This is a genomic window from Bifidobacterium scardovii JCM 12489 = DSM 13734 (genome assembly GCF_001042635.1).
Classification (GTDB): Bacteria; Actinomycetota; Actinomycetes; order Actinomycetales; family Bifidobacteriaceae; genus Bifidobacterium; species Bifidobacterium scardovii.
In genome coordinates this window covers 3,108,428-3,158,347 of the sequence record NZ_AP012331.1, presented here as the reverse complement: position 1 = coordinate 3,158,347, position 49,920 = coordinate 3,108,428, and the positions used below count along the sequence as shown (strand labels likewise).

General features: G+C 62.9%; 37 protein-coding genes and 1 tRNA gene (1 of these 38 running past the window's edge). 23 read left to right on the top strand and 15 right to left on the bottom strand.

All coding sequences use genetic code 11. The features are described from left to right. The first annotated feature begins 311 nt into the window (after positions 1-311). The 8 genes from rpmH to BBSC_RS12620 all read left to right on the top strand — a co-directional run bounded on the left by rpmH (position 312) and on the right by BBSC_RS12620 (position 6,146). Positions 312-446: a 50S ribosomal protein L34 gene (rpmH, locus tag BBSC_RS12645; RefSeq protein ID WP_033518382.1), complete on the top strand. Its 135-nt coding sequence runs from the start codon at positions 312-314 to the stop codon at positions 444-446. 23 nt (positions 447-469) lie between these two features. Further along, positions 470-841 (top strand): ribonuclease P protein component, encoded by a 372-nt coding sequence (gene rnpA / locus BBSC_RS13530; protein ID WP_081893083.1) that lies wholly within the window; start codon positions 470-472, stop codon positions 839-841. A 14-nt stretch (positions 842-855) separates the two neighbouring features. Next, the gene (gene yidD / locus BBSC_RS13525; RefSeq protein WP_049184848.1) at positions 856-1,158 is read left to right on the top strand and encodes a membrane protein insertion efficiency factor YidD; all 303 of its coding nucleotides are present in this window, start codon (positions 856-858) and stop codon (positions 1,156-1,158) included. Positions 1,159-1,161: 3 nt separating this feature from the next. After that, the gene (gene yidC, locus BBSC_RS12640) at positions 1,162-2,169 is read left to right on the top strand and encodes a membrane protein insertase YidC (protein WP_033518380.1); all 1,008 of its coding nucleotides are present in this window, start codon (positions 1,162-1,164) and stop codon (positions 2,167-2,169) included. Positions 2,170-2,266: 97 nt separating this feature from the next. After that, on the top strand, positions 2,267-2,800 hold the full coding sequence (locus BBSC_RS12635; protein WP_033518379.1) for a Jag family protein: 534 nt from the start codon (positions 2,267-2,269) through the stop codon (positions 2,798-2,800). 62 nt (positions 2,801-2,862) lie between these two features. Then, the gene (gene rsmG / locus BBSC_RS12630; protein WP_033518377.1) at positions 2,863-3,564 is read left to right on the top strand and encodes a 16S rRNA (guanine(527)-N(7))-methyltransferase RsmG; all 702 of its coding nucleotides are present in this window, start codon (positions 2,863-2,865) and stop codon (positions 3,562-3,564) included. 262 nt (positions 3,565-3,826) lie between these two features. Further along, entirely contained in the window at positions 3,827-4,780 is a 954-nt protein-coding gene (locus tag BBSC_RS12625; RefSeq protein ID WP_033518420.1) for a ParA family protein, read from the top strand. 1 nt (position 4,781) lies between these two features. After that, complete coding sequence (locus tag BBSC_RS12620; protein WP_033518376.1) at positions 4,782-6,146, top strand: ParB/RepB/Spo0J family partition protein; 1,365 nt, start codon at positions 4,782-4,784, stop codon at positions 6,144-6,146. 525 nt (positions 6,147-6,671) lie between these two features. On the opposite strand, the gene trxB is transcribed toward BBSC_RS12620, so the two are convergent. From trxB to BBSC_RS12600, 4 genes are all read right to left on the bottom strand, one after another. Then, positions 6,672-7,604 (bottom strand): thioredoxin-disulfide reductase, encoded by a 933-nt coding sequence (gene trxB, locus BBSC_RS12615; RefSeq protein WP_033518374.1) that lies wholly within the window; start codon positions 7,602-7,604, stop codon positions 6,672-6,674. Between the two features lie 449 nt (positions 7,605-8,053). Next, positions 8,054-12,025: a murein biosynthesis integral membrane protein MurJ gene (locus tag BBSC_RS14315; RefSeq protein ID WP_033518372.1), complete on the bottom strand. Its 3,972-nt coding sequence runs from the start codon at positions 12,023-12,025 to the stop codon at positions 8,054-8,056. Further along, positions 12,022-14,241, bottom strand: a complete 2,220-nt coding sequence (locus BBSC_RS12605; protein ID WP_306558649.1) for a DUF6049 family protein — start codon at positions 14,239-14,241, stop codon at positions 12,022-12,024. The genes BBSC_RS14315 and BBSC_RS12605 overlap by 4 nt, the downstream gene beginning before the upstream one ends. A gap of 116 nt (positions 14,242-14,357) precedes the next feature. Beyond that, entirely contained in the window at positions 14,358-15,059 is a 702-nt protein-coding gene (locus BBSC_RS12600; RefSeq protein ID WP_033518370.1) for an NUDIX hydrolase, read from the bottom strand. Between the two features lie 86 nt (positions 15,060-15,145). On the opposite strand from BBSC_RS12600, the gene BBSC_RS12595 reads away from it, so the two are divergent. Beyond that, on the top strand, positions 15,146-16,561 hold the full coding sequence (locus BBSC_RS12595) for a CCA tRNA nucleotidyltransferase (protein ID WP_033518369.1): 1,416 nt from the start codon (positions 15,146-15,148) through the stop codon (positions 16,559-16,561). A gap of 59 nt (positions 16,562-16,620) precedes the next feature. Here BBSC_RS12595 and BBSC_RS12590 read toward each other — a convergent pair whose 3' ends face one another. The 7 genes from BBSC_RS12590 to BBSC_RS12560 all read right to left on the bottom strand — a co-directional run bounded on the left by BBSC_RS12590 (position 16,621) and on the right by BBSC_RS12560 (position 25,029). Continuing rightward, on the bottom strand, positions 16,621-17,271 hold the full coding sequence (locus BBSC_RS12590; protein ID WP_033518368.1) for a LytR C-terminal domain-containing protein: 651 nt from the start codon (positions 17,269-17,271) through the stop codon (positions 16,621-16,623). A gap of 31 nt (positions 17,272-17,302) precedes the next feature. Beyond that, entirely contained in the window at positions 17,303-18,184 is an 882-nt protein-coding gene (locus BBSC_RS12585) for a 4-(cytidine 5'-diphospho)-2-C-methyl-D-erythritol kinase (protein WP_033518416.1), read from the bottom strand. A 92-nt stretch (positions 18,185-18,276) separates the two neighbouring features. Then, positions 18,277-19,242, bottom strand: coding sequence for a 16S rRNA (adenine(1518)-N(6)/adenine(1519)-N(6))-dimethyltransferase RsmA (rsmA, locus tag BBSC_RS12580; protein ID WP_081893084.1), 966 nt, complete (start codon positions 19,240-19,242; stop codon positions 18,277-18,279). Between the two features lie 59 nt (positions 19,243-19,301). Further along, positions 19,302-20,852, bottom strand: coding sequence for an aggregation-promoting factor C-terminal-like domain-containing protein (locus tag BBSC_RS12575; protein ID WP_033518366.1), 1,551 nt, complete (start codon positions 20,850-20,852; stop codon positions 19,302-19,304). A 385-nt stretch (positions 20,853-21,237) separates the two neighbouring features. Continuing rightward, a tRNA-Thr gene (locus tag BBSC_RS12570) sits at positions 21,238-21,311 on the bottom strand. 275 nt (positions 21,312-21,586) lie between these two features. Beyond that, a complete protein-coding gene (locus BBSC_RS12565; protein WP_033518364.1) occupies positions 21,587-22,564 on the bottom strand; it encodes a DsbA family protein in 978 nt (325 codons plus the stop codon). Positions 22,565-22,824: 260 nt separating this feature from the next. After that, the gene (locus tag BBSC_RS12560; protein ID WP_081893085.1) at positions 22,825-25,029 is read right to left on the bottom strand and encodes a serine/threonine-protein kinase; all 2,205 of its coding nucleotides are present in this window, start codon (positions 25,027-25,029) and stop codon (positions 22,825-22,827) included. Between the two features lie 393 nt (positions 25,030-25,422). Between BBSC_RS12560 and BBSC_RS12555 the strand changes: the two genes are divergently transcribed. The 4 genes from BBSC_RS12555 to BBSC_RS12540 all read left to right on the top strand — a co-directional run bounded on the left by BBSC_RS12555 (position 25,423) and on the right by BBSC_RS12540 (position 33,861). Next, a complete protein-coding gene (locus BBSC_RS12555; protein ID WP_033518362.1) occupies positions 25,423-28,287 on the top strand; it encodes a beta-glucosidase in 2,865 nt (954 codons plus the stop codon). Positions 28,288-28,535: 248 nt separating this feature from the next. Next, complete coding sequence (locus BBSC_RS12550; RefSeq protein WP_033518360.1) at positions 28,536-29,237, top strand: LytR/AlgR family response regulator transcription factor; 702 nt, start codon at positions 28,536-28,538, stop codon at positions 29,235-29,237. A 10-nt stretch (positions 29,238-29,247) separates the two neighbouring features. Beyond that, positions 29,248-30,552: an ATP-binding protein gene (locus BBSC_RS12965; protein ID WP_049183765.1), complete on the top strand. Its 1,305-nt coding sequence runs from the start codon at positions 29,248-29,250 to the stop codon at positions 30,550-30,552. Between the two features lie 183 nt (positions 30,553-30,735). Continuing rightward, a complete protein-coding gene (locus BBSC_RS12540; RefSeq protein WP_033518358.1) occupies positions 30,736-33,861 on the top strand; it encodes a glycoside hydrolase family 3 C-terminal domain-containing protein in 3,126 nt (1,041 codons plus the stop codon). 351 nt (positions 33,862-34,212) lie between these two features. Here BBSC_RS12540 and BBSC_RS12535 read toward each other — a convergent pair whose 3' ends face one another. Then, positions 34,213-35,058, bottom strand: a complete 846-nt coding sequence (locus BBSC_RS12535) for a potassium channel family protein (protein ID WP_269429202.1) — start codon at positions 35,056-35,058, stop codon at positions 34,213-34,215. A gap of 161 nt (positions 35,059-35,219) precedes the next feature. Here BBSC_RS12535 and BBSC_RS12530 point away from each other — a divergent pair, with 161 nt between their 5' ends. The 4 genes from BBSC_RS12530 to BBSC_RS12515 all read left to right on the top strand — a co-directional run bounded on the left by BBSC_RS12530 (position 35,220) and on the right by BBSC_RS12515 (position 39,927). After that, on the top strand, positions 35,220-35,903 hold the full coding sequence (locus BBSC_RS12530; protein WP_033518354.1) for a DUF3990 domain-containing protein: 684 nt from the start codon (positions 35,220-35,222) through the stop codon (positions 35,901-35,903). Next, a complete protein-coding gene (locus BBSC_RS12525) occupies positions 35,884-36,534 on the top strand; it encodes a helix-turn-helix transcriptional regulator (protein ID WP_033518353.1) in 651 nt (216 codons plus the stop codon). The genes BBSC_RS12530 and BBSC_RS12525 overlap by 20 nt, the downstream gene beginning before the upstream one ends. Before the next feature lie 374 nt (positions 36,535-36,908). Then, entirely contained in the window at positions 36,909-39,362 is a 2,454-nt protein-coding gene (gene gluB, locus BBSC_RS12520; protein WP_033518352.1) for a beta-glucosidase GluB, read from the top strand. Next, positions 39,355-39,927, top strand: a complete 573-nt coding sequence (locus BBSC_RS12515) for a GtrA family protein (RefSeq protein WP_033518410.1) — start codon at positions 39,355-39,357, stop codon at positions 39,925-39,927. The genes gluB and BBSC_RS12515 overlap by 8 nt, the downstream gene beginning before the upstream one ends. 336 nt (positions 39,928-40,263) lie before the next feature. Here BBSC_RS12515 and BBSC_RS12510 read toward each other — a convergent pair whose 3' ends face one another. Continuing rightward, positions 40,264-41,604 carry a sensor histidine kinase gene (locus tag BBSC_RS12510; protein ID WP_046726196.1) on the bottom strand — a complete coding sequence of 447 codons (1,341 nt, stop codon included), beginning with the start codon at positions 41,602-41,604 and terminating at the stop codon, positions 40,264-40,266. Further along, positions 41,601-42,386, bottom strand: a complete 786-nt coding sequence (locus tag BBSC_RS12505) for a LytR/AlgR family response regulator transcription factor (protein ID WP_033518350.1) — start codon at positions 42,384-42,386, stop codon at positions 41,601-41,603. The genes BBSC_RS12510 and BBSC_RS12505 overlap by 4 nt, the downstream gene beginning before the upstream one ends. Positions 42,387-42,682: 296 nt before the next feature. On the opposite strand from BBSC_RS12505, the gene BBSC_RS12500 reads away from it, so the two are divergent. The 6 genes from BBSC_RS12500 (at position 42,683) to BBSC_RS12475 (ending at position 48,973) form a co-directional block, all read left to right on the top strand. Next, complete coding sequence (locus tag BBSC_RS12500; RefSeq protein WP_231649234.1) at positions 42,683-43,123, top strand: PTS sugar transporter subunit IIA; 441 nt, start codon at positions 42,683-42,685, stop codon at positions 43,121-43,123. A 133-nt stretch (positions 43,124-43,256) separates the two neighbouring features. Further along, positions 43,257-43,553, top strand: a complete 297-nt coding sequence (locus BBSC_RS12495; protein WP_033518348.1) for a PTS sugar transporter subunit IIB — start codon at positions 43,257-43,259, stop codon at positions 43,551-43,553. A 40-nt stretch (positions 43,554-43,593) separates the two neighbouring features. Next, entirely contained in the window at positions 43,594-44,976 is a 1,383-nt protein-coding gene (locus BBSC_RS12490; RefSeq protein ID WP_033518345.1) for a PTS ascorbate transporter subunit IIC, read from the top strand. Between the two features lie 205 nt (positions 44,977-45,181). Then, positions 45,182-45,943 carry a GntR family transcriptional regulator gene (locus BBSC_RS12485; RefSeq protein WP_033518343.1) on the top strand — a complete coding sequence of 254 codons (762 nt, stop codon included), beginning with the start codon at positions 45,182-45,184 and terminating at the stop codon, positions 45,941-45,943. Between the two features lie 299 nt (positions 45,944-46,242). Continuing rightward, positions 46,243-47,370, top strand: a complete 1,128-nt coding sequence (locus BBSC_RS12480; RefSeq protein WP_033518340.1) for an ABC transporter ATP-binding protein — start codon at positions 46,243-46,245, stop codon at positions 47,368-47,370. Between the two features lie 193 nt (positions 47,371-47,563). Continuing rightward, positions 47,564-48,973, top strand: coding sequence for a DUF4032 domain-containing protein (locus tag BBSC_RS12475; protein ID WP_033518337.1), 1,410 nt, complete (start codon positions 47,564-47,566; stop codon positions 48,971-48,973). 220 nt (positions 48,974-49,193) lie between these two features. Here the strand turns inward: BBSC_RS12475 and rlmB are convergent, their stop codons facing one another. Next, on the bottom strand, positions 49,194-49,920 hold the 3' portion of the coding sequence (rlmB, locus tag BBSC_RS12470) for a 23S rRNA (guanosine(2251)-2'-O)-methyltransferase RlmB (RefSeq protein ID WP_033518335.1). The gene runs 269 nt beyond the window's last position; the window shows 727 of its 996 coding nt (coding positions 270-996); its start codon lies off the right edge, out of view; it ends in the stop codon at positions 49,194-49,196.

Genomic DNA, 49,920 nt, shown 5'->3' with positions numbered 1-49,920 from the left:
GCGGCCCTCCTTGACTCAGACGATTAAAATAACAACAGTCAATTTTTACTCCGAAACCTAGAAGTTATCCACAGGCTTGCGTGTTGAAATTACTGGATTGTGAATAACATCCATGTAATTTGTGGATAACTTTTGACCGCTCTTGCCTGATTTTCCAACGTTTCACGCGACACGCCGAAAGCTCCCGACACGACCGAGATGTGAAAACCCGCTCGGCGTTTTGACTTGTGGGCAGGGGTGAGAGTACTTTGGTATAGCTTGACTCATGAGGAGCCGTGCGTTCGCATGGCTAAAAACCGGGAGCATTAATTATGAAGAGGACATTCCAGCCGAATAACCGCCGCCGTCACATGAAGCACGGCTTCCGCCTGCGCCTGCGCACTCGTTCCGGCCGCGCCGTCATCAACCGTCGTCGCGCCAAGGGCCGCAAGTCCCTGTCCGCCTGAACCATATCAGCGGCGTAACCGACGTGGAACGGCTGAAGAGCCATCGTGACTTTGTCACCGTGCTCAAATGCCGTCGCAAAGTCAGCGATAAGGATATCGTCGTGCACTATCTGGTGCGCGACGATTCCTCGATTTTGGGCGATGCGGCGATAGATGGGCGACGGCTTGGTCTGGCTGTTTCCAAAGCGGTGGGTAATGCGGTGACGCGCAATACCATGAAACGCAGGTTTCGCGTATTGGCGCGCCAATATGAATCTCGGCTTCCCGAGCGGTGCGATATCGTGTTGCGGGCCAAGCCCAGTGCCGCTCGTGCGGACTTCCGATCATTGGATGGGCAGATGGCTTCACTGTTCGATGCCGTCAGCCGTAAAGCCGCTAAGCGTGATCGACGATGAGTGTCGCCGGTGGGATGATTCGTGCCATCCGTTGGTATCAGCGGGTGATTTCCGCCAACCGACCAGCGTGTTGCCGGTACTATCCCACTTGCTCGCATTATGCAATTGAAGCGTTGCAACGATATGGCGCGTTCCGTGGCGGTGTGCTTGCCGCACTGCGCCTGTTGCGCTGCCGACCTTGGAGCCGTGGCGGCATTGACGATGTTCCGCAGCGCTATTCCGTGTTTTACCGATTTTCCTGGTCGAAGGCGCATGAAGAGCCTCGACTGACACCACTGGCCGATGCCGAATATGGCGAACATAAGGAGATGGCCTAAGCGATGAACACCGATCAATTCCTACTGGACAGCGGCTTCTGGGGATGGCTGTATAAGATCCTCACGCCGGTCGAATGGCTGATGACCCAGATCATGGCGCTGTTCCACAAGTTCCTGACCATGCTCGGCATGTCGCCCATCGGCTTCTCGTGGGTTCTGTCGATCATCTTCCTGGTGCTTGTGGTGCATGCATGTATTCTGCCGATCTACGTCAAGCAGATGAAGTCGATGCGCAAGATGCAGGCATTGCAGCCCAAGATGCAGCACATCCAGAACAAGTACAAGGGCAAAACCGATCAGGCCAGCAAAGAAGCGCAGCAGCGCGAGATGATGAAGCTGTACCAGGACAACGACGCCAATCCTGCCGGCTCGTGCCTGCCGATGCTCATCCAGGGCCCTGTGTTCATGTGCATGTTCTACACGCTGTCCGCGATTCCCTATATCGCCAAGGGCAAGCGAGCCGCGCTCGGTGCGTTCGATGTGGCCACGGCACAGCAATTCTCCAAGACCACCGTGTTCGGCGTGAACGTGACCGACACCTTCAATAATTCCGGCACGCAGGGCAAGATCGTCATCGGCATCTTCGTCGTGCTCATGTGCGGCTGCATGTGGCTCATGCAGTACAACAACATGAAGAAGAACGTGGCCCCCGAGACCATGACCGGGCAGAACGCCATGATGCAGAAGGCCATGCTGTGGATCTTCCCGATCATGTACGTCTTCTCCGGCGGGGTCATGCCGTTCGCCGTGCTGGTGTACTGGCTCACCAACAATGTGTGCAACTTACTGCGTTCGATGTGGCAGGTCTATGCCTTCCCGACCCCGGGCACGCCGGCCGCCGAGGCCAAGAGAGTCCGTGATCACAAGCGCGAGAACGAGCGCCGCGCAAAGGCCGGCCAGATGTCCCTCGAAGAAGAGGCGTTGGCCAAGGCCAAGGAGGAAGCGGAACGCAAGCTGAATCAGGGCTATCAGCGTGTGCAGCCGCAGCGGAAGAACCGCAAAAAGAAATAACCATTGATTATCTCAGGAACCCGCAAAATTCATAATTTTTGCGGGTTCCTGATTTACACTTGGGACAGAACCTCGCTGGATAAGGAGTAATGGACATATGGCGCAGGATGAAGATAAGACAATCGATCAGCTCAACGAGGAAGCTGATATCGCTGCCGACTATCTGGAAGGCTTGCTCGACATTGCCGATTACGAAGGCGATATCGAGATGGGTGTGCGCAACGGCCGGCCCATGGTTCAGATTGTTGCGGATGACGACACCGATATCAAGCATCTGATCGGGCGCAATGGGGAAGTGGTCGACGCGCTTCAGCAGCTCACCCGCTTGGCCGTGCAGCAGAAAACCGGCGAACGCTCGCATCTGATCGTCGATGTCGACGGGTTCCTGAAGCGCAAGCGTCAGCGGCTGCATGACATCGCGCTCGACGCCATCGACGAGGTCAAGGAGAGCGGCGAGCCGGTCGATCTCAAGCCGATGAATTCCTTCGAGCGCAAGGTCATCCACGATGTGGTGCGCGAGGAGGGTATGAAGTCTCGTTCCCACGGCGAAGAACCGCATCGCTATGTGACGGTATATATGAAGGCCAGCTCCGATGAGGCGGCCGACGATGTCGATGAAGTCGAGGGCTGATCGTGTCCGAACATGTTTCACATGAAACACATTCGGATGACTCGCTGTCATCGGTAGTCAAGGTGGTCGATGTTTCACATGAAACATCGACCACAGTCGACTCGCTCGACGGGTCGCCGATTCTTCGCCAGGTGCTCGGGCCGGCTCTGCCTGCCTTGGAAATGTTTCACATGAAACTTATGCGTGAAGGCGAGCCGCGAGGCATCATCGGTCCGCGAGATGTGGGTATCATCTGGGAACGGCATATTCTCAACTCCGCTGCGGTGGTCCCTTTTATCCGGGAAGCGACCCACCGGGAACGGTACAAGACCGTTGCCGATATTGGCTCCGGTGGCGGCTTTCCCGGCCTTGTTGCCGCAGCCTGTCTTCCCGATCATCAGTTCACTCTGATCGAGCCTATGGAGAGGCGCGTGGAGTGGCTCAATGAATGCGTGGCGGAAATGGGATTGACCAATGTTTCCGTACTGCGTGCCCGCGCGGAAGAAGCCATTGCCCAAATTCGTCGTCGTGATTCCGGCATGCATTCTTTTGCTGTGGTGACGTGTCGAGCCGTGGCTCCGATGACCAAATTGACCGGATTGACGCTACCGTTGTTGAAGTCCCAAGGTCGATTCGTTGCATTGAAGGGACGGTCTGCGCAGGCGGAAATCGATAAAGCCAGCAAGATCATCGCTAAGGCTGGTGGCCTCAGACCTCGTGTGGTCGAGGCTCCCGTCGGTCCTGACTTGGAACCCACGCATGTTGTGCTTATCGACCGACGCTGACTGACTTATCCACATTTTTAGGTCATGCACAAAGTTATCCACATTTCTGCACTGATTGCCGTGATATCGCGGTTTTCCTTGGAATTCAGCGATTTCTGGCGTTGTTTGTTGAACGGATGCAGACTTGTCTACAACTTTTATCCACAGTTATCCACATCCATGTGGACAACTTGAGCATGTCCATGCAGCTGGTAAAACTTGATCATATTGTCTTGTGTAAGGAGGGGCTGTGACCACGACGAATACGAATGCTGTGGGCTCGATGTCTGGCGCTGAATCAGTGGAAGATACGATCAATCGTATTTTTTCGGGCTCTGATTCCTCATTGGGTATGGAAATCGCCCATGAATCGAGTCGATTCGCCGCGATTGAAGCGGCGGTGTTCCCCAAGCCGGATCGGACTCGTATCATCGCCGTAGCCAATCAGAAAGGTGGCGTCGGCAAGACCACCACCACGGTCAACATTGCGGCTGCGCTGGCGCTCGGGGGAGCGCGCGTGATGGTCATTGACATGGACCCTCAGGGCAACGCATCGACCGCATTGGGAATCCAGCATGGCAGCGGTATCCCGTCAGTGTATGACGTTCTGGAAGGCCGTTCCTCGATCGATGAGATCCGGCAGCAGTGCCCGGACTTCACCACTCTTGACGTGGTGCCCGCTTCGATTGATCTCAGCGGCGCCGAGCTGGAAGTTGCCGATGCCCCCAATCGCAATGATCTGTTGCATGACGCCGTGCACGCTTTTTTGTCGGCGACCGATGACCATTACGAGTACATCTTCATCGACTGCCCTCCCAGCCTTGGATTGCTGGTGATCAATGCCATGTGCGCGGCGGAGGAGATGCTTATCCCGATCCAGGCCGAGTATTACGCCTTGGAAGGATTGGGCCAGCTGCTGCACACCATAGGGTTGGTGCAGGAGCACTTTAATTCGTCGCTGCTGGTGTCGACCATGCTCGTCACCATGTTCGACAAACGCACCCTGCTCAGCCGGGAGGTCTTTGACGAGGTCAAGCAGCATTATCCCTCCATTGTGCTGGATACCACCATCCCACGTACGGTAAAGATCTCCGAGGCGCCAAGTTTTGGCCAGAGTGTGATCGCCTATGATCGGCGAGGCATGGGAGCCACTGCATATCGAGAAGCCGCTTTGGAAATAGCGCGGCGATCCAAGCAAGTACTGGAAGCAATCGCTAATAAACGAGGAGAACACTGATATGGCAACGAAGTCACGTCTTGGCAAAGGCCTTGGAGCGTTGTTCCCCGATCTGCCTGGGGAGCAGTCGGCGAAGACAACCAAGCCATCGGTCGTTGCCGCCCGACCCGTTACCGGCAATACGCCGGCGGGGGAGACCCAGTCCAAGAAGACCCAGCAGCAGCCCGCTGCCGATGTCGTGCGCGATGGATCCCCGGCCAGCGGAGCCAAGGCCGAGACGGCCGAGCGTCAGGGGCATCAGAATACGCATGCTGGGTCCGGCAAAGCCAAGGGCAAGCGTGCGTCCATGCCGGCCTTGGATGATATCGCGCATCCCAGCGACTTGTTCTTTGGCGATCTGACCGAGAATCTTTCGGGGAACGTCAGCGCTACGTCTTTGGATAGCGCACCGCGTTCCGGCAAAGCGCATGGCAGTGTTTCACATGAAACAAAGACCGAGGAAAAACCGAAGTTGAAGCCGGTATTGGGCGGATACCTCGATGAGCTCAATATTTCGGATATCGGCCCCAACGAGCATCAGCCTCGTACCATCTTCGACGAGGATGAGCTGAACGAGTTGGCGGCGTCCATCACCGAAGTCGGTGTGCTGCAGCCTATCGTGGTGCGCAAGCGTCCGGTGAAATCCGTTGGCGCCGCACCGACCAGTGGTGAAGCGTCCGCGCATGATGCCGGCAAGGATGCGAGCAGCAACACCCCGTATGAATTGATTATGGGTGAACGGCGTTGGCGTGCGTCGCAGTTGGCGGGATTGAGCACGATTCCCGCGATCGTGAAGACCACCGCCGACGATGACATGCTGCGTGATGCGTTGCTGGAAAACCTGCATCGTGTGGCGTTGAATCCGCTGGAAGAAGCCGCCGCATATCAGCAGATGATCGACGAGTTTGGTCTGACGCAGGCGGAGTTGTCCAAGTCGGTGTCCAAATCACGGCCGCAGATCGCCAACACTTTGCGTCTGCTGAATCTTCCTGCCGTGGTGCAGAAGAAGGTTGCTGCAGGTATTTTGTCGGCGGGGCACGCGCGTGCGCTGCTCGCTTTGACGGATGAGTCGGAGATGGACAAGCTGGCCGCGCGCATCATCGCCGAAGGACTGTCGGTGCGATCCACCGAAGAGATCGTGTCGATGAAGATCGCACAGGGGGAGCAGCCCAGAAATGCCCGCGCCAACAGGAACAATCCGTGGGCCAATTCGCCGATCCAGCAGAATCTGGAAAACCGCTTCGATACGAAAGTGACGATCAAGGGATCGCAAAAGCACGGTCGCATCGAAATCGTCTTTTCCTCCCCCGAGGACATGGATCGCATCCTGTCACTGCTCATGCACAGCACAACCACCGCTCCCGCTCCCGAAGGCGAATGGAAGTAACCCGCCTCATTACCAATAGGTGATGGGGGATCAGCTTCATAGAGGGGAGCTGGCCGCGCAGCGGCCTGAGGGGAGCATACCGCAAATCGCCCGATATCAAGCTGATCCGCATATTCTCCTCTCAGTCGGCTGCGCCGACAGCTCATCCGCGATCAAGGACGGCCTTGCGGCCGCAGTCTTATCTGCTCGCTGTCGTTCGCCTTCGCCTACAAACGCCTCCGGCGTTTGCTTAACGGCTCAGCCTCAGAGAGGGGAGCCTCAAAAACGTAATATGAATAGATAGGCTATTCGTCGGGGATGTTGGCTCCCCTCCATGAGGGGAGCTGTCGGCGCAGCCGACTGAGGGGAGCACAGGTGGTGGTAACCGCTTTGCGGCTAGTTCATTGGTTTCGGTGTAATAGCGCCAATGAAGCACGGCTATTAATGCAAAATGTCCGGTTATACCCCTATCAGTGGAGGGGTGTATAACCGGACACAGCAAAAAACACAGTGGACCGTTCGATCCACTGCAGCGAGAGAAGCGAATCAGCCTACCAGATACGATTGGGCGTCCAGGGCCGCGCGGCATCCCATGCCGGCTGCGCTGATGGCCTGGCGATAGGTACGATCCACCACATCTCCGGCAGCGAACACTCCGTTCACGGACGTGCGTGTGGATGCGCCGTCCACGACGATGTATCCGTCATCGTCGAGAGCCACGGCGTCACCCAGGAACGACGTAGACGGCGTGTGACCGATGGCGACGAAAATGCCGCTGGCTTCCAACACGGATGTTTCATGTGAAACAACATCGCGAAGCGTCACCGAAGTCGCACCGGTATCGTCACCGTTGACAGATTCCACGACCGCGTTGGTGATGATACGGATCTTTTCGTTCTCCTTGGCCCGATCCACCATGATCTTTGAAGCGCGGAATGTATCACGCCGGTGTACCAGTGTCACCGAAGAACCAAAACGAGACAGGAATTGTGCCTCTTCGAATGCGCTATCGCCGCCGCCGACCACGACGATCGGCTTATCCCGGAAGAAGAAGCCATCGCATGTCGCGCAGTAGGAGACGCCGCGTCCGGAGTACTGCTCTTCGCCGGGGACGCCAAGCTTGCGGTAACTGGAACCCGTGGTGATGATCACCGCACGCGCCGACAGAACGTCGCCGCCATCCAGCGTCAGCGTCTTGACCGGCTTGGAGAAGTCGACGGATGCCACATCGTCGTAGATCAGCTCGGCACCGAACTTTTCGGCCTGCTGCTGCATGGCATCCATCAGATCCGGGCCCATCACGCCATCCGGGAATCCGGGGAAATTCTCCACTTCCGTGGTGTTGACCAGCTGTCCGCCTGGCGTCAAGGCACCGGCGATAACCGTGGGATGGTAGCCGGCGCGTCCCAGATAGATGGCGGCAGTGTACCCGGCCGGGCCGGAGCCGATAATGACGGCATCATGTATATCGTTACTCATGCGTCCAACTGTACCAAGAGCACGCTATTGCGCTGCGTGCGAATACCGAACGACGCAGGGGGCAGTTCCTCCGTGAGGAGACGGAGTTGTTTGTAGACGAAGGCAAGCTGACGATCGGACTGACAGGCTGCGACCAAAGGTCGTCCTCGATTGCAGGACAAGTTGCCCGTGAAGCGGCTCACGACTATGGCTCCCCTCGCTGAGGGGAGCTGTCGGCGTAGCCGACTGAGGGGAGACCATGCGAATTAGCTTAATTCAGGCACTCGTGGTAATGCTTCCCTCAGTCCGCTTCGCGGCCAGCTCATCCGCAATCAAGGACGGCCTTACGGCCGCGGTCCTATCTGCTCACTGTCGTTCGCCTTCGCCTACAAACAGCTCCGCTGTTTGCTTCACGGCTCAGCTTCAGCGAGGGGAGCCAGACATAGGAAACGAACTCACGGCGTGGGATACTAGAACAGTTCGACCTTTTGGATGTAGAGCTGGTTGTTCGGCATGCTGTCGGCCGGAACCCACATGACGATATCCTGCGTCTTGGTCACCTTCGTGAACTTGACCTCGGTGGTGCCGCCCTCGGCGAAGGTGAATTCCCCGACCTGATCGCCCTGGTTGGGATCGCCGGTCGTGTTCGCGTAGATGTATCCCTTGCCGCCGGATGTGGTGATGTGCACGACGAGGCGGTACGTATCATGCGCCTCATTGAGGTGCAGATGATAGGCGTATCCGCGCTGCCCGCCCGGGTCGGTCACGAACTGCTGGCTGGCGATGGACAGCGGCGTGTTGTTCTCGTACCGCGGTGCCGGCACGCTCTGCACGTTCTTGTCCTTCGTCTCCACGGTCTGCTTGGACGAATCGTCCTTCTTGTTGCTATCGGACTTGTTGCTGTCGGACGACTGCTTCTTGGAGTCATTCGCGTTGTCCGAGGACTGGTTCTTATTGGCGTCCTTGTTGGCGGTGTCGGCCGAATCCTTCGACTGGTCCGTGCCGTTGCCATCCTTCTTATCTGCAGAGTCGGCCGAATCGGTGTTGTCGGACTGCGATCCGTTGGTGGATTTGCCGAATGGCACGGCATCCAGATTCTCGTCGGAGAACGGATCGGAGGAAGCGCCACTGCCGCCGATGTTGCCCTGCGTATCGTCTATCAGCGAATTCACCGCCAGCGTGCCGGCCACGATCAATACGATCACGCCGACGATCACGGAGATGATCTTGGTGGGCAGCCCGCCGAAGAGCTTCTGATCGGCGACGGTTTCGTCGGCCGGGATGTTCAGCGTGAACTTCGACTGCTGATCTGGTTCGTATGCATCGTCCGTAGGCGCGTCTCCACCGTGGGGGATGGGCTCGCTGCCGATCGGGGGAATGATCTGCGTCTCCTCCATTGACGGATCGATCGGAACCACCGGCTGCGGCGGCTGGATCGCGACCGTCTCGGGAGCGGCTTCCGATTCCTCGGACGGATGACGAATACTAGACACATCGAGAGAAAGTGTTGATTTATTGGGGGTTCCCGTCTGGCCGTCAAACGCGGAGAACAGATCGCCGGTCATCGGGGTCACATCGACCACGTCATCGGAATCCAACGCCGTGGAGTACTTCGGCATATTCAGCGTCAGGGCCGGCATCGGGTTCGAATTGATGATATCGCCGGGGATATCGGCCAGGTCGGCGCCATCGCGAGGCAGCAGCGTGACGCTGCTGATGGAGGCGTCGCCGCTGATCCCGGGCAGGGCGATATCCCGGTCGAGCAGCCGGCCGAGCGGCGTCCAGTCGCCCAGCAATGCGTCCAACTCCGCCAGAGACGACATCGGCAGATCGGTGCCGTTGCCGGGCAATCCAAGCCCGCGCTTGCAGATCAGCTTGAACTCGCCGGGAACGTCGGCGCCGATACGGGACAGATCGAATCGGGCGTCCGGGCTTGAAGGCGTGCGGGTGAGCATCGCGTACAGCAGCGCGGCCAGTTGGCGCACCGCCGTCACTTCCGCCGGAAGATTCTGGCTCGCGCTGCCTGACACGTCCTGCAGCATCGAGCTGAGCGGAGTATCAGCCAGCTGCACGCCTTCCACGCTGACGCGCACGGTGTCGGTGCCGATCGCCTGATGCGTCAAGCCCTGCGACAGCAGGGTGCGCACGGCCTGCGTGGTCTCGCCCATGATCGAGCGCATCGCATTGAAGCTGAGAATGCGGCCCGTGGAGCTCTTCAGATAATGGGTCAGGGACAGGCCGGCGTCAAGCTGGGTGATGATGAGCGCCGCGTCGCCGTGCCGCTGCATCTGCAGCACCTGGGTGAACTGGCGGTTCTTGATAAGCGCCAGCGCCGAGGCGATCGCCGTCACCTGGTCCAGCACCCGCCTGTCGGTGATCAGGAACAGCTGGCAGTCTCGGGTGAGCACTCGGTCGCTTGCCTTCCACGCCTCCAAGCCGGTCTCGTCGCGCAACAGTGCCACCAGCGTATAGCGGTTGGCGATGGTATCTCCCAGCTGAGGCTTCATGCTTTTTCCGACTCCGTAATGCGTATGTTCCGATGACTGCGGTTGCTGTGCCATTCTAGCCGTCGGTGTGGTCGAGGCAAGCGGGCTGGCCGCATTCGCGGACACCGCCGGAACAGGGGGTTGAGCGTCGCCGGACAGGCGGGGTCGGTCGGCCGGATCGGCGGCCGGCCGACCGACCGCGGAAGCGGTGTCGGTACCCTGTGCGGCGTCGTGCGCGGCACCGTGATCCGCCGCATCGCCGTCGGCCACGGCTCCGGTCTTTGCACCGGCCCTGCCCATCCCCAGCCGAGCCGCGACCATGCGCGTCGCGCTGACCAGCTCATCCGACCGCATCAGCCACAGCACCGCGGCATAGACCGCGACTGACACCACCGTGAGGATCACGCAGACGGCCACCGCCTGGAACCAATTCATCGATCCGTCGTCTCGGCCGATTTGCGCGCCGACCAGACGATACACCGGATGCTGCAGCGCCAGGCCGCACACCACGGCGGCGACGCCGGCCACCACCGCCTTGAGATAGGCGATGGTGATGCGCTTGCCGTCCAAATGCCCGCCGAATCGCGCGCGCAGCGGTTTGACCAGGAACGGGAACGCCAGCAGGTGGCCTATCGTCGAGGAGATGCCCAGCATGGTGACCCAGTACACCGGCGACAGCACATGCGTGGACCCGAGCAGGATGCCCACATACAGGATGTTGAACAGCAGCATGAAGAGGAACGGGTTCTTGCCGTCCTCGAAGGCGTAGAACGTGCGCTGGATGATCAGATAGGCGCTGGACAGGGGCAGGCCTATGCCCTGCGTCATCAGCGGGGCGGCGATCATGATCGCCTCCTTGACGCTGACCGACGGCAGCAGCGCGAGGATGACCGGCACCGGCATCACGATGAACGCGACCGTGAAGAAGATCATGAGCACGCCGACATTGCGCAGCGATTGGCTGAACAGCCCCCGGGCATCGTCGATGTCGCGATCGCCGATCGCCTGCGAGATGCGGGGGAACATCGCGGTGGCGACCGACACGGCGATCAGCGAGTACGGCAGCACATACAGCGTGAAGGCGTTCTGGTAGGTCGCGTTGCCGGCGACGTCGATCTGCGCGATGCCGAGCAGCCGCTCGGCGGTCGCCGGGGCGCTGGTCGTGATGCGCGTGCTGATGATGCTGGCCAGCTGGTCGACGACGACGATGCCGATGCTCCAGCCGGCGACCGAACCCATCGCGCGCAGGCCGATGCCGGAGATGCCCCATTTCGGCCGGTAACGCAGCCCACAGCGCATCAGCGGCAGGAACAGGATAAGTGCCTGGAACGCCACGCCAAGCGTCCAGGAGCCGGCTATCAGCGTGATTCTGGCGGGCGTCCAGAACTCCAGCGGCTGCTCGTTCGCCTTGCCGAAGAGCAGGATGAACGCGGTGAAGCCGGCGCAGCTGATGACGTTCGCGCCGACGGAACTCCACGCATACATGCCGAAGTGGTTCTTCGCGGCCAGAATCTGGCCGAGTACCGTATACAGGCCGTAAAAAAAGATCTGCGGCATGCACCACAGGGTGAACGCGTTGGTCAGCGCCTGCATCTCGGGGCCGGTGTCCTGCCCGACGTACAGCCGGGTCAGCAACGGGGTGGCGACCGTCATCAGCGCGGTGATCGCCAGCAGCAGCGCGATGGCGAGCGAGATGAGCTTGTTCAGCCGTTCCTCGGCGTCCTTCTCCTTGAGCGTGCGCACGATCTGCGGCACCAGCACCGCGTTGAAGATGCCTCCGGAAACGAGGGCGAAGACGGCCTGCGGGATCATCGCGCCGGCCTGATAGGCGTTCGCCGCGATGCCGGTGGTGCCCAACGCGGCCGCAAGCAGGATGGTGCGCACCTGCCCGGTCACGCGGGACGCGGCCGTGCCGGCGGCCATGATCAGTGAATTGCGTCCTACCGATGAACTCATTCGTCCGGATCCTTCTTACGATGGAACTGGCGCCACAAGCCGAGCAGCCCCAGCACGACGGCGGATCCGATGATCACGAATCCGCTCATGTCGCTGATCTGCAGCACGCTGGTGATGGCCGTGATCTGGGGGGCTCCGAACGGTATGCCCCCGCGATCCTGCAGTGTGACGGTGGCGTTGGTGGAGCCTGACGTAGACACGCGGATCGTGAACGTGACCTGTGCCTCGCTGCGGGGAGGCACTTCCACGTCGGTGAAGCGCGATGTGACGATTTCCATCGAATCGGTGATCGAGGACACCCGCACATGGACCGGGAACGGGCTGGCATTACTGATGGTCACGGGCATTTTGGCTGTTTCGCTCACCACGGTGATCGACTCGATCCGGGTGATGGTGACCGACCCCATCAGCCGCGAGGCCAGGGTGGTCGCCCCGTTGGTCATGCGGCTGCTGACCTGCGCGTCGTTGCCGAGCGCGTGCAGCGCGATGGTGTGCTGCACGTCGAGCAGGGACGCGATCCACGCTTTGGCCTGCGCGGCTTCGGAGCCGTTGGCGGCGCCCGATCCGGCGGCATCGCCCGACGCGGCGCCGGCGTTCGTATCGGTGCCGCCCGTGCTCCCTGAACCGTCCCCGTTACCGGTGCCGTTGCCGGTGCCTTCGGCCGCGTCGCCGGTCTTGGCCTGCGCGGACGCGCCCTGATCCGCGGCCATCACGTTCTCCGAGAATCGGGAGATATCGCCACGGGCGCCGGACAGCGCCGACAGGGTCTGGTTCAGACTGGCGTTTTCGCCGTCGTCGAGCGCGTCCTTGTCGTGGACGAGCTGCTGCGCGTCGTCGCCGGTGGCGTAGGCGTCGGCCTGTTGCAGCGTGTCCAGGCTGGTGAGCTCCAGCCACGGCGCCTGCTCCAGCGCATTCATCAGGGCGTCGTTGGCGGTGGTGTTGTCGGCGGACAGGCAGACCAGCAGGTTGCGCGCGGTGTACGGCTGTTCCATCTGGTAGAAGGCGCTCTGCGCGATGAATCTCGAGAGGCGGCCGGCATCGCTGTTCTCGCTGTCGGCGGTGTCGCTGGTCGGCGTGCCCTGCGCAAGCTGCGCCAGTTCCTTCTGCTGCGCCAGCACGGTGATGTCGCCGGCATCGGTGGATACGACCAGATTGCCCGTGTGCACGGTCGAGTTGTCGCTTTCGTCGAATTCATGGTCGGCGATCACGGTGGTATATCCCTGCCGGCGCGCCTCGGTCAGGGATTGCATCGTCCAGGTGCCGTTGCCCTGCCATGCGTAGACGGCCGGCTGCGCGTTGTCGTCGCCCACGGCGCTGCGATAGAGACGCTGCGAGGCGTCGGCGTTCCAATCCTGGGCGGTGACGCCCGTCGCCGTGTAGGCGGAGGCGTTGTCGGTCGCCGCGTATGTGGTGATGTCGAAATCGGCCGGCTGCATGATGCCGCTGACGGGAACGTCGCTGTCCAGCGCATCCAGCGCCAGGGGGTCGGCGATCACCTGCAAATCGCCGTGCTTGGCGATGAGCTGTTCCTGTGCCTCCTTGAGCTGCGCGCTTTCCCCCAGGGACACGATATCGGCGGCCGATCCCTCCTTGCTATCGAGTTTGTTGTCGAGCAGCGCATTCATGGCGGTGTCGTCGATCTGCCACTTGTCGCTGGTCAGCGGCATGGCGACGGTAAGGCTCATGGCCGGCGTGTTCGCCCCCGCCAGTCCGTCGTTGGACCGGGTGAGGAAGGTGTGCGACTGCTCGTGCGTTCCGGTGCCGTCGGTGCCGCTTGGGCCATCGTTGCCGCCGTTCGCCCCGCCGTTGGACGCGTAATCGATCAGCAGCGGCTTGGGGCCCCAGGTGACGATCGATTTGAGCGCGTCCTGATCGGCGGCGACGTCTATCGATACGTTGGCGCTGGCCCCGGGCTGCAGCGCCGGCACCGTGGCGGTTCCCAGCTGGTTGGGCACCGGGATGTTCGCCTGCCCTTGGGCCCAATCCTGCATATCGGTGCGCGACACGAAGATGTGGAAGACGTTGGTCGACAGGGTCAGCGTACCGGCGGCGACCGCGCTGTCGGCGTGGTTGGTGATCGTCGCCTTGAAGTGGTAGCCGGACGACGCGGTGACCACGGGGGTCGCCGCGGTCATGGCGATCGTGACGCCGTCAGACGCGCCGCCGTCGCCGGCATTGTCGTCCGCCAGGGCGGGCCGGACGGTCGCCATGCACATCGCCACGGTCATCAGCAGCGCCAGCAGGGCGCCTGTCGCGCGGTGCAGCGTGCCGATCACAGTGGCCGAGGCCGCATGCCGACGATGCGGATCTGGGGCTGGAGGGGGAGTCAACGTTATGCCTGCCTATTCAGTTTCCTTGCATAAAGCCATGCGATCTTGCGTTCATTAGGATAGCTGAGCACGCCGTCCAAATCGTCGAAATTCACCCAGATCGCGTCTTCGGCCTCATGATCCGGGTCGCCTTCGACGGTCAGTTCGCCGCCGATCTGGCGCAGCGCGAAATGGTGCACGAGCTTGTGCACGCGCTGGCTGGTGCCGGTGAACCAGTAGTCGATGGTGGCGATCGAGTCGACGACCTCGCCCAGAATGCCGGTCTCCTCGTGCACCTCGCGCACGGCGGTCTGCTGCGGGGTTTCCCCTTTTTCGATGTGCCCCTTGGGCAGGCACCATTCCAGATGGCCGCTGCGCGAGTGCCGCGCGATGATCGCGACCCGGCCCCGCTCGTCGAAGACCAAACCTCCCGCGGAGTACTCGCGCACCACGGGAAGTTCCTGGGCGTCCAGCGAGGCGAACGTGGTCGGTCCGTCCGAAGAGCGCCGTTGCGGCATGATCGCCGGCGTGGGGGTGCCGGGAACGGGTGGCTGCAGGTCGTCGGCGTCGTCCGGCGAATCGATGGACGGCATCGGCGTGTCGGAGATGCGCACGCGCGTCACGGACTCGGAAGTGTAGAGCAGTTCGTCCGGCGCCAGCGGATCCAAGGCATGACGATTCGGCGCATGGGCGAGCATGCGCGCGAGGTCCGCTGGCGTAATCATGATTCCCACCTTACTCAAATCTTGTGCAGGTGGGGTAACGGTATGCTGATATCGATAGAAAACTTCTTGGCCTTGAAAGGGTGGCAGTGGACTTCGAGGTGTGGCCTGAGGCCATTGAATTGGGGCGTTTGTTCGCCGAACGAGGGTATGAACTGGCATTGGTCGGAGGACCGGTGCGCGATTTGCTGCTGCACAGAAAATCGCACGATCTGGATTTCTGCACATCGGCGCGTCCCGACGAGTTCGAACCGATCCTCAAGCGGTGGGGCCATGACGGGTTCTGGGATATGGGCCGCAAGTTCGGCACGCTCGGGGCCATGCGCCGGCGCGCCGACGGCACCGAGGTGCAGGTGGAGATCACCACATACCGGTCCGACACGTATGATCCCGATTCGCGCAAGCCCGAGGTGAACTACGGCGACACGCTGGAGGGCGACCTGTCGCGCCGCGATTTCACCGTCAACGCGATGGCGTTGCGCGTGCCCGACCTCGAATTCGTCGATCCGTTCGGCGGGGCGAACGATCTCGCCAAAGGCGTGCTGCGCACGCCGGTCGACCCGAGGCAGTCCTTCGACGACGATCCGCTGCGCATGATGCGTGCCGTGCGTTTCGTCGCGCAGCTGGGGTTCCGCATCGCTCCGGACACCGCCGAGGCGATCTCCGACATGGCCGATCGCATCGACATCGTATCCGCCGAGCGCGTGCGCGACGAGCTGGTCAAGCTCATGCTGTCCGACCGCCCGCGCGCCGGCATCGAGGAGTTGGTCGAATCGGGTCTTGCCGACATCGTGTTCCCGGAGATTCCGGCTCTGCAGCTGGAGATCGACGAGCACCACCGCCACAAGGACGTGTTCGAGCACACGATGACCGTGCTGGACCGCGCGGTGGCGCTGGAGACCGGCCCGGACGGCCCGGTGCCGGCGCCGGACCTGACCTTGCGCCTCGCCGCGATCATGCACGATATCGGCAAGCCGCGCACGCGCCGCTTCGAGCCGGGCGGCAAGGTGAGCTTCCACCACCACGACGCGGTCGGGGCGAAGATGACGCGCAAGCGGCTCAAGGCGCTGCACTTTGACCACCATATGGTCGAGGACGTGAGCGAGCTGGTCAATCTGCATCTGCGGTTCCACGGCTATGTGGACGAGCCGTGGACCGATTCCGCGGTGCGGCGCTATGTCAAGGATGCGGGGCCGCTCTACGAGCGCCTGAACCGGCTGACGCGCGCCGACGCGACCACGCAGAACCGCCGCAAGGCCATGGTGTTCGCCTCGGCGATGGACGAGATGGAACAGCGCGTGCGCGACCTCAAGCAGAAGGAGGATTTCGACGCGATCCGCCCCGATGTGGACGGCAACGAGATCATGGAGCTGCTCGGCTTGGAACCCGGGCCGATGGTCGGGCGCGCCTACAAGCACATGCTTGAATACCGGCTTGACAACGGGCCGGTCGATCATGACGTCGCGGTGGCCGAGCTGAAGCGCTGGTACGCGGGGCAGCGGTGAGCGTCGGCGCCGCGATTCGGCGCCGACGCATTGCGAATTCCTGAATCCTGCTTGCAGCCTTACTGCTGGGCGTTTGGATCCGTGTTGTTCACCGGCGTGTGCTTGATCGCCTTCGGCAGGTTGATCATCTTGTCGGCGGGCACGCAGCCTTTGATGTTGACGATTGTGTCGTTGGTGCCGGGCACGTCCTTCTTGTCCGCGAGATCGTTGAACGTGGCGCCCAGCACGACGTCGATGAGCATGTCCTCACGGTCGTCCATCACCATCATCGTGTCGGTGAAGTTCGAGTTCAGCGTGTAGGCCTGCGCGATGGCGTTCTTGCCGAAGTAGATGGTGGTGCGCTCCACCTTCTTGCTGGAGTAGTTGTCGACCTGCGGCTGGGGGAAGTTGCGGTTCTCCAGCGCTTCGGCCACGGCGCTGGCGAAGCCGAAGGAGGGGGTGCCGTTGAGCACGCGGATGCTGACGCTCTTGTTGTCCGTGTACTTGATGGTCTTGCCGTCGGCATCCGTCGGGGCGCACGGTGCGGTGACGCCGTAATTCGGCAGCACGGTGGCGGTTTTGACCAGACCGAGGCCGAACACGTTGTAGTAGAACAGCAGCGAGATCACCAGCGCCACAGCCATCACCATGCCGGTGATGGAGAACACCAGCCGCTGACGCCTGCGCATATAGGCCTTGCGTGCCGCCCGTTCGTCGTAAGATTCCGCCATCCCTGTTCCTCCGATTTCGACTGCTATAACCTTACCGGCACTGGCTGACGCGGATGGCCGGCGTTGCAGGGGTTTGCGCGGCGATGATGCGGTCGACCGCCCCCGACTCGGTCCATGCCCGCCGCACGGCCGCCGCCACCCGATCATCCGGCACGAACGCCACGACGGACGGCCCGGATCCGGATACCAACGCCTGAGATGCCCCGGCCAACCGGGCCTCGTGAATGGCCTGACCGGAACGCGGATGCAGCGCGATCGCGGCGCGCTGCAGGTGATTGTCGCTGTCGGGCGAGGCGCCAAGACGGTCGAACTCGGCATACACCTGCGGCGTGCTCAGTTCGTCGCGATACGCGCCGATCAGCGCCATGCCGGCGAATCCGCGGCTGACCAGCCCCTGCCGGTCACCCTCCGTGATCTCCTCGATCCTTTCACCGAATCCGCGGCCACGCGCGTACCCGCCACTCAGGCAGAACGGCATGTCGGCGCCCAGACCGGCCGCCACCTGGCGCAGGCGCCCGAGGGGCCAGTGCAGCCCCCACAGCTCATTGAGCCCCAGCAGGGTGCCGGCCGCATCCGCCGATCCGCCGCCGAGCCCGGCCGCCACGGGAATGCGTTTTTCCAGACTGATCGCCACATCCGGCGCATGCCCGCAGGCCTCGGCTAGGGCGAACAGCGCCAGAACCGCATGGTTGCGGCGCATATCGCTGGCCGAGGCGGCCAGATTGCCCAGATGCGCTCCACTGAGATCCAGGGAGAACCCGGCCCCGGGCTCCTTGGCGGTGAGCGTGACCGTATCGTAGACGCCGATGCCGCAGTACACCGTGTCGAGCTCGTGGCGCCCGCCCCATTCCTCGTGCGCGGCGCCGACGTGCAGGATCAGGTTGGTTTTCGCCGGCACGTCGACGCTGACCATGCGCCCGGAAGCGTCCGTTGCCGTTGCCGGGTCGCCGGGACGGGCGATCGCGTGGCGGGAAGGCATCGTGGTGGGCATCGGCAGCGTCGCGGTCATCGCGAGGCCTCCTGAGCGTGGTCTGCGTCCGCGGCCGTCGCCAACGCGGCGAATTCGGCGATCGTCAGCGTCTCGCCTCGACGGGTCGGGTCGATGCGCGCGGCGTCGAACGCTTCCGCCGGCACCATGCGCTTCAGCGCGGCGTGCAGCGTCTTGCGGCGCTGGCCGAATGCCGCGTCGATCAGGCGGAACGTCGACTCGCGGTCCGCGGAACCGACCACGGCGGCCTGTTCGGCCGGCGAATACCGGTCGAAGCGCACCAGCGCGGAATCGACGTTCGGCGCGGGCCAAAACACGTTGCGCCCGATGTTGCCGACGCGCTTCGCGGTGCCGTACCAGGCGAGCTTCACGCTTGGCGTGCCGTAGATCTTGCTGCCGGGGGCCGCCGCCAGGCGGTCCGCCACCTCCTTCTGCACCATGACCAGGAACGAGCTGAGATTGTCGAATCGCTCCAGCAGGGTCAGGATGATCGGGGTCGCCACATTGTACGGCAGATTCGCCACCAGCGTGAAGCGTTCGTCCCCATTGAAATCGGGCACGTTGCCGGGGGTCACCGCCAGCGCGTCGCGGTTGACGACGGTAAGGCGCTCGGCCGCCTCGGGCATGAACTCGGCGATGGTGCGCGGCAGACGCTTGGCCACGGGAGGGTCGATCTCCACGGCGGTCATCGTCGCGCCGGTTTCCAGAATCGCCAGCGTGAGCGAGCCGAGCCCCGGGCCGACCTCCATCACATGCGTGTCGGCGGTCACGTCGGCCTCGCGCACGATGCGGCGCACGGTACCTGGGTCGATCACGAAATTCTGGCCGAACTTCTTGGTTGGGCTGATGCCGGCGTCGGCGGCGATGCGCCGGATATCCGAGGCTCCCAGCAGCCGCCCGGACTCATGCGCCGGTGCGGCGCCGCCCTGCGGCGCCGTGTATCGCGGATCGGGTCCCTGCCCGCCGGTGGTGTTCTCGCTCATATTCCTGCTCTCTTCTCTGGCTGCTGTGATGTTCCCTGAGGGAGTTCCCCGATCATCGACTAATACCAGCCGGCCGATTCGGAATGCGCCCATGCCTGTGAAGGGCTGCCGTAGCGCTGCGCGATGTACGACAGGCCCCAATCGATCTGGACGGCCGCGTCGTTGCGCCAATCCGCGCCGAATGCTGCCATTTTGCTGCCGGGCAGGGACTGCGGGATGCCGTAGGCCCCGGAGGGGTTTTCCGCGTACCACAGCCAGCGGGATTCGCGGTTCCACAGCTTGACCAGGCAGTTCCACTCGTTGCCGGTCCAGCCCCGCTGTGCCGCGGCTCCGGCGGCGTAGGTCTGGGCTTGGGCCGCGGTCGGGCGCCACAGACGCGCGGACGCGCTGCCGTCGGATGTTCCGCTGCCGGTGTTGCCGCTGGCGGATGAATCGTTGGCGGACGAATCGTTGACGGTTCCGTTCGATGCGTTCGCATCGCCCGTGGACCCGCTGCCGGTGTTGCCGCTGGCATTGCCGCCGTTGGTGTTGCCCGATGACGACCCGGAGTCGTTGCCGGCGTCGCCCTTCGAGCCGTTGCCGGTATTCGTGCCGGCAGCGTCCTTGCCGGTGTCCTTGCCGGTGTCCTTGCCGTCGGTCTTGCCGGTGTCCTTCTTGCTGTCGGTGCTGCTGCCGTTGGCGCCGTCATCGCCCTTGCCGTCGGTGTTGTCGCCGGCGCTGGCGTTGCCGTTTCCGGTGTCTTTGCCCGATTCCGTCTGTTCCGGGCCGACGGCGACGACCGTGTCGAGCGCGATCTTCGTCGTGGTTTCGGAAATCAGGTTCTCCGATTCGGCCGCGCCATCCACATAGGTGACGTCGTACACCTGCTGGGTTTCGCCGTCCTCGCCCTGCTGGCGGATCACGGCCTCGCCGGGCTGCAGCGACGAGTCGATGACCGTCTGCGTGCCGTGCGGCACCGCCACCGTGCGGGTCTCCTGACCGTGCGTGACGCGCTGCACGCGCAGGATCGTCCGGTCGCCGTCCTTTTCGACGCTGACTCGGTCCTCCTTGTTCAGCGTGATGCCCTTGGAGTCGAGGATCGAGGCCGCGGGCAGCTTGCCGTTCGGCGCCTCCGAACTGGTGCCGTCGGCGATCACGGTCACCGGGCCGGATTCGTTGATGACCAGGCCGCCGGTGAGCTTGTTGTAGACGTTGCTGATGTTGACCGTGACCTTGGCGGCCGCGGCTTCGTTCGCCGCGAAGAATCCGAGCAGCTGGTCGGCGCTGGTGGCCGTGGTCCAGAACGGAACCTTCTGACCGTCGATGGTGATGGTCGTCTGATAGGCGCTCTGCACGGTCACCACGGCATGGTCGGCGAGCTTGTTGCCTCCGGCCGTCGACTCGACCAGATCATGGGTTTTGACGTCGATGCCCTGCGATTCGAGCAGCCGGTCGACGCTCATGGCGTATGTGGTCACGGTCGTCGTTTCGCCGTTGACGGTCAGCGCCACGGTTTTGCGGGCCGTAAACGCGAAGCAGGCGACCGCGACCGCCGTTACGGTCGCCACACAGATGCTGACGCGAATACGGCGCAGCATGACCAATCGCTGCGGGGTCCAACGCCTGATCATCGATTCCTCATTTCCGTGCTACGGGCTGCTGCTACGGGGCTACGGGTTGCATTGTATCGGTTAGGGCCGGATCGAAGGCCGTGCATGGCCCACCGTCACCCATACCCCCACATTTGCGGTCTACCATGAAAGGATCCGATGCCGAACCCCGGAAGTGAGGGCCCCGTGTTCGGGGCGTATCAGGGTAAGAAAAAGGGGGCGGGAGAGAAGGGGATGTTCCCGCCCCCTTGTAGGGGCAGAGCCGGTTGGGGGAACGCTCTGCCCACTCGCCAGAAGCCATAAGTTGGGGGAAGGCTTCTGGACCACTTACACAGGGTAAGTCTCATTTATTGTTACGCAGACAAACCACGTACACCTACACTGTACACCGTTTTTCCGCACGACGAGCCTCCTGTCGGGATCGAACCGACGACCTGCCGCTTACAAGGCGGCCGCTCTGGCCATCTGAGCTAAGGAGGCGGACCGTGGGTCAACGATGATGAACCACGGACGAATGACTAGCATACCAGCACATGTAGAACGTTCGATACGGCCGTGGCGCCGGCCGCCCGATCGCGCCCCTATGCGCCCCGCTGACGCCGTATATCGGGGGAGCGACGTGCCGTTATGCCGGGGATGATGGGGTATCCGGCAAGATGGCCAATCCGAAAAACCCTCACGCCGTGAGGCGGGGAGACGGGGCCCGGCACCCGCCTCACAGCGGTTCCGCCGGGCCTGCCGTCACTCGCCGGTCATCACTCGCCAGTCATCACCGAAATCGGGTCCTTGTCGGCGCCGATCGACGGCAGTGCTCCCTCCACGCCGACCTGATCGGAACTCAGGCCCACCGACTCGAGGAAGCCGTCGACGAGCGTCATGTTGGCCGCGGTGACGTCGCTCAGGTTCCAGCGCTTGCCGTTGATCGTCAGGGTCGGCGTGGTGAACGAGCCCTCGTAGGTGCCGGAGGTGTTCAGCAGTTCGGAACGCTTCGGCGTGTACACGTTCATCGCGTCCAGCCAGTCCTGATAGTCGCGGCCGAACGCCTTGTCGGCGACGGTCTGGGATACGCCGGCCTTCGTGGCCTGCTCCTTGAGCTTGTCGTCGCTGACCGACTTGTAGCCGCTGCCTTCCGAAGGCTGGAAGTCCTTGGCGTACAGGTTCGAGACGAACGACAGCAGATGGTCCGGGTCGTCGTCGTGATCGGCGATGTACAGCGCGGCGTTCGCGGCGCGGCTGGAGTACTCGTCGGTCGAATAGCTGTCCATGAACGACAGGAAGTGCAGTTCGAGATTGAGCTGTCCGGCGTTGACCAGCTTGATCAGCGTCGGGTCGAGCTGCTGGTTGACGCTGCCGCATCCGGGGCAGATGAAGTCCATATAGATGCCGACCGTGGGCACGCCGTCGACCTTCTGGCCGTACCCCTTGTTGGAGAGGAGGATGCCGCCCTGCTTGTCGGCGCGAGCCGGCTTGTTCTCCACCGCCTGAACCTTGGAGTAGGCCTCGTCGACCGACATGTTCGCATTGGCGTTCGCGTCGCGGCGCGAATTCCAGAAAACGACCGCGATCAGTGCGATCAGCACGACCACCACCGCCACGGCGATGCCGCCGATGATGGTCTGCTGCCGGCGTTCCTTCGCCGCCTGCTCCGCGGCAGCCTGCTCGGCCGCCGCCTCGGCCGCGCGCCGCGCGGCCCGGTTCCGCTGTTTCGCCTGTTTTTTCAGGTTCTGTGCCATCTGAATACAGTCCTTTCACCCAACAATCTCGCCCATGATAACCGACGGGGCTGCGTGCATCACTCAGGGCATAACGGTATGTGAACAGGGTGTTCCCGCACACGGCCGGTATCGGGCGTGCGCCGGGCGGAACCGGATATCGGGGTGGTCGCCAGTCATTGCGCGGTATGCCGGCGATCGCTTGTCGCGAGAGAGCCGCGACGGGCGGATCGTTTGTGCCGTGACCATGAACGGGGGAGTCGCGACTCCTGTTATGCAGATCACAGTAGCGCGATATTGCGCAGCGTATCTCCGGCCAGTGGCCACCAATCTATCACGGGGGCGAATCCGGCGTGGAAACATGCGGCGACCGTGCATGCGGCCCATACGATCAGAAGCACGGCGCCGCGGCGCGAGACGCCTCCGCCGGCCGGGGGGATCGCGGCCGACATCGCATCGGGTCGCAATCCGCGCAAGGCGCCTGCCCCGACGCGCATGATCAAGGCGTTGGGCGCGAATGCGGCCAGTATCCAGCCGATCGCGGCGCCGCATCCCAGCGCCAGACCGCTGGCCGACAGCGGCACGTCGTCGACCAGCGTCAACGGCAGCGTCCATCGTCCGACCGCGGCGTCCACATGCATCAGCGGCAGGCCGAGGGCCCAGCCTGCCAGCAGGATGATCAGCGCCATCACGGCCGTCATCAGCACGCCGCGCAATACGGCGGCGAGCAGCGCCTTGATCAGGTGCCAGGGAAGGCTTGCCGCGAGCAGCAGCCCGTCGCTGCGCTTGCGCTCGCCGCCGCGCCTGCCCTCGCGTTCGAGCTGCGCCTCGACGGAGTAGCCGACGGACAGCGTCGCCCACATGACTGCGATGGCGGCCAGCGCCGCCGCGGCCGGCTTGGCTGCCGCCAGCACCGCCAGCGGCACGGTGGCCAGCCAGAGCGGCAGCATGCCGCGTGAACGGTACAGTCCGCGCTTGAGATCCGCCATGTTGATGAACGGCGCCGCCACCTGCGCTCCACCGGGGGTGATGCCCATGACCGGCATCCCCGCAGGCGCGCTTCCGGGCGGAATCGCCGGGGGCAGGGGCGCGGCGGCGGTCGGGAGCGCCGATGTCGCGGTGCCCGTGGGCATGGGCGACGTGGCCTCCGGCAGCACGGCGGTTTCGGATGCCGTGGGTGCCGATGCCGGCGGCGGCGCCGTACCGTCATCGCCGCCGGCGAGACGCTGCACGGCTGGCCGCAGATCGGGATTCGCCATCGTCTCCTGCAGGTCGCGGTTCGCTGGCTCGTCATTCGTCGGTCCGTCATTCGCAGGCGCGTTGTTCTGGTCGGCCGTGGACATGGGCCGGGTCCGTTGGAGCGATGCCGTCGGCTGGCCCGGATCGATCCGCTGTGTCGGGGCTATCGGTGCCATGGCGGCCGTGTTCCCCGCCTCGGGAAAGGTCTGCGTGGCCAACTCGTCCGCGATGCGCGGGTCGAGCACGATCGGTTCGTGCCGCCACAGGACCCGGGGGTTGTCCGGGTCGGCATCGTCAAAAGGGCGCACCACCTCCGTTTCGCCGCTCTCCGTCTCCGCATCCTGCCAGGCGAAGGGATTCAACGCGTCCAATGCGATCGCGTGCAGCAGCTGGTCCGGCGTGCACCGCTTGCGCCGATCCGGGTCGAGCGCCGCCCGGAACGCCGCCATGGTGCGGGCCGGCAATCCAGTCAGGTTCGCATTGCCCGCGGCCGCGCGCTCCAGCACCGCCATCATCGGCTTCGTGCCGAACACCGGCGTCCCGGTGGCGGCGAAGGCCAGCACCGAAGCGGTCGACCACCAGTCGGTCGTCTCGTCGGACTCCTCGCCTTCGATGATCTCCGGCGCGATGAACCCCGGAGTGCCCATCACCAGTCCGGTGCGCGTCACATGGCTTTCCCCGCCGGACATCGCGATGCCGAAGTCCACCAATACCGGGCCGGACGCCGACACCATCACGTTCGTCGGCTTGATGTCGCGGTGCACGATGCCCGCCGCGTGCACGGCCTTCACCGCCTCGATCAGCTTGCGGGCCAGCCGTTCCAGATCGTCGCCGGTGTACCGGCCGTTCGCCTTGACGTCGTCGCGCAGATTCTTGCCCTCGATCAGCTCGGTAACGATGAACGCGAGCGAGTCGTCCAGCTCCATATCCACGATGCCGCACACGCCCGGATGGTTGACCTTCTTCAGGGCCATGGCCTCGCGGCGCAGCCGTTCCCGGGCGGTGAGGCGCTCGCGCGCGTCCTCGTCCATTTCGGCACCGGCGCCATCCGCGCCGTTCTGGGCGGTGGCATTGTCGTCGGCCAGCGAGTCGCGCAGGATCTTCATGGCGTACACCTGGCCGCCGTCATCGCGCACGCGCCACACGGAACCCATCGCGCCGGCCCCCAGGCGCGAAACCAGCGTGTATCCGCCAACGATATTGCCCGGCTCCAGATTCAACGCGTTCAGATCGCTCATACCCACCATCCTAGCGTCGGGCGGCCATGCCGTACGGGGAAGCAGGTGAGGATCATGTGCGTGATGTATGGGATGGCGGCTGGACGGCGCGTGAGGAACGGCATGCCGTTCGCGTACGGAAAAGCGCCGTTCGCGTAATCGAGCTGGATTGTTCCATGCCGCTGTGGTAGCAGATTATGCGTCCGAAATGACAGGATGAGTGCAACCGGGAACGGGCCGGCATCAAATCTGGGAGTCTTGAATCATCGACATGAGGATGTGCCGTCGCGGCGACCCAACGGAGAGCTCGCGGATGCATTCCCTGCTGACACACGGTGCAAGGGCAGTACCGGGTGTCCGCGGTGCGAGGCCGGTATGCGGTATCGGCCCCACATGTCGCGGTTATCAATAAGGAGGAGAACGATGCTGAGCATCAATTGGAGCGACGTGTGGAACGTCGTTGCATCCATAGCGCCGCAGCTGATCGCGATCGGCGTTGTGCTGGTACTGGCGTTGGCGTTGACGATCGGGGTCAACAAGAAGACGGTGAAGAACGTCGGCACCCGCAAGCTTATCCATTCCGAGTCCTGGCTCGTCTTCATGGTCGCCGTCGTCGTGGCCGTGTCGATGATGCTGTTCGGGCCGCTGGCCTCGCTGCTCAACAGCGCTACCGCCACCAAGTACACGCTGTCCGAAACCACCATTTCCAACGCCAACAAGCTCGCCAAGGAGATCCAGTCCGAGGCGATCACCATGCTCAAGAACGAGGATTCCAACCTGCCGCTGGCCAACAAGAAGATCAACGTGTTCGGCTGGGGATCCACCAATCCGGTCTACGGCGGCACCGGCTCCGGATCGATGAACCAGTCCTACAAGACCACATCGCTCCTCGACGGTCTCAAGGAGGCCGGCATCGAGACCAACACCGCCCTGAGCAAGCTGTACACCGACTACCGCTCCGACCGCCCGGTCGTGGCGATGGCCAAACAGGACTGGACGCTGCCCGAGGTTCCGGCCGCGGATTATTCCGATTCCCTGATCTCCGAGGCCAAGGCGTTCTCCGACGAGGCCATGATCGTGATCACCCGCGTGGGCGGCGAGGGCGCCGACCTGCCGAAGAACATGAAGGCCAAGGGCATCACCTACACCAACAACTCCGACTCCTATGAGGACTTCAAGGACGGCGAGAGCTTCCTGGAGCTGAGCCAGACCGAGAAGGACATGGTCGATCTGGTCACCAGGAACTTCGACAAGGTCACCGTGGTCTACAACGGCGCGAACACCTTCGAGCTCGGATTCGTCGACGAGCACCCGCAGATCAAGTCCGTGCTGTGGTGCCCGCCGGCCGGCCAGACCGGTTTCTCGGCGCTCGGCGACGTGCTCGCCGGCGAGACCAACCCGTCCGGCAAGACCTCCGACACCTTCGTCAAGGACCTGACCACCCAGCCGAGCTACAACAACGCCGGCGACTTCAAGTACGACAACATGAGCGAGTTCGGCACCGAGAACTTCGAGGAGGGCAAGACCTCCCCGGCGTTCGTCAACTATGCCGAGGGCATCTACGTCGGCTACAAGTACTGGGAGACCGCGGCCGACGAGGGTTCGATCAACTACTCCGACTACGTGCAGTACCCGTTCGGCTACGGCCTGAGCTACACCACCTTCGACCAGAAGATGGGCGACGTGACCTATTCGGGCGGCAAGGTGAGCTTCGACGTGACCGTGACCAACACCGGCGACAAGGCCGGCAAGGACGTCGTCGAGGTCTACTACAACCCGCCGTACACCAACGGCGGCATCGAAAAGGCCTCCGCCAACCTGGTCGCCTTCGAGAAGACCGACCTGCTCGACCCGGGCGCCTCGGCCACCGTGTCCATCAAGTTCGACGACGATGACATGGCCTCCTACGATTCCAAGAACGCCAAGGCGTACGTGCTGGAGCAGGGCGACTACGGCATCTCCGTCCGGTCCGACTCGCACACGACGATCGCCGAGAAGACGATCACCGTGAAGGACACCATCACCTACGACTCCAAGGACAACACGCACAACGGCGACGCCGTCGTGGCCACCAACGCGTTCGACGATACGGCCGGCAACGTGACCTACCTGTCCCGCGCCGACAAGTTCGCCAACTACGCCGAGGCCACCGCCGCGCCGACCAACTACACGCTGCCCGACGAGTACAAGGCGAAGTTCCGCAACCTGTCGAACTATGATCCCGCCGAGACGAACAACGACTCCGACAAGATGCCGACCACCGGCGCCAAGAACGGCGTGCGTCTGGCCGATCTGACCGGCAAGGACTACGACGACGAACTGTGGGACAAGCTGCTCGACCAGCTCACCTTCGACCAGATGGACAAGCTGATCGCGTTCGGCGGCTACGGCACCCAGGCCGTGAACTCCATCGGCAAGATCGCGCTGACCGACGTGGACGGCCCCGCCTCGCTCAACAACAACTTCACCGGCGTCGGTTCGATCGGCTTCCCGTCGTCCACATCCGTGGCCTGCACGTGGAACAAGGATCTGGCCCGCCAGTTCGGCGACGGCATCGGCGACATGGCCCATGACATGCACGTCGCCGGCTGGTACGCCCCCGCCATGAACATCCACCGCAACGCCTTCGCCGGCCGCACCTTCGAGTACTTCTCGGAGGACGGCTACCTGTCCGGCGTCATGGCCTCCCAGCAGGTCGCCGGCGCGCAGGCCAAGGGTGTGTACGCCTTCATGAAGCACTTCGCGCTCAACGACCAGGAGACCAACCGACTGAGCGAGCTCGCCACCTGGGCCAACGAGCAGTCGATCCGCGAGATCTACCTGAAGCCCTTCGAGATGAGCGTCAAGGAGGGCGGTGCCGGAGCGGTGATGAGCGCGTTCAACTACATCGGCATCGAATGGGCCGGATCGCACTCCGGGCTGCTCAACACCGTCCTGCGCGACGAGTGGGGCTTCCGCGGCATGGTCCTGACCGATTACTTCGGCGGCTACGGCTACCAGAGCGGCGACCGCGCCATCCGCGGCGGCAACGACCTGATGCTGGCCACCACCGACGTGTCCAACCACATCACCGACAAGTCCGCCACTTCGCTGCAGGCGATGCGCACGGCCTCGCACAACATCCTCTACACGGCCGCCAACAGCTGGCTGTACGAGAAGGGCGAGCCCGAGGTCGCCACCCCGATCTGGAAGACCATCACCTATGTGGTCTGGGGCGTGGCAGGCGTGCTGTTTGTCGGTCTCGAGGTCCTCGCCATCCAGCGCTACCTCAAGCGCCGCAAGGGCTGAGCAAAGGCGGGGCCGAGCCGCTCCAAGGCGGGCCGGTGACTGCTGGCTTGAGGCGCGGCCGTGGCCCGCGATAACCGAATAGTCGAGTGGCTCGCCCCTGACCCGGGCGAGCCACTTCGCATATGCGAAACTGGGTGGAGAAGACCTTGGCGCCCCTCTGCGAGGGGAGCTGTCGCCGAAGGTGACTGAGGGGGAGCGGCTATCCGGCTTCCCGTAGCGTAGTCCCGTAGCGAAGAGGGGAGGATCCGATGATCCACATCGCCATCGTGGATGATGACGACACCGATGCCGCCAATACCGCGAACATGGTCGACCGCTATTACCAGTCCGACCGCAACGCCTACCGCATCACCCGTTTTGCGGACGGCGGCACCTTTCTCGGCGAGTACAAGGCCGGGTTCGACGCCCTGTTCCTCGACGTCGAGATGCCCGGCATCGACGGGCTGGAAACCGCCCACCGCCTGCGCGAAATCGACGATCATGTGGTGCTCGTCTTCACCACCAAAATGACCCAGTATGCGGCCGTGGGCTATGACGTGGACGCCATCGGGTACCTCGTCAAGCCCATCGATTATTTCGGTTTCGCACTCAAGATGCGCAGGGTGGAGGACTTGGTGGCCAAGCGCCAGGGCGTCACCATCCCGCTCACCGTGGGCACCGGCACGCAGTTCCTCTCCTCGCACGACGTGCGGTACGTCGAAGTGCTCGGCCACGAGGTCATCTATCACACGGCTGACACCGCCTACAAGGTCTGGAGCAGCCTCAAGGAGGCCGCGGCGCTGCTGGAACCCGTGCATTTCGCCGCCGCCAGCCGCTACTGCCTGGTCAACCTCGAATGGGTCAAAGCCGTGACCGGCGACACGGTCGTGGTGGACGGCCAGACCCTGCCCGTCTCCCGCTCCAAGCGCAAGCCCCTCATGCAGGCGCTCGCCGAATACTACGGAGGGTGAAGAGTCGATTATGCTGCACTTTGATATTCGCTTTGGCTTCTTCATGATCGAACTGTTGGCGGGAACGGTGCTGTTCTCGCGCCATTGCGGCTGGCGCAGGAGTTGGCGTCTGCTGGTGTTGCCTCTTGTCGTGGTGCTGGCTTGCCTTTCGACATCGGATATGCCGCAGCGACTGGTCGGATTCACGGCCTTTGACTATGCATCGAGTCTGCTGTATTACCTCATCCACGTGGTGGTCGTTGTTCTGCTGTTGAGGATCGTGACGAGAGCCTCATGGCTGGAGTCCTTGGTGGTTGTGGCGGCTGGGTATGCCACCCAGCACATCGCTTATGACATGATGAAACTCGTGATGATCGGCAGCGGTCATGGCGATTCGTCGTTTTATTTCACGCCGCCTTATTATGCGATGTACATTGCGGTGTATGCCGCGGTATATGGCGTGATATGGCTATGTTTCGCGCGTCGATTCGATATCGACGACGACAAGGTCCGGCATGCCGCCGCGTGGGTTGGCGGTGGCATGGCATTGCTGGTGCTGGTCATCGCGTTCAACCTGTTCTTTGTGTTGACGCTGCCTATTTCCTCCCAGATGGTGTGCTTTGTATATGATGCGATTTGTACGGTACTGGGTCTGCTGACGCTGACCTTTGCGTCATCGAACGACCGGCTGCAGAACGACTTGCGCATGATGCGCCAGATCAACCGGTTGCAGGAGAAACATTACGAATTGACCAAAGAAAACATTGATCTCATCAACATCAAATGCCACGATATCCGCAAGAATATCGCCACGCTGTATCGGGATACGAATGGACGTCCATCGGATGCATCGATACGCCAGGTGGAGGATTCCATTCGCATCTATGATTCCATCTTCCGCACCGGTAACGAGGCCATGGATGTGTTGCTGACGGAAAAGAGCCTGTACTGTTCCGCGAATGCCGTCACGCTGACCTGCATGGTGGACGGGAACGCCTTGGATTTCATGGAAGCGTCGGACTTGTACGCATTGTTCAGCAACATACTCGACAATGCGATTGAAAGCGCCGTCAAGCTTGATGACCCTGGCCGGCGCACGATCAGCCTGACCGTCAGGACGATCGGCAAACTGCTGATTTGCGAGGAGCAGAACTATTATGCCGGTGAGCTGACCATGCGTGACGGGTTGCCCGTCACCACCAAAAGCGACACGAGATTCCATGGTTTCGGCATGCGCTCCATCGCCTACCAGGTGCGCAAATACCAAGGCGAACTGCGAATCACCGGCAAGGATGGCGTGTTTTCCATGACGGTGATTCTCCCGCTTCCCGAATGATTCCTGAGTCTGCCATATGAATGAGGGGCCGATGCATTTCGTGCAATGAGCGCGACCTTCCATGCGTTTCCCGCCGTGCCTGCACCCGACTTTTCATACCGTGTGTGATGTCGGATAGATCGGAGCGACACATGCACGGCATAGTGGCTGTGCGGCTTGTCGCCTTGCAGACAGGAGAAGAGCATGACCTCGCAGAAGGCCCCGAAGCTCAGGATGAGCAATCGGACATTTCGCAGGATATGGATACCGATTATCTCGGTACTGACGGTGATCGCCGTGGCGCTTTCGGTGGCGGGCAGCATGTTTTCCAGCGTGCTGGACAGCTACCTCGGTGGCGGCACCATCCAAGTGAACCGGGCAAACGGCACCGAATCGTGGGATGCGACCTATAACGCCAAAGAGACCGGCTCGCTGAGCGAAGCCAAAGATGCCAGCGACAAGGTCTCCGAGCAAGTGGCGGATGAGGGCATCGTGCTATTGAAGAACAATGACACGCTTCCATTGGCCGAAAAGAGCATGGTGACGCCGTTCGGTTACGGATATCTCAATCCGGTCTATTCGGGGACCGGTGCGGCCGCGACCACCGACAAGGATATGGTCACCATCGAACAGGGCCTGTCCGACCATTTCACGATCAACGACTCCTCCGTCGAGGCCATGAAGGCCGCTGAAGCGACCGCGCCGGATGCCGCAGCCGGCACACCCGCGTTGGACGCGGACAAGAACTCCCTGCAGGCGGTTATGGATAAAGGCGAATCCGCCCGTATCCGCGAATACGATCCATCGATCTATCAGAAGATCGCTGGAGCCGAAGGCACAACCGGACTTGTGTTCATTCGCCGCAACGGTTCCGAAGGCATTGACAAGCGCACCTATGCCTACGACGATGGGACGCCGCACTATCTGGCCTTGACCGCGAACGAGAAGAATACCATCCGTGCCGCCAAGGAACAGTGCGGCAAGGTTGTCGTGGTGCTGAACGCCGCTAATCCGATGGAGGTCTCGCCGCTGATGAGCGGTGAATTCGAAGCCGATGCCGTCGTTTGGATGGGAACCGCAGGGTCGCGCGGCTTTGCTTCTCTGGGCAAGGTGCTCAGCGGTGCGGTGAATCCGTCCGGCCGACTGACCGATATCTACGCTACGGACTTCACCAAAGATCCGACCTATGCGAATTTCGGCGAGTACCGGTACACCAACGCGCAGTTCGTCGACAACCAGTTGTTTGGCGACATCATCCCCGGCGCCGGCTTCGGCACCATCGACCGCCCGTACGTTGAGTACGAGGAAGGCATTTACGTCGGATACCGCTATTACGAGACCGCAGCCGTGGAGGATCCGCGGTTCGTGTACGGAGAACTGGATGGCAAAGGCGGCGTCAAAACCGCCGGAGCGGTCGCATACCCGTTCGGCTATGGCCTGAGCTACACGACCTTCGGCCAGACGCTCGACTCCCTCACGGAACGGGATGGCGATATCGAGTCGCAGGTCACGGTTACGAACACCGGAGATATGGCCGGCAAGGATGTGGTGCAGCTGTATTACACCGCATCTTACACTGACTATGACCGTGACAACGGGATCGAAAAGTCGGCCACCGTGCTTGCCGCATTTGATAAGACCGACGAGCTGCAGCCCGGTGAATCCGCCACGCTGACCCTGACGTTCCACAAGGACGACATGGCATCCTACGACTACCATCACGCCAATGAGGATGGCACCACCGGCGCATACGTGCTGGAAGCCGGCGACTATGCGGTCGAACTGAAGAACAATTCGCATGACGTCATCGACTCGCGCAACGTGTCCGTTACGAAGACCAAGTGGTTCGAAGGCGACGACCCGACCACTGCCGACAAGCAGGCGCAGTCCGCCATGGACGATGACGGCGCTCTTGCGGATGAGCCCGAATCCGGCGAATACGTGGCGGCAAGCAACGAATTCAATACCCTGAACGCCTATATGGATGACGATTCGGTGACCCAGCTCAGCCGTTCCGACTGGACCGGCACCTTCCCGACGGCGCCGGTGGATCGCAAGGGTGAGGCTCCGCAGGTGGCGCTTGACGAGTTCGAGTGGTGGGATAACTACGACCCGCAGACCGACTCCAAACTGGGCAATGTGGAAGGCAGCGAGGTCTATGCTGCCGAGCAGCCGACGTCCAACGCCGATAACGGACTGTCTTTGATTGATCTTCGCGGCTTGAGCTACGACGACCCGAAATGGGATCAGCTGCTCGACCAAATCGACTGGAATGGCGATAAGAGCGATATCCAGTCGCTGCTGTACATGGCCGCCTATCAGACCAAGGATGTGCTGTCGATCGGCAAGCCCGCCACCGTCGACAAGGATGGCGCCATGGGCTGGAGCATCGATGGTGCCTCCTCGTGGGCTGGAGCGAATGTGATGGCGGCGACTTGGAACGTGGATCTGCTGCACCAGGTCGGCGAATGCCTGGGTGAAGAGGCGCTGCAGGCCGGGCTCAACGGTTGGTACGCCCCTGCGGTGAACCTGCATCGCTCGCCGTTCTCCGGCCGTGTCTACGAGTATTATTCGGAGGATGGCCTGCTGTCGGGCAAGCTGGCCGCAGCAGCGATCGGTGGCGCCGGCGACAAGGGCGTGTTCAGCTATCTCAAACACTTTGCGCTCAACGATCAGGAGAGCTACCGTTCCGAAGGCCTTGTCACATGGGCCAACGAGCAGGCGGTGCGCGAACTGTTCCTCAAGCCTTTCCAGATCGCCGTCTCCGAGGCTCGCAGCACCGAAACGTATCTGGATGGCAACGGCAAGCGGCAGACCAAGACGATTCGCTCCGCGACGGCCATGATGTCGGCGCAGAACTTCATCGGCGGCGTGATGGGCTTTGCCCATCGAGGTCTGCTGACGGACGTGCTGCGCGGCGAGTGGAATTTCCATGGTGCGGTGGTGACTGATCTGTTCATGTCGAAGTCGAAGACCGAACGCGATATGATCATGCGTGCAGGGTCCGATATGTACATGATTCAGGCGCCCGGATACAACGCTTCGGATTATGACAGCGCGACCGCCCGGTCGGCCATGCGCACCGCCATCCACAACATCGCGTATATGACCGTCAACTCGAATGCCATGAACGGTATTACTCCGGGCTCCACGCTGCGTCTTACGCTGAGCTCTTGGAAGAAGTTGCTGATCGGCGCGGATGCGATCGTGGCGTTGGTGGTGGTGCTGATGATCGCGTGCATGGTGTTGCGGTCCCGCGACGAAAAGCGCCATCCCGAGTCGTACCGCAAGCCGAAGCCGCGTAAGCGCAAGAGCTCCGTGAAGGCCTGACCGGGCCAGCCCCCCGCTGGTGGGGCTGTCGGCGAAGTCGACTGGGGGCGCGGCTACGCTCATCGGACTACCCGGCCGGGATCGTTCCTCCGTCTTCCCGGCCAGCCTGAGTAATCAACGCATCCGCCTGGAACCATCACTGCCCTATCGATGGTTCCAGGCGGATGCGTTTGTTCGTCTTCTGGCCAAAATCAAAAAAAATAAAAATTATCAAAAAAAATCAAAAGCAGTGCTGGGAATGGCTTGCAGGGCGTGGCGGAAGACTTCGGCAACAACGATTCTGCCGCGGTCTGTGGTGGTGGCGGTCGGCACCGGGGCCGCCTGCCGGAACCGCCATTTCCGATCGGCCAGTCAGCGTCGTTCAAGCTCATCGCGCAGGCCGGCCACGGTGTCGGTCAACTGGCGTATTTCCTCACGCAATAGCTCGATTTCAGGACTTGACGGAACGGCGGCGGGGGCGGCTGAATTCGGGGCGGCCGCATCCGCCACGATTGCCGCAACAGTCGCCTGCGCGGCCTCCTTGGCCACTTCCTTCTCCCGTTCATCCTCCCGGCGGTCGGCTTCCAGATTGACCTGATCCACGATCCACGAGGCCAGCGTGGCCGTCACGATACCGATCAACGCGATGCCGGTGAACATGAGCACCACCGCGATGATCTTGCCCTGGAAGGTGACCGGCGAGAAATCGCCGTACCCAACCGTCGTCACGGTCACGAACGCCCACCACAACGCCGTGCCGAAATCGGTGATCGTGGATCCGGACGCCCCGCGTTCCACGGAATACACGGCCAGAGCGCCCACGTACATGAGCATTCCGGCACCGACCGCATACACGGTGATGCGCCCGCGCACCGCCATGCCGGAGGTGCGGTTCAACACATGCAGCACGGTCAGCAAACGCAGTAGCCGCAAGGGCCTGAGCATCGGCAGCGCGATGGTCAGCAGCGTGAACAGGTTGTGCTTAAACCACTGCCAGCGGTCGTCGGTCAGCCACAGCGAGACCACGTAGTCGACGACGCACGCCACCCAGATCGCGTTGATGACGGTCTCACACAGCGCGATATGCGTGCGGGAGAGAATCTCCCACGAATACACCACCAGGAACACCACAGACAGCACCATCAGCGGCCAGTCCGTCCACTTCTTCCACGTCTTCAGTCCCATATTCCGATTGTAGTGGCGGGTTCGCTGCGCCATTGCGGAATATGACTCCGGACGTCAGTGTTGTGTGCGTTCGTATGCATTTCGCGTTGTGTGCGAACGTATACAACGGTGTCGTTCATTCCTCATCTCCCTTGCGACTATCACTGTAGTGATATGATCGAAAACATGTAAGGCGAGAGATAAGGAGCCGGCCAATGGAGACCTCATCGATCGAACTGTGGCATGGCTCTTCGCATGTCATCAAACATCCCGAATACGGGATGGGCAAGCCGAACAACGACTATGGCCGCGGATTCTATTGCACGCGCAGCATCGAGCTGGCCAAGGAATGGGCATGCGTGGGGCTGGATGACGATTTCGCGAATCGGTACACGTTGACCACGGACGGGCTCCTCTTCCTGGACCTGTCCCAGCCGCCCTACACCATCCTGAACTGGCTGGCCATGCTGGTCGAAAACCGTCGTTTCCAGCCAACCACCGCCGTCGCCGCGCAAGGCATCGAGTACCTGAAGCAAGTGTTTCTGCCGGATACCAGTCAAGCCGACACCATCATTGGCTACCGCGCCGACGATTCGTATTTTTCGTTCGCCCGCGCCTTCGTCAATAACGCGATTTCCCTCGACCAACTCGCCGAGGCGATGCGATTGGGCGAGCTCGGCAAGCAGATCGTACTCACCAGTCCTCGGGCGTTCGCGGCGCTGCGGTTCCAAGGCTGCGAAATCGCCCGCGCTTCGACCTACCACGTATTGCGCAACGAACGCGACCGCACGGCTCGTGAAGCCTACCGTCGCAACAGCGCTGAAGCCGATCTCGACGGCCTGTTCATGCGCGACATCATCCGCGAGAAAGTGACCAACGATGATCCCCGCCTACGATGAGACGTACCTGCCGGACGCCATGGCCAACTTGGCCGGCGCGTTCGATTATGCGCTGAACGATTGCGGGTTGCCGGCCGGCCTGTTCATGGACTTCTTCGTCGCCTCCGATGCGGCCGAGCTCTTCGGGTGGGGTGCGCCCAAATACGTGTGCGGCATGTCCGGCGAAGAACTGGTGGTCGAAATCATGCGGCAAACCGGCTGGACCTGCATTGTCGATATGCCGCCAGCCGCACTGCGCGCTGGCGCAACCCCCGAATACTGGGCCGGCTGGGTGCTCGCATACTGCCAATGGGCCAGGGGGGTGCGGTTCTCGGACATTCTCGACGTGCTGCCGTTCGGCGATATCGTGCGACTTTACCCGGCTTTGCACGAAGCCGATGAAAGCCGATTCGTCGACGTGTACGACGAACGGGCCGCCGGTAATCGCACCGAGGGCAGCGCCCGGCTGCACGCGATCCGCGTGCGCGCCGGACTCAGCCAATCCGAACTGGCCCGCCGCTCCGGCGTTACCCTGCGCTCCATCCAAATGTACGAGCAGCGCCGCAAAGACCTCAGTAGAGCCGCCGTCTCCACCGTGCTCGCATTGGCCCGCACGCTCGGCTGCCGCATAGAAGATCTGCTGGAGCCATAGAGCGGCCGTATTGAATCATCCGTTTGCGGGTGATTGCGTCCGCAACGCCCACTTCCAGCCGGGCAGAACACGGATGGTGCCGGCGTAGGTGGCCTGCAACTTCTCAAAAAAATTTGAGAAGTTATTTGGAACTGTCTGTCGGGGAGCGAGCGGCGATGTTACTTGCCGTTGACCGCATCCTTCCGACCAATCGTGCGCGTGAAACGACAGGTTGTGTAATCCGGGGGTTGAAGCCCCCCGGGACCTGATTCAATCAGACTAGCGATGAATCGTACGCCGCGGGTTCCCGCACCGGCCGCACCACTGCACAGACGCGGTGCCGGCGGTCCGGCGCCACGGATTCGTCAAGGTAAGTCAGTGCAAGGGAGAACGATATGGAACTTGAAGAACTGTCGGTCGCCGAGAAAGCCGCGATGCTGTCCGGCGGGTCCGAATGGGACTCGCGCGGCAACGACCGTGCCGGCATCCCCAGCTTCGTGATGAGCGACGGTCCCCACGGCGTGCGCCGCCAGCTCGGCGAGGGCGACCATCTGGGTCTCGGCGCGTCCAAACCCGCAACCTGCTTCCCCACGGCCGGCACGGTCGCCAATTCGTGGGATCCGGCGCTCGCCGAGGAGATGGGCGAGGCGCTCGGCCAGGAAGCCCACGATCTCGACGTGAACGTGCTGCTCGGACCGGGCATGAACATCAAGCGCAATCCACTGTGCGGCCGCAACTTCGAGTACTATTCCGAGGATCCGATCGTCGCGGGGCGCATGGCGTCCGGCCTGATCCGCGGCATCCAGTCCAACGGCGTCTCCGCCTGCCCGAAGCACTTCGCGGTCAACAGCCAGGAACTGTGCCGGCAGGCCTCCAATTCCGTGATCGACGAACGCACGATGCGCGAGATCTATCTCACCGCGTTCGAGATAGCCGTGCGCGAGGCCGCGCCGATGACGATCATGACCTCCTACAACGAGATCAACGGCGTGTACGCGCACGAGAACAAGCACCTGCTGCAGGACATCCTGCGCGACGAATGGGGCTTCGACGGCATGGTCGTCTCCGACTGGGGCGGATCGAACTCCGCGGTCGCCGCGGTCAAGGCCGGCGGATCCCTTGAAATGCCCTCGCCCGGTTTCACTTCCGTGCGCGAGCTGGAGGGGGCCGTCAGGGCCGGCACCCTGTCCGAGGCGGATCTCAATGCCCGTGCCGCCGAGGTAGCGAAAATCGCCGCGGCGACCAGGCTTGCCGGCGTCGGCCGCGACGATCTGCTCAAGGACGGCGTCGCCGCGGCGCACCACGAGGTGGCCCGCAAGGTGGCCGAAAACTCGTCGGTGCTGCTCAAGAACGCCATCGTCGGCGAAGGCGACAACGCGTCCGCCACGCTGCCGCTCAAGGCCGGCGCCCGCGTCGCGGTGGTCGGTGACATGGCCAAGACCGCACGCTTCCAAGGTTCCGGATCGTCCAAGGTGAACGCCACGAGGGACGAGAACCTGCTTGACGAGCTCACGGCCATGGGCGGAATCACCGTTGCCGGGTATCAGCAGGGATACGACCGCCATGGCGCCGAGAACCGCGTGCTCATTGAGGATGCGGTCGCTCTCGCCGCGCATGGCGACGTCGACGCGATCCTTGCCGTCGTCGGCCTTGACGAGCGCAGCGAATCCGAAGGGCTCGACCGCTCCACGATGGCGATCCCGAAGGTGCAGAACGATCTGATGGCCGCGCTGGCGAAGACCGGGAAGCCGGTCATCGCCGTGCTGGTCGCCGGCTCGCCGGTCGAGCTGCCGTGGTTCGACGACGTGGAAGCCGTGCTGTACATCGGCCTGTCCGGTCAGGCCGGGGCCTCCGCCGCGGCGCGCGTGCTGACCGGCGCGGTCAATCCGTCCGGGCATCTGGCCGAAACCTGGCCGATGCGCTACGACGACTGCCCGTCCTCCGGCTGGTATCCGGCCGTCGGCCGCGATGCGATCTACCGCGAGGGGCCGTTCGTCGGGTACCGCTACTACGGGACCGTGCAGGTGCCGGTCCGATTCCCGTTCGGCTACGGTCTGAGCTACAGCTCGTTCGCTTACGGCGGGCTGACGGCCGACGAGACCGGCGTGAGCTTCACCGTCACCAATGGTTCCGACGTCGCCGGAGCCACCGTGGCCCAGCTGTACGTGCGCGGGCCGGAGGGCGGCGTGCTGCGCCCGGACCGCGAGCTCAAGGGATTCGCGAAGGTCGCGCTTGCCGCCCATGAGACCGCAACCGTGCGCATCGCGTTCGACCGGTACACGTTCCGACACTTCGACGTGGCCGCCAACGGCTGGAAGACCGAATCCGGCGTATGGACGCTGATGGTCGGCGGCAATGCCGCCGATCTGCCGCTCAGCACGCCGTTCGCCGTCGCCGGCGACGTGGATGCCGTCCCCGCCGATCCGGCGCTCGGCCACTACCTGACCGGTGACGTGAAGAACGTGACCGACGCCGAGATGACCGTGCTGTTCAGGCGCGACGTCATCGCCCCGGGCAAGCCGACGACCTTCGGCGTGAACGATCCGATCTCCAGCTGGGTCGATTCGAAGGGCTTCGTGGCCAGGACGGTCGCCAAGACGCTTATCAAGAACGAGGCGAAGACCCGCCAGAAGACCGGGGCCCCGGACCTCAACACGCTGTTCATCCTGAACATGCCGCCGCGGGCCATGAGCAAGATGACGCAGGGCATGGTCGACGCGGCCATGGTCGATGCGATCGTCAAGATCGCGAACGGACACACCTTCCGCGGCCTCGGAGGCATCATCGCGGGCTACTTCCGCAACCAATCGGCAAACAAGCGCACTGAAAAGGAGCTGAATCATGACTGACGCCGCCAACACCCCCGATACCCCGGGCACGCCCGGCACCCCCGGTACTCCCGGTGCCAGGAAGGCCGGGCCGATCCGCCGCTGGATCAACGCGCACCCGAACATCTGGGAGTTCATCCTGTTCAACATCCTGTCGAACGTGTCGACGATCGCCCGCTTCGCGGTCACCTGGATCGGCACGGCGGTGTTCGTCTCCGCGATAGGCATCACCACCCCGTTCCACTTCCTGATCTTCAACTATCCGGAAAGCGGCAACGGCCTTGGCGGATTCCTCACCTTCCTGTGCGCCGAGGCCATCGCGCAGGTCGTGAACTTCTTCGTGCAGATGAAGTGGGTGTTCAAGTCCGATTCCAGCTTCAAGGACGCCGCGTGGAAGTATGCGATCCTCGCCGTGGTGATCGTGGTCGTGAACCTCGTGCTGCCGGGGTACGTCACCTCCCTGTGCCAGGGCTGGGGCATGGGCGCCGGCGTGGCCGGCACCATCGCCTCCGTGGTCAACACCGTGCTCGCCGTGATCGTGAGCTACCCGCTGCTCAAGTTCTGGATCATGCCCAAGAACAAGTAGGTTCCCGCGGCAATGCGTTCATGATGGCCGGGGCCTTTCCGCATGGTTTTTCGCATGCGGAAAGGCCCCGTTGTCGTGCGGGTGCGAGTTGTCGGTGCGTGGCTCCTGCGAAGGCGTCGGCTTTAACGTTTTACCTATGGGTTGTAACGTTCAAAAGCGCCTGTGCTGCCAAGGTGCGCACCGACAACTCGAGGGTACGATGCAATATGGTCCGCGTGATCCGGATATTCGGTCTTCTTTCACGGTCGCGCCCGATGTCGGCCGCGGCGAGAGCGAACGGATGCGGAATGTCGGAATCCCGGAATCCCAAGGCATGCCGTTATCGGCGCCGAATAATTACCGCGGCAGCAGCACGGTCAGCACGAACCAATGGTCTTCGGTTCGGATCGTGACCTCGCCGCCATACTGCGCGGCGATGTGCCGGATCGACTTGACGCCGAATCCGTGTCGTGAGGAATCCCGCTTGGTGGTGCGCAGGTTGCCGGCATTGTCCGTGCGCAGCGTGGCATCGTAGTAGTTCTCGACGCGTATCACCGTGAACCTGTCCTGCGCGTACAGCGCCAGACGGATCAGCCGCTGCTGCGGGTCGGGCAGCTTGCCGGTCGCTTCGATGGCGTTGTCGAGCGCGTTGCCGAACAGCGAGGCGATGTCCATCGACGACATGCCGGACAGCAGCTTGCCGTTCGCCACCGCGGTGAAGGTGATGCCGTGGTCCGCGCAGGTGCGGGTCTTGGCGGTCAGGATCACGTCGAGTACGGGGTTGCCGGAATGCTGCTGGGCGCTGTACTCGGCGACCGACGCCTCCAGCTGCTCGAATCCCGCCGCCGCGTGCTCCGGGTCGACCTCGGCGCGCAGCGCGGCGATCTGATGCTTGAGGTCGTGCGCGAGACGCCCGATCGATTCGATGTTCTCCTTCGAGGCGAGATATTCCTGGTGCTGGCTTTTCAACTGGGCGTTGATCGAGGCGAGTTCGGCGCTCGCCTCCAGGCGGCGCGCCTGCTCCTGCTGCGCGTACAGCAGCACGAAGCCGCACAGGTCCACCAGCGTGCGGATATAGAACACCTCCTGACCGACGCTGCCGGAGAACGGGGTGTTGGTCGAGACAAAGCTCAGATTGCTCATCGCAAAGGTCACGATGGTGATCGCCACGGTGGCGACCGCCAGCTGCGCGGTGACGCCGGTGGGCTCCTCCGAGCTGAAATTGCCTCGCTCCGCCATCCATGCCAGCGCAAAGCACGCCGCATAGGTAAGGGCAAGCGTCACCACCGACTGCCACTCGAACTGCGAGAGGCTGTCGCGCACGCCCATGAACGTCGCCAGCTGCCAGTGCAGCGACGCCACCAGCTCGGCGAGCACGAACGCGCGGGCCGCGATGTAGAGCCCCTCCCTTTTGCCGGTTCCCGCGCCGAACAGCACGATCAGATACATGACAAGGAATGCGAGTAGCATGCCGAAGGTCCACAGCCACAGGGGCATCATGCCGGCGAGGTACTGGATGCCGATCATGGCGAACAGGCCGATGGCCGATGCCGCGACCGTGCGATGCCTCGGCACGCGCCGGTAGATCACGGCGAGATACACGATGCAGGCGAGCCACTCGCAGATGGCGGTGTATGCGCGGGGAATATCGGGCAGTGCGTAGGCGATGGCGCTGCCGGCGGCGTATGCGATGCTCACTGCGCCGCCCCCGCGGAAGCGGTTGGGGAAGTGCCGGAGGGAGCCGTGCCGGGTGTCGCGCCGGAGCGCGGGCCGGCGGCCATGTAATCGGTCAGGGCCGCGAGGAACGCCTTCTTGCGAGGCCTGCTGACGCGCAGGCGCTCGCCGTTCGGCATCAGGCAGTCCTGGTCCTCCACGCCGGTCACATGGCGCAGGTTCACCAGGTAGCAGGAGTTGGAGCGGAAGAAGTCGTGGCCTGACAGCCGCGTCTCTAGGTCCTTGAGCGTTCCGGTGATCGACAGTTTGCCGCCGAACGTATGGATGATGATCGTGTGGCGGATCGATTCGATGTAAAGCACGTCGGCGAGCTCCAGGCGCATCTGCCGGGAACCGGTGTCGACCAGCATCGATTCGTCGGAACGGCGGCGCACCATGGCGATCGACCGTTTGATCTCCTGGCTGAACGCGAACCAGGGCACCGGCTTGAGCAGATACGACAGCGCCTGCACCTCATAGCCGTTGATCGCGTATTGCGGCGCCGCGGTGATGAAGATGATCACGACCGAGTCGTCGCGCTCACGGATGCGGCGTGCGGCCTCCATGCCGTCCATGTCCTTCATTTCGATGTCGAGCAGCAGGATGTCGTATGCCGGCGTGTACCGCTCCACGATCTTCGCGCCATCGTCGAACACGGATACCGTGAACTGCTCGCCGAATTCCGACTGGTATCGGTTGAGGTAGTCGAGCACGCGCTGGCAGGCTGCTGGATCGTCCTCGACCACGCCGATCCGAATACTGCGCATGGCGATACCTCCCTGCCTCCACGACCTTGTCTTGATTCTATCCCGTAGGCGCCGCAATGCGGCATCGCCGCGCAGCGCGGGCGCATCCGTCAAAAAACCGAAGGGGGTCAGGGGCCCGAGGGCCACGGCGCCGGTGCTTGCGCGCAGCCATGGGCTGGGGGTGGATCGGGCCAATGGGCATGTGCGACACGCCGGTATGACAGTATGACGTTATGACGATATGATGACATTACGAATTTGGTTGCGGAACGGGCCGCGCCGAATCTTCCATAACGGACAAGCTGCAAGGAGGCACCGTGCTTACGTCGTATTTCCAGCCGGGCGGCATGCTGTACGCCGATCATGTTTCGGGATGGAGCGAGGCCGTCGATATGGTCGCACGTCCGCTGCTTGATGCGGGCACCATCACCGATGGATACGTCGATGCGATCAAGGCGTCGATCAGCGCCCCAGGCGGCACGTATATCGATTTGGGAGGGGGAGCGGCGTTGGCCCACGCGCGTCCGGAGACCGGCGTGGTCGCCACCTCGCTGTCCGTGCTGCATGTCGGCGAGCCGTTCCTGCTGGCCGATGACGAGGCCCATCCGATCGTCACCATGTTCTGCCTTGCCGCGCAGGACGCCAATGCGCATATCGATCTCATGCAGGCGCTGGCCAGCCTGCTCACCGATGCCGGCAGGCTCGCCGCGATGAACGCGGCCGGCGACGCCGACGAGTTGGCCGCCGCGCTGGCCTGAACCGGCCTGAACTGGCCTGACCGCACCGGCCTGGCGCCGGTCTTACGCACGTCACCCCCTCCAATCAATAACCTCCATCAACAATCACCAAGTCGTTCGGATGCGTCCGAACGCACAGAGAAAGGCAACTCCCATGAAGATCATCACCGCGTGCAGCTCCGGCCTCGGCTCCAGCTTCATGACCCAGCTCAACATCGAGAAGGCGCTGAAGAATCTCGGCGTCGACGGCGTCGAGACCGACCACATGGACATCGCATCCGTGACGCCGACCTCCGCCGACGTGCTGTTCGTCGGCCGCGACATCGCCGAGGCGGCGGTCGGCCTGATGCCCGATGTGGTCGTGCTCGACAGCCTGATCGATATGGACAACATCACCAAGCAGGTGGCCGCCGCCCTGGAGCGTCACGGCGTCGAAGCGCCGAACAAGTAATCGGACCGGCGGATAGAGCATTCGACTCAAAGGAGAGAATATGAACGGCGCATTATCGGTTCTGCTTGACATTTTCCGTCAACCGTCCATCATCGTGGCCCTGATTTCGCTGATCGGCCTGGCCGTGCAGCGCAAGAAGGCCACCGACATCATGAAGGGCACCATCTGCACGCTCGTCGGATTCCTGGTGCTCGCCGCCGGAGCGTCGGTCGTCTCCGGCGCGCTCGACCCCTTCGGCAGCATGTTCCAGCACGCGTTCAACGTGCAGGGCGTCGTGCCGAACAATGAGGCCATCGTCGGTCCCGTACTCGTGAAGTACGGCTCCGAGGCGGCCCTGATCTTCTTCTTCGGCATGATCGTGAACATCCTGCTGTCGATGACGTCCCGCTTCAAGTACATCTACCTGTCGGGGCATGTGGCGTTCTACATGGCCACGATGGTCGCGGTGATCCTCGAGGTCGCCGGCATGCCGACCTGGGGCGTGATCCTGTGGGGCTCCATCGCGCAGGGCCTGATCGTCACGATCTCCCCGGCGCTCGTGCAGCCGTTCATGAAGGATGCGGCCGGCACGAACGACGTGGCGCTCGGCCACACCGGCGGCGCCGGCATCGCGCTGGGCGGCCTGGTCGCGCGCCTGACCCGTTCCAGGAAGCACCCGTCCAAGTCCACCGAGGACATCAAGTTCCCCTCCGGGCTGGGCTTCCTGCGCGACACCACCGTGATCATCGCCCTGTCGATGGCCGTTATCTACGTGATCGTCGCCCTGTTCGCCGGCGGCCCCTACATCGAGTCCAAGCTGAGCAATGGCCAGAACTTCATCGTCTTCGCCGTGCTGCAGGCCGCGACGTTCTCCGCCGGCGTGTTCATCATCCTCGCCGGCGTGCGCGTGGTGCTCGGCGAGATCGTCCCCGCCTTCAAGGGCATCAGCGAGAAGCTCGTGAAGAACTCCAAGCCCGCGCTCGATGTGCCGATGATCTTCACCTTCGCCCCGAACGCCGTGCTCATCGGCTTCATCTCCAGCTTCGTCGGCGGCATCGTCGGCATGGGCATCATGGCGTTGGCCGGCTCCACGATCATCATTCCCGGCATCGTGGCGCACTTCATGACCGGCGGCGCGACCGGCGTGATCGGCAACGGCCAGGGAGGCGTGCGCGGCGCGGTGATCGGCTCGTTCGTCAACGGCCTGGCGATCACGTTCCTGCCGCTGTTCCTGCTGCCGGTGCTCGGCGACACGGGCCTGGCGAACGCCACGTACTCCGATGCCGACTTCGGCGTCGCCGGCATCCTGCTCGGATACATGAACCGCGCAGGCGGGCAGATCGCGCTGATCGTCGGCATCGTCGCCGCGGTGGTGATCTTCTATATTGCCTCGGCGCTGATGGGCCGCCGGGATGCCAGGAAGGCCGCCGCCGACACGCAGTGACGGTCGGTGATCGCCCGTCTATGATGATGGGCGTGTGCCCAGTACGGGTGGACCATGGTCCCGATATCATTGGCCTATTGCCGGGAGTGCGCCGAAGTGCCGCTCCCGGCAATGGCATACTTGACGTCAGGGAATCATGCCGGATGTTCGGGGCCCTTGTGCGTCGCAACGTCGAGGGCAGTACAGTCGTACCGAGGAGGTAACCATGGCGGAGGGCGTTCCGAAATACGTGGCGGTCAGGGATAACCTGCGGCAGCGTATCCAGGCCATGCAACCCGGCGAAAAGCTGCCCGCGGAGCCCGAGCTGTGCGATCAGTACGGGGTCAGCCGCATCACCTTGCGCCACGCCATCGGCGACCTTATCTATGAGGGGCTGCTGGTCCGCGAACAGGGCCGCGGCACCTTCCGCACCGATGTCGGCCCCGCCGATTCGCCGTCGGGGAGCCGGCGGCGTTCGCTCGATGATTTCATTTTCGGCTTCTCCCCCCGGTCGGCCGATCCGGGCGGCACGGTAAAGACCAAAGTGCTCGACAACAGCATCGTGCGCAACGGCGGGGCGGCCGCGCAGCTGGGGCTCGATAAGGAGACGGAGCTGATCCGGATCGAGCGACTGCGGTACGTGGACGACGGCGTGCGCCAGCATTCGGTCATCTACGTGGCCGCGGCCCGGTTCCCCAGACTGCATGACGAGGGCTTCGCCTTCGATTCGTTGTACGAGTACCTTGAATCCACGTACGCGATCAGGTTGGTGGAGAACGATGTGACTGCCCGCGTGCGCGTGCTGGACGGGCGGATGGCGTGGCATTTCGGCGTGGCGGACGGCGCTCCGGTGCTGGAGATCGATTCCACCGTGATCGACGAGTTCGGTTCGACGATCGCGTTCAGCACGACGCTGCATGCTCCGGATGACAGCGAGATATCATTCATCATCCATTCGCAGAGGGACGCCGGGCCGGTTCAGTCCTGAGCGGTGCATCGCCGGGTGGCCGCGTCGCCGGGTGGCCGCGTCGATGGGTGCGATGGACGGTTCGGCATGCGGCGGCGATGCGTCCGGATCGCGACACATATTTCGCGAAACGCGTTGACGAAACGATTTTGGCGTGTATAGTGGAATATGGCTCAGCGAAGAGAGTCTTCAACGAACCGAAGAAAATAAAAACGCCGATGTTTATGGCTTCGTCGAAGTTGTGAGCTGTGAACTGAAGCACCGAAACCTTCCACAACGGATCGTGAGGCACGTACCTGCCTCTGAAAGGATGAAACATTATGGCAGAAGTCGTTTTTGACCATGTCACTCGTATCTACCCGGGCAATGACAAGCCCTCTGTGGATGATCTGAATCTGGATATCAAGGACGGCGAGTTCCTGGTTCTGGTTGGCCCGTCTGGCTGTGGTAAGTCGACCACCCTGCGCATGCTCGCTGGCCTGGAAGAGGTCAACAAGGGCCGCATCCTCATCGGTGGCAAGGATGTCACCACGATGCAGCCGAAGGACCGCGACATCGCCATGGTGTTCCAGAACTACGCTCTGTACCCGCACATGACCGTCGCCGACAACATGGGCTTCGCTCTGAAGATCGCCGGCACCCCGAAGGACGAGATCCGCAAGCGCGTCGAGAAGGCCGCTGAGATCCTCGACCTGACCGAGTACCTCGATCGCAAGCCGAAGGCTCTGTCCGGTGGTCAGCGTCAGCGTGTGGCCATGGGCCGTGCAATCGTTCGTGAGCCGAAGGTCTTCCTCATGGATGAGCCGCTGTCGAACCTCGACGCGAAGCTCCGTGTGCAGACCCGTACGCAGATCGCTGCCCTGCAGCGTCAGCTCGGCGTCACCACCCTGTACGTGACCCACGATCAGACCGAGGCTCTGACGATGGGCGATCGCATCGCCGTCATCAAGCTCGGCATCCTGCAGCAGGTCGGCGCTCCGACCGAGCTGTACGATCGTCCGGCCAACGTCTTCGTCGCCGGCTTCATCGGCTCCCCGTCGATGAACATCAACACCCACCCGGTGGTGAACGGCAAGGCGAAGATCGGTGAGGATACCGTTGAGCTGCCGAAGGAAGCTGTTGACAAGCTGACCGCTGAGGACAACGGCCAGATCGTCGTCGGCTTCCGTCCCGAGGACGCCGGCTTGGCGACCCCGGACGATCCGAACGCCTTCTCCCTGAAGGTCGTCAACGTCGAGGATCTGGGCTCCGACGGCTACATCTACGGCAACATCATCACCGATGGTTCCGCGGCTGAGGCCTCGCAGGTCATGTCCGACCAGAACAAGCTCACCACGATTCGTGTGAATCCGCGTGCGCTGCCGAAGGTCGGCGAGACCGTCAAGATCAAGATCGATCCGTCCAAGATGCACCTGTTCTCTCCGTCGACCGAGCTGCGTCTGAACTAGTAGATACTTGGTATGGTCATTGATCATGCCAACCATTAAACGAGGCGTTCTCTTCCTCTCTTAAGCCTCGTTGGAAAAGCCCCGCGTAGTTGCGGGGCTTTTCTTTTTTGCGGGCCGGTTCCCGTTCCGTTTCCGCGTGGCGGGCGGTCCATCGCCGCGTTGCGTGACCACGTTCCCCAGTACCATGGAACCCATGGAATTGAATGATTTGCCCCAGCTGGATCCGCGCGCGCTCAAGGCCACATCCGTCAAAGCGGAGGATGCCTCGGCCGAGACCCCCGAGCCGCAGGCTCTGAAGATCACCGCGGCGAGCTCGAATCCCAAAATGTTCACGCTTCCCTGGGAGAAGCCGCTGGCGACGTGGCCCGCGGACCTGCTTGCCAATCTGCCGCGAGGCATTTCCCGGCATGTCGTGCGTTTCGTGCACGTCGGCGACGAGGTCTACGCCATGAAGGAGATCACCCGCCAGGTGGCGGAGCGGGAGTACGAGCTGCTGCGCCGGCTGCAGAAGCTCGATCTGCCGACCGTGCAGCCGATCGCCGTGGTCACCGGCCGCCACACCCGTGACGGCGAACCTCTGGAGGCGATCCTCGTCACCAAGCATCTGAAGTTCTCGCTGCCGTACCGCGCGCTGTTCGCCCGCAACCTGCGCCCGGACACCGCGGAGCGCCTGATCGACGCCCTGGCGGTGCTTATGGTGCGCCTGCACCTGGCCGGCTTCTACTGGGGCGACGTGTCCCTGTCGAACGTGCTGTTCCTGCGTGACGCCGACGCGTTCTCCGCGTTCTTGGTCGACGCCGAGACCGGTGATCTGCATGTGAGCCTGACCGAGGGCCAGCGCGAATACGACATCGATCTGGCGCGAACGAACATCATCGGCGAACTCATGGATCTGAGCTCCGGCATGCTGCTGCCCGGCGATGTGGACGAGATCGAGACGGGAAACCGGCTCGCCGACCGATACCATTCGCTGTGGAGCGCGCTCACCGACACCGACAAGTTCAACCCGGACGAGATGTGGAAGATCGAGAAGCGCGTCAACAAGCTCAACGATCTCGGCTTCGACGTGGACGAGCTGGAGATGAAGACCGCCGAGGACGGCAAGCGCGTGCTGGTGCGCCCGCGCGTGGTCGATGCCGGATACGCGTCGCGCAAGCTGCTGCGCCTGACCGGTCTGGATGTGCAGGAGAACCAGGCCCGCCGCCTGCTCAACGATCTGGACGCCTACCGCGCGTCCACGTGGCGTGAGGGCGAGGAACTGGAAATCGTCGCGACCGATTGGATGCGCGAGGTGTTCGAGCCCACCGTGCGCATGATTCCGCGCGAATACCGCTCGCAGATCCAGCCCGCGCAGTTCTTCCACGAGGTGCTCGACCACCGCTGGTTCCTCGCCGAAAAGGCCGGCCACGACGTGCCCATGGCCGAGGCGGTGAAGAGCTACGTCGAAAATGTGCTGCCGCAGTACAAGCTCGACAAGAAGGATGTGGACGCGCTCAACGCCGAAGCCGATTCCGGCGTGGTCGACGACGAGTACACCTACGGTGATGACGGCGACGGCTACAACCCGGACGACGACCCGGACGCGGCGGTGTGGAGCCACTGAGCCCCGGAATCGCTGGCGGCGGCCCCGATGGGCCGCCGCCAAGACAGACGTAAAATGCGGCCGTTGGCTCGTGCCTGCATAGCATGAAAAGAGCTGCATCGTAATAAACTTTCTTATAAGAAAGTTTATTACGATGCAGCTCTTTTCATACTGATGGTAAGGAGCGGACTGCGCGCTTTGGCCAGCTCTGGTCGGCCAACTCCAGCCGCGAATCCAGTGGTTATTGCTGAGCCGCGGCGGCGTCGCGCCTTGCGCGCGCGACCGCATACAGGCTGATGCCGGCCGCCACCGAGGCGTTGAGCGATTCGACCATGTTCGTGATCGGGATGCCGGCGATGGCGTCGCACGCCTCGCGCACGAGACGGCTCAGCCCCTTGCCTTCCGAACCGAGCACCACGACCAGCGGGTCGGCTTCGAACCCGGTCTCTCCGACCAGTTTGTCGCCGCCGCCGTCAAGGCCGACCGTGTAGTAGCCGCGCTCGCGCAGGCTCTCGATCGCCTTGGTCAGGTTCACCACGCGGGCCACCGGCATGTGCGCGGCCGCGCCGGCCGACACCTTCCATGCGGCCGCGGTCACCGATGCGGATCGGCGTTCCGGCAGAATCACGCCGTTGGCTCCGAACGCGGCCGCCGAGCGGATCACCGCGCCGAGGTTCTGCGGATCGGTCACGCCGTCGAGGGCGATGAACAGCGGGCGCGCGTTGATGCGGGCCGCGGCCGAATTGGCGGCCTCCATCGCGCGGGCCTTCTTTTCCGCACGGTCGGCCAGATCGGCCAGCGACGAGTACTGGTACGGCTGCACCTTGAGCACCACGCCCTGGTGGTTGGACGAACGCGCGATGCGGTCCATCTCCAGCCGATCCGCCTCCAGCAGGTGCAGCCCCTGCACGCCGGCGAGACGCACGATTTCGCGCGTGCGGTCGTCATGCTCGATGCGCGCGGCGATG

Bases quoted from the DNA above. Each gene is read 5' to 3' on its own strand.
- BBSC_RS12565 (WP_033518364.1), bottom strand. From the start codon at position 22,564: ATGGCACAGAACCTGAAAAAACAGGCGAAACAGCGGAACCGGGCCGCG.
- rpmH (WP_033518382.1), top strand. From the start codon at position 312: ATGAAGAGGACATTCCAGCCGAATAACCGCCGCCGTCACATGAAGCAC.
- BBSC_RS12605 (WP_306558649.1), bottom strand. From the start codon at position 14,241: ATGTGCATGGCGACCGTCCGGCCCGCCCTGGCGGACGACAATGCCGGC.
- BBSC_RS12550 (WP_033518360.1), top strand. From the start codon at position 28,536: ATGATCCACATCGCCATCGTGGATGATGACGACACCGATGCCGCCAAT.
- BBSC_RS12600 (WP_033518370.1), bottom strand. From the start codon at position 15,059: ATGATTACGCCAGCGGACCTCGCGCGCATGCTCGCCCATGCGCCGAAT.
- BBSC_RS12515 (WP_033518410.1), top strand. From the start codon at position 39,355: ATGACTGACGCCGCCAACACCCCCGATACCCCGGGCACGCCCGGCACC.
- BBSC_RS12480 (WP_033518340.1), top strand. From the start codon at position 46,243: ATGGCAGAAGTCGTTTTTGACCATGTCACTCGTATCTACCCGGGCAAT.
- BBSC_RS14315 (WP_033518372.1), bottom strand. From the start codon at position 12,025: ATGAGTTCATCGGTAGGACGCAATTCACTGATCATGGCCGCCGGCACG.
- BBSC_RS12555 (WP_033518362.1), top strand. From the start codon at position 25,423: ATGCTGAGCATCAATTGGAGCGACGTGTGGAACGTCGTTGCATCCATA.
- BBSC_RS12505 (WP_033518350.1), bottom strand. From the start codon at position 42,386: ATGCGCAGTATTCGGATCGGCGTGGTCGAGGACGATCCAGCAGCCTGC.
- BBSC_RS12540 (WP_033518358.1), top strand. From the start codon at position 30,736: ATGACCTCGCAGAAGGCCCCGAAGCTCAGGATGAGCAATCGGACATTT.
- BBSC_RS12530 (WP_033518354.1), top strand. From the start codon at position 35,220: ATGGAGACCTCATCGATCGAACTGTGGCATGGCTCTTCGCATGTCATC.
- rsmA (WP_081893084.1), bottom strand. From the start codon at position 19,242: ATGAGCGAGAACACCACCGGCGGGCAGGGACCCGATCCGCGATACACG.
- BBSC_RS12585 (WP_033518416.1), bottom strand. From the start codon at position 18,184: ATGGTCAGCGTCGACGTGCCGGCGAAAACCAACCTGATCCTGCACGTC.
- BBSC_RS12625 (WP_033518420.1), top strand. From the start codon at position 3,827: ATGTCTGGCGCTGAATCAGTGGAAGATACGATCAATCGTATTTTTTCG.
- BBSC_RS12620 (WP_033518376.1), top strand. From the start codon at position 4,782: ATGGCAACGAAGTCACGTCTTGGCAAAGGCCTTGGAGCGTTGTTCCCC.
- BBSC_RS12495 (WP_033518348.1), top strand. From the start codon at position 43,257: ATGAAGATCATCACCGCGTGCAGCTCCGGCCTCGGCTCCAGCTTCATG.
- yidD (WP_049184848.1), top strand. From the start codon at position 856: ATGATTCGTGCCATCCGTTGGTATCAGCGGGTGATTTCCGCCAACCGA.
- BBSC_RS12475 (WP_033518337.1), top strand. From the start codon at position 47,564: ATGGAATTGAATGATTTGCCCCAGCTGGATCCGCGCGCGCTCAAGGCC.
- BBSC_RS12575 (WP_033518366.1), bottom strand. From the start codon at position 20,852: ATGATCAGGCGTTGGACCCCGCAGCGATTGGTCATGCTGCGCCGTATT.
- gluB (WP_033518352.1), top strand. From the start codon at position 36,909: ATGGAACTTGAAGAACTGTCGGTCGCCGAGAAAGCCGCGATGCTGTCC.
- BBSC_RS12490 (WP_033518345.1), top strand. From the start codon at position 43,594: ATGAACGGCGCATTATCGGTTCTGCTTGACATTTTCCGTCAACCGTCC.
- BBSC_RS12965 (WP_049183765.1), top strand. From the start codon at position 29,248: ATGCTGCACTTTGATATTCGCTTTGGCTTCTTCATGATCGAACTGTTG.
- BBSC_RS12590 (WP_033518368.1), bottom strand. From the start codon at position 17,271: ATGGCGGAATCTTACGACGAACGGGCGGCACGCAAGGCCTATATGCGC.
- BBSC_RS12635 (WP_033518379.1), top strand. From the start codon at position 2,267: ATGGCGCAGGATGAAGATAAGACAATCGATCAGCTCAACGAGGAAGCT.
- BBSC_RS12525 (WP_033518353.1), top strand. From the start codon at position 35,884: ATGATCCCCGCCTACGATGAGACGTACCTGCCGGACGCCATGGCCAAC.
- yidC (WP_033518380.1), top strand. From the start codon at position 1,162: ATGAACACCGATCAATTCCTACTGGACAGCGGCTTCTGGGGATGGCTG.
- BBSC_RS12560 (WP_081893085.1), bottom strand. From the start codon at position 25,029: ATGGTGGGTATGAGCGATCTGAACGCGTTGAATCTGGAGCCGGGCAAT.
- BBSC_RS12485 (WP_033518343.1), top strand. From the start codon at position 45,182: ATGGCGGAGGGCGTTCCGAAATACGTGGCGGTCAGGGATAACCTGCGG.
- BBSC_RS12535 (WP_269429202.1), bottom strand. From the start codon at position 35,058: ATGGCGCAGCGAACCCGCCACTACAATCGGAATATGGGACTGAAGACG.
- trxB (WP_033518374.1), bottom strand. From the start codon at position 7,604: ATGAGTAACGATATACATGATGCCGTCATTATCGGCTCCGGCCCGGCC.